Raw genomic sequence first — 56855 nt, forward strand, 5'->3', positions numbered from 1 at the left:
ACTACCTGCCGGCGGACGCGTCGGACGGGGTCGGCGGGGACTGGTTCGACGTGATCCCGCTGTCCGGCGGCCGGGTGGGCCTGGTCGTCGGAGACGTGGTCGGCCACGGCATCGCCGCGGCGGCGACGATGGGCCGGCTGCGCACCGCCGTCCAGACCCTTGCCGACATGGACTTGCCGCCCGATGAGCTGCTGGCTCATCTCGATGATCTGGTGCTCCGGCTGAGCGAGGAGCCGACCACCGGCCAGACCGCCGACCAGACCGTCACGGCCTTCCTCGGAGCGACCTGTCTCTACGCCGTCTACGACCCGGTCACACAGCGGTGCACGCTGGCCCGGGCCGGCCACCCGCCCCCCGTCGTCGTCACTCCGGACCGGCACGTCTCCTTCCCGGAGCTGCCCGCCGGGCCTCCGCTCGGACTGGGCGGCATGGCCTTCGAGGCCACCGAGATCGAGCTCCCCGAGAACAGCGTCTTCGGCCTCTACACCGACGGCCTCGTCGAGGGGACCGACCGCGACATCGAGCGCGGCATGTCCCGTCTCGGGTACCTGCTGTGCTCCCCCGACTCCGACCTGGAATCGCTGTGCGCGGACGTGGTGCGCCGGCTCGTTCCGGCGCCGCAACCAGACGACGTGGCCCTCCTGCTCGCCCGCACCCACGCCCTGGGCCCCGGTCAGGTCGCCTCCTGGGACGTGCCGCTGGACCCGGCCGCCGTCGGTGACATCCGGGCCGGAGCGATGCGGCAGGTCGAGGCTTGGAACTGTCCGGAACTGGTTATGACGACGGAGCTCATCGTGAGCAAGCTCGTCACCAACGCGATCCGCTACGCCTCGGGCCCCGTACGCCTGCGACTGCTCCGTGACGCCCGTCTGACCTGCGAGGTCGCCGACGGCAGCAGTACGGCTCCTCGTCTGCGGCATGCCCGCAGCACGGACGAGGGCGGCCGCGGACTCTTCCTCGTGGCCCAGATCTCCCATCGCTGGGGTGTTCGGTACACGCACGGAGGAAAGATCATCTGGGCGGAGCAGGAGATCCCGTGACTGACACGGTCTCAGTTCCGCGTGGACTGCCCGAGCAGAATGGGCTTTAAGGTCTTCAATGAGCGCAACTGTTCAGCCGCGGTGGTGCGACGGAAGCATGGGAGCGACGCCTGGACGCACCCGCCCGATGTCCCGGACAGCGCCGGGGCGGGTGAGTCCAGGCCTCCCCGTCGCCTGGGTGCGACGGGGAGGAGAGTGACCGTCGGTCGCCGGGGCCCGCGAGCGCCTTCAGACGCGAGCATGGCCGTTCGGGCGCAGTGAGCTGGGCAGATCGCGGAAGCGGTACCGGCGCTCGGGTCTGCCCGCCACCCCGTAGCGCAGGGACACCTCCGCGCGCCCGACGGTCTGGAAGTGTTCCAGGTAGCGGCGGGCGCTCACGCGGGAGACGCCGGTCAGGGCGGCGCACTCGCTGGCGGACAGGGTGCCGTCCGCGTCCCGCAGGGCCCGTTCGACCAGCTCGGCGGTCTCCACGCTCATGCCCTTGGGCAGCGCGGGGGCGGTCGCGCCGGTCCCCGCCGCTCCGGCCAGTACGCGGTCGACGTCGGCCTGGCTGCGCACGACCGTGCCGAGGAGCCGGCCGCGCCGGTCGGCGTAGCGCTCGAGCCGGACACGCAGTTCCCCGGCCTCGAACGGCTTGAGGAGGTAGTCGACGACCCCGTGCCGGACGGCCCCGCGGACCGTCCCGGCCTCCCGGGCGGCGCTGACGACCATGACGTCGCAGTCGTGTCCGGCGGTGCGCAGCCGGGGAATGACGTCCAGGCCGAAGAGGTCCGGCAGGTGGAGGTCGAGGAGAACAAGGTCGGGGCGCAGGGCGTCGACCGCGGCGACGGCCTCCTCACCGGTGCCGGCGACGCCGACGACGCGGAACGGCTCGACGCGCTCGACGAAGGCACGGTGGACCTTGGCCACCATGAAATCGTCGTCGACCACGAGGACATCGATCGTGCCGGGCTCGCTGGTCATCGTGCCGCTCCTTCCGCGCCTGGGCCGCCCATCATGGCGCCCACCTGCGGCGGGGGAAAGACACGTGCAGGTGACGGGTCACACGCGCGTCGCCGCGCTCGCGTGGCCACGGCGACCGCAAAGACCAAAACCTCCGTTGGTTCCGCAAGAGAGACAGGTCGTCGGCGTCCGGTGCAGCATGTGGCCCACATCACCCTCCCCCACAGGGCTCTTACCTACCCGCATCGAACGTACCGACAGGTGGTGGCACTCGTGCGCCTGCGCACTCCCCTCGCCCTGCTCGGGGCCGCCGTGCTCGTGCTCGTCGGACCGCCGCTGCTGACCACCGGCAGCGGCTCCGAGACCGGCACACAGATCCCGGGCCTGCGTTTCATGGTCCCCAACACGCCCGGCGGCGGCTACGACATCACGGCCCGCACGGCCGCGAAGAACGCCGAGGACGCCGGACTGACCCACAACATCGAGGTGTTCAACCTGCCCGGCGCCGGTGGCACGGTCGGCCTGAGCCGGCTGGTGAGCGAGCACGGCAACGGCAAGCTCGCCATGTCCATGGGCCTCGGGGTGGTGGGCGCCGTCCGTTCCAACGACGCGCCGAGGACGCTCGGCGACACCACGCCGATCGCCCGGCTCACCGAGGAGCAGGACGTGGTGGTGGTCGCGAAGGACTCCCCGTACAAGACGATCGACGATCTGATCGGCGCCTGGAAGGAGAACCCGGGCAAGCTCCCGGTGGGCGGCGGCTCGTCGCCCGGCGGACCCGACCACCTCGCGCCGATGCTGATGGCACGGGCCGCCGGGATCTCACCGAAGCAGGTCAACTACATCCCCTTCGACGGCGGCGGTGAGCTGCTCGCCTCCATCCTCGGAAACAAGGTCGCCTTCGGTGTCTCCGGCGTCGGCGAGTACCTGGACCAGATCAAGGCGGGTGAGCTGCGTCTGCTCGCGGTCACCGGCCCTGAGCGCGTCGAGGGGCTGGACGCGCCCACGCTGCAGGAGGCGGGGTACGACGTGAACTTCACCAACTGGCGCGGCATCGTCGCCCCGCCCGGCCTGAACGACGGCGAACGGGACAAGCTCGTGCGGCTGATCGAGAAGCTGCACGACTCGGACGAGTGGCGGAAGTCCCTGGAGCAGAACGGCTGGGACGACGCCTTCCTCACGGGCGACAAGTTCGGCGCGTTCCTCGACGCCGAGGACAAGCGTGTGGTTTCGGTGCTGAAGGAGCTGGGACTGTGACGACGCAGACCACCGACATTCCCCCCACGGAGCGCGGCGAACGGCGCTCGTGGCTGCGGGAGCACTCCGAACTCGGCGTGTGCGCGCTGCTGCTGGTGCTGGGCGTGCTCGTGCTGACCGACGCGCTCACCATGGACGTCGACATCGCCCAGCGCGGCCCGGTCGGCCCGAAGACCGTGCCGATCGTGGTCGGCGCCGGCCTGCTGGTGATCGCCGCCCTGCTCGCCGTGGACGTGCTGCGCGGCGGCCGGGGCCAGGCCGAGACCGGCGAGGACGTCGACCTGTCGGAACCCGCCGACTGGCGCACGGTGCTGCTGCTCGCCGGGGTGTTCCTCGGCACGGCCGTCCTGATCGAGCCGCTCGGCTTCCCCGTCGCCGGGGCGCTGTTGTTCTGGGGCGCGGCGTTCGCGCTCGGCAGCCGCAGGATCGACCGTGATCCGCTGATCGCGGCCGGCCTGTCCCTCGTGACCTACGTCGTCTTCAACAACCTGCTCGGAGTGCCCCTGCCCGGCGGTCCGCTGATGGGAGTGCTGTGACATGGATGCCTTCAACTCCCTTCTGGACGGCTTCGGTACGGCCCTCACACCGATCAACCTCCTGTGGGCCGTGATCGGTGTGCTGCTGGGCACGGCGATCGGCGTACTGCCGGGCATCGGCCCGGCCATGGCGGTCGCGCTGCTGCTGCCGGTGACGTACGGGCTCGACCCGATCGGCGCGTTCATCATGTTCGCCGGCATCTACTACGGCGCGATGTTCGGCGGTTCGACCACGTCCATCCTGCTCAACACGCCCGGTGAGAGCGCGGCGGTGGTGGCGGCCATGGAGGGCAACCCCATGGCCAAGTCGGGCCGCGGCGCGCAGGCCCTCGCGGCTGCCGCTGTCGGGCACTTCGCGGGCGGCCTGATCGGCACGCTCCTGCTGGTCGCGCTCGCGCCGACGGTCGCCAAGCTGGCCGTGGACATCGGCGCGCCGGACTACTTCGCCATCATGGTGCTGGCGTTCATCGCGGTGACGTCGGTGCTCGGCTCGTCCCGCATCCGTGGCCTCGCCTCCCTGCTCATCGGCCTCACCCTCGGCTTGGTGGGCCTGGACCAGATGACCGGCCAGCAGCGCCTGACGTTCGGCTCGCTCCAACTCGCCGACGGCATCGACGTCGTCATCGTCGCGGTCGGTCTCTTCGCGATCGGCGAGGCCCTGTGGGTCGCGGCGCACCTGAGGCGCAGGCCGCCCGAGCCGATCCCCGTCGGGCGTCCGTGGCTGGGGCGCGGGGATGTGAACCGGACGTGGAAGTCGTGGCTGCGCGGCCCGTTCATCGGTTTCCCGTTCGGCGCGATCCCGGCGGGCGGCGCGGAGATCCCGACGTTCCTGTCGTACGTGACGGAGAAGCGCCTGTCCAAGCACAAGGACGAGTGGGGCAAGGGAGCCATCGAGGGTGTCGCGGGCCCTGAGTCGGCGGCGTCGGCCTCGGCGGCGGGCACGCTGGTGTCGATGCTGACCCTGGGCCTGCCGACCACGGCGGTCGCGGCCGTCATGCTGGCCGCCTTCCAGCAGTACGGCATCCAGCCCGGCCCGCTGCTCTTCGAGCGCGAACCGGACCTGGTGTGGGGCCTGATCGCCTCGCTGTTCGTCGGCATGGTGCTGCTGCTCGCGCTCAACCTGCCGCTGGCGCCGGTGTGGGCGAAGCTGCTGCGCATCCCGCGGCCGTACCTGTACGCCGGGATCATGTTCTTCGCCGCGGTCGGCGCGTACGCCGTCGGCGGCGAGGTCATCGACCTGGTGATCCTGCTGATCATCGGTCTGATCGGCTTCGGTATGCGCCGCTACGGCCTGCCGGTGCTGCCCGCCGTCATCGGTGTGATCCTCGGCCCGAACGCCGAACAGCAGCTGCGGCGCGCTCTCCAGATCAGCGACGGCAGCGTGACCGGCCTGTTCAACACGCCGTTCGCGGTGACGGTGTACGCCGTGATCGTGGTGCTGCTGGCCTGGCCGCTGCTGAAGAAGGCGGTGACGAGGAGCCGCGCCGAGGCCTGATCCGGTCATCGCGGCACCCGTTCCCGGGTGCCGTCCGGGAAGCGGATCTCCACCTCCCCGGCCTCGGCGACCCGCACGCGCGTTCCTGAACATCGCGCGTGCGGGTCGCCGTTGTTCACGTCCGGGTCGGCGCTCAGCACGACGAGGGTCACCAGGAGGCGGGTGCAGCCCGGGTGGGCGGGCAGGGTGAGGTACGGGGTCGCCGAGTGGTGTCCGTGGGCGTTGGTGCCGACCGCGTGTGCCACCGCCGCCCCGGCGTCCTGCCACCCGTACAGGCCGACGATCGTGCTGGTCAGCCCGTCCGCGCGCCGGGCCAGCGCCCAGCCGGGGCCGGTCCGGGCGGCCGGAGGCGCAGCGTCGTCGGCGACGGCCCAGCCGCCCTCCCGCACGGGTGTGCCGGGCGGCGCGTCGACCCGGTGCACCCGGACCTCCCAGGGGCCGTGCACGACGCTGACCGTCTCGATGCGATGGCCTTCACCACCGCCCGGAAGCACGGCCCGGTGCCAGGAGGCGGCGTGAGCGCCCTCGACACCGAGCGGATGGATACGGCCGCGCGGGCTCGGCGAGCCGTCGGGGGCGAGCAGGGCGATGTGGTTGTCGGGGGCCCGGTCCGCCGGTGTCCCGGGCGCCGTCGCGCTGGAGTAGGCGAACCGGGCGTAGTGCGGGCTGTCCTCCGACTGTGCCGGCGGGGGCGGGAGGCGGTCGCTGCCGTGGTTGACGAGCCGTACGATCCCGTCGGCAGCGGTGGAGTGCAGCAGCCAGCCCGGAGCCGGTAACGCGATGCGTGCGTCGCCCGTCTCGACGGGGCCGGGTTCCTCGGGCGCGGTCCACACGGGATGGTCTGCGGGCAGGAGCAGGCCGAGGAAGGCCTTGCTCGCCCAGTACGGTGAGGCAGGGCCCGAGTACCGCTGGGTGACGGGGAGGAAGGGCCCGTACCAGCCCAGCGTGAGCAGTCCCCGTGCGTCGGGCACACCGCGCTCGGCGAAGTGCTTCAGTGCGCCGGAGGCGAGGCGGCGGGTACGGCCGGGCGGCAGGGGCGTGGTGTCGGCGAGGGCTCCGGCCCACAGCGGTGCGGTGGTCGCGAACCGGTAGGTGAGAGAACGCCCTTGGTGGACCGGGGCCCCGTCGGCGCCGAAGAAGTGCTGGTGGTCGTGGAGGAAGCGGCGCAGTCGCGCTCGGTGCTCCGCCACCCGCCCCGGATCGGCGCGCGGCCCCGCGATACGGGCCCACAGCACCGGATACAGGTGCAGCGCCCAGGCGTTGTAGTAGTCGAATTTGCGGCCGTCGCCGTCGGTGTACCAGCCGTCGCCCCGGTACCAGTCCTCCAGGCGTGCGAGACCGGCGTCGATCTCGGCGCGCCTGTGCGGGGCGCCCACCGAGGCGAGGAACTCCTCGGTGATGACCTGGAACAGCCGCCAGTTGGAGTCATTGACCACCGCGCCGACGAAACCGCCCAGCCAGTCCGCGACCCGCTGCCGTACGCGGTCGTCGAGCCGGTCCCAGATCCAGGGGCGGGTCTCGTGCAGGGCGATCGCGACGGACGCGGCCTCGACCATGGGCTGGGACCGGTCGGTGATGGGCGGCCAGTGGTCGGGACTGCGCGGGTCGGTGCCGGACGTGAGGCCGGCCGCGTACCGCTCGATCAGGCCGGGCCCCGCCTGCCCGCCCGAGCCGGCGATGCGGAACGCGGCAAGCAGGAAGGAGCGGGCGAAACCCTCCAGGCCGTCCGACCAGGGCCCGGAGTGGCTGGGCGGGCCGGGGAGCCGGTACTGGGCCAGGCCCAGGGAGGCGTAGGGCGTCAGGGCGTCAAGGAGGCGGTCGGCGATCGCCTCCCAGTGCGCTCGGGTCCAGCCGGTGAACGGCGAGGTGAGGGGGTCGGGCGGGGGGAGGTGGGGCAGGTTGGGGAGATGCGTCGGGTCGGGGAGCGACACGTGCGGCGCGCTCATACGGGTGCGGTTCCTCCGTTGGTCACAGGGCGCGCCCGGGCGGGGGCGCGCCGACGCTGTCGCGGACGACGATGTGGGTGCCGAGCAGGTGGTGGGCCCCGGCCGCGTGCTCGGGGTCGCGCAGCGCGATGCGGACGGCGGCGCGGCCGAGTTCCTCCGCGGGGGTGCGGACGGTGGTGAGGGGCGGGTTGAAGTCCTCGGCGAGCGGGATGTCGTTGTAGCCGACGACGGAGATGTCCCCGGGGACGCTCAGTCCAGCGTCGGCGATCGCGCGCAGGGCCCCGGCGGCGACCATGTCGTCCCCGGCGAAGACGGCCGTGAACTCCGTTGTCGACTTCAGGAGTTCGGTCATCGCGCGATGGCCGGCGGCCCGGCCGAGTCCGCAGTCGACGACGTGTGCGGCCTCGGGCGGCAGTCCGTGCTCGGCGAGGGCGGCCCGGTAGCCGGCGACGCGGGCGTCGAGGGCGGTGTTGCCGGGCAGTCCGCCGAGAAAGACGATCCGGCGGTGCCCGGCCGACAGCAGGTGGGCGGTGACGGCGCGGGCCCCGGCCTCGTTGTCGAACTCGACGACCAGTGCGGGGATCTCCGGGCCGGGCGCGGGCCTGCCGCAGAGCACGAGCCGTGCCCCGGAGGAGTCCAGGGCGTGTGCGTAGTGGGCGACACGCTCGCGGTAGTCGTCGTCCTCGACGACCCCGCCGACCAGGATCACCAGCCGGGCGCCCTCCTCCCGCATGAGCTGTACGAACTCCATCTCGCGCTGGGCGTCCCCGCCCGTGGCGCCGACCACGCAGAGCCAGCCGCGGTCGGCGGCCTCCGCCTCCACGCCCTCGGCGACCTGGGCGTAGAAGGGGCTGGTGACCTGACGGACCACCACGGCCGCCATCTTGCGGCCACCGCCGACCAGGGCGCGGGCGTGCGCGTTGGCCACGTAGTCGAGGTCACGGGCCGCACGCAGCACCCTGGCCCGGGTCGCCGGGGGGACGGGGTGATTGCCGCTGAGCGCTCGGGAGGCCGTGGCTGTGGACACACCCGCCCGCTCGGCGACCTCGCGGATCGTGACCCGCCGCTTGGACCCCATGTCGTTCCCCATCCCCCGCGTCTCCTCTTCCGCCCCACCGCTGTTCAGGTGTTGGCCGCGTAGTCCTTCGCGTACTCCTCGGCCATTCTGTCGCCGCCCCGGCCGCGCCACTTCTTCACCGCCGCGTCCCACTCGGACAGCGGCAGGCGTCCGGCGATGATGCCGGTGGCGGTGTCGTCCAGGAGGGTCTGGAGGGTGGCGCCCTGGGCGTTGTGCGTCGAGGACTGAAGCCCGAACGAGGCGTTGCGGACGGCGTGCGGTACGACCTTCCGCTGCCAGGCGTGCAGGGCGCGTACGGCGTCGGGCATGCCGGGCACGAACAGCACCTGGGGGCCTTCGGCGAGGTACTTCAGCGGCAGGTTGGTGTTGTTCTCGACCTCGCCGAGTTTCGTGTACTCGGGCGAGCCGTCCTCGGCGCGGGCGAAGTGGACGCCCTCGACGCCGTAGTGGACGAGTTCCCACTCCTCGCTGCCGAAGGGCGCGGCGAGGTAGTCGAGGATGCGCAGGAGCAGTTCGACGCGTTCCTTCTTCGCCCGCTTCAGGACGGTGTAGCCGAAGGAGCGGCGGGCGGCGACGATTCCTCCGGGCTCGCCGTCCACGCTGTACGGGAGGGCGGCTGCCGGGCTCATCTTGCCCTTCGATTCCCGGTACTTGGGCAGGTAGGCGCCGAACCCGTCCTGCATGGAGCCGACGGTGCCGTTGTAGTAGAGGGTCGTCAGGTCGATCTGCGAGATGGACGTGGCGTCGGGGTGGTAGGAGCCGTTCTTGCGCAGCTGCGCCCGGAAGGCGATCGACGCCTTGTACCGCTCGTCGGCCGCCGCCGGGAGGAAGGTGCCGTTCCCGGTGACCGCCCAGCCTTGAGGCGCATTGTGGGCGGCGGAGTGATAGCCGTTGCCGAACAGGGACTGGGCGGCGGCGCCCAGCATGTACGTCTTCCCACGCGTGCCCCGCCGCGCCACGGCGGCGAAGTCCGCGGCCGTCCAGCCCTCCTTCATGCCCGCCTCGGCGAACATGTCCTGGTTGATCCACAGGGTCGAGCCGGGCAACGGGCGCTCCAGGGGTACGCCGTAGATACGTCCGCCGATACGGCCCATGTCACGCCACGCGTGGGTCGGGATGTTGGCGAGGTTGGGGTACTCGGCGATCGCGTCACCCGACAGATACGGCGTGAGGTCCTGGGCGCGGCGCCGCACGAACTGCGCCTCGCGGGGCAGGGTGAAGCCGGAGAACATGTTGATGATGTCCGGCAGGGCGTCGGCGTCGCCGGCCATGACCGTCGCCATCTTCTTCTGGTAGTCGGCCTGGGAGATGATCGTGTACTCGATCTTCACACCGAGGGCCTTCTCCACGGCGGCCCAGAACCGGTTCTGCGAGGCCGGCTTGGGTGGTGTGCCGAACGAGACGGTCATGACGCGGACGGTGGAGCCGTCGCCCGGGGTGCGGGACACGGACTTGACCAGGCGGGACGGGTAGGTGGTGTATCCGGCCTGGACACCGGCGTCGGTGGGGGCCAGCTCGGGTTTGGGACCGGGGGCGGCCTTGTAGGCCGGCCAGGGGGCGAGTTTCTTGCCGGCGTTGGAGACGTCGCCGTCGCCGGAACCGGACGAGGAGCACGCGGTCAGCAGAGCCGGGGCGGTAACGGCGGCACCGCCGGCCGCCATGGAGCGCAGGAGAGTACGTCGGGACATGCGGGGCATGGGTGAACCACCTCGTGTCAGCTCTTGATGGCGCCGGTGAGCACGCCCTTGGTGAAGTACTTCTGCAGGAACGGGTAGACGAGCAGGATCGGTACGGTGGCGATCACCAGCACGGCCATCTGCACGGTCTGCGGAGCGGTGACGGTCGCCTCGCCGGTGGTCGCGTCGGTGAGCCCGGCCCCGGCCACCACGTAGGTGCGCAGCACCTGCTGGAGCGGCCAGTGGTCGCTCTCCAGGTACAGCGAGGCGTAGAACCAGGAGTTCCAGTAGGCGACGGCGTAGAAGAGGCCGACGACGGCGAGCGCGGCCTTGGACAGCGGCAGCACCACGGAGACCAGCACCCGCCAGTCCCCCGCCCCGTCCAGCCGTGCCGCCTCGTACAGCTCCTCGGGAACCGACTGGAAGAAGCCGCGCAGCACGACCAGGTTGAACACGTTGACCAGGACGGGCAGGACGAGCGAGGCGTACGAGTCGAGCAGGCCGAGTTCCTTGACGAGCAGGAAGCTCGGGATCATGCCGGGCGGGAAGAGGAACGTGAACAGCACCAGCAGGAGCACGGGCTTGCCGCCGAAGACGCCGGGGCGGGACAGCGCGTAGGCCAGGGTCACGGTGCAGGCGAGGCTGAGCAGCGTGCCCACGATCGTCACCCCGGCGCTCACACCGAGGGCGTGGGTGACGATGCCGCCGTCGAAGATGTCGCGGTAGGCGTCGAGCGTGGGCTCGCTGGGCCAGAGCACCCAGCCGCCGTTGTCGACGACCTCCTGGGTGGAGGCCAGCGACGTCGACACGATCACCAGGAACGGCACGCACACCAGCAGCACGACCGCGGCCAGCGCGAGGGCCTTCGCGGTCTGGGTGAGCGGCCTGGGCTTCTCCATCCAGCCGGGACGGGCGGACGCACTGCTCACCTGTAGACCCCCTGTTCGCCGAGGCGGTGGGCGACCTTGTTGGCCGCGTAGACGAGCAGTGCTCCGACGAGCCCCTTGAACAGGCCCGCGGCGGCGGCGAATCCGTAGTCACCGCCGACGATGCCCTGGTAGTAGACGAAGGTGTCGATGACCTCGGCGGTCTCCGGACCGACCGCGTCGCGCTGCAGCAGCATCTGCTCGAAGCCGACGGAGAGGATGTCGCCGAGCCGCATGATGAGCAGCAGCACGATCACCGGGCGGATGGCGGGCAGGGTGACGTGCCAGAAGCGCCGCCAGGGTCCGGCGCCGTCGATGGCGGCCGCCTCGTACTGCTGCTCGTCGACCTGGGCGAGCGCGGCGAGGAAGATGATCGTGCCCCAGCCGGCGTCCTTCCAGATGACCTGGGCGACGACGAGCGGTTCGAAGGCGTCGGGGTTGCCGATGATGTCGACGGTGTGCAGACCGGCCCCGCTCAGGCCGCTGTTGAGCAGGCCGGTGTCCCCGAGCACCTGCTGGAACAGCGCGACGACGATCACCCACGAGATGAAGTGCGGCAGATACGCCACCGACTGCACGAAGCGGCGCACCGAGCTCCAGGTGAGGGTGTGCAGCAGCAGGGCGAGACCGAGTGGCACCGGGAAGTAGAACACCAGCTGGAGGACGGCGATCCAGAGGGTGTTGAGGACGGAGTCCCAGAAGGCGGCGTCCTCGAACATGCGCTGGAAGTTGCCGAGGCCCACCCATGGGCTGCCCCACAGGCCGTCGAACGGCACGTACTCCTTGAACGCGATGACGTTGCCGGCGAGGGCGCCGTAGTGGAACAGCAGGAAGTAGGCGACGCCAGGCAGCATGAGCAAGAACAAGGTCCGGCTCTGAAAACCTTTACGCTTGCGTTGAACCCCGCGACTGCGGTGCGGATTCGGGTCGACCCCCTTCGCACCTGCTCGTTCCCGTAAGGCAGTTGCCACGGATCCCCCTCACCTCGGCGTGTCCGGTGAAGGGAAGTTAAAACGTTTTCAATGCCCGGTCAACACTTCTGACACAGAAGGGACTTCACGCCGGGGAATGGGACCTCAGACCGAGAACAGGCGAGGTAGTCCACGAGGGGTTCGTCGAACAGCCGGGTCTGCGTTGCCTCGAACGGGCACCGCACCGTCCGGTGAAAGACGTCCGGCCAGCGTCGCCGAACATATGCCGGCAGCGCGACGGCAAGGCCCAGACTCATCCGACGGGCCGCCGGGCACGGTGGCCACCGGAGGCGTGCGGCGGCCTGGCGTGGCCGGAAGTACGCCCGCAGTGCCACCGGCGGCCGGGACGGTGCTGCCTACTCCCGGGCCCTGGCCGCCCCACCCACGCGGCACGTCCTGGGTACGGCGGGCCCATCCCCTTGACGCGTCAATGACAACAATGGCTTGATGAGGTGGGAGCGCTCCCACCTCCAAGGGAAGGGACCACCATGCACAGCACCCGCCGCTCGTCCCCGCACCTACGCATCATCCCGGTACTCGGCCTCCTGGCCACCCTGCTCCTCCCCCTCGGCGTCACACTCGCGCCCCGGGCCACGGCTGCCCCGGCGGCGGACCCCGTCCGCATCATGCCGCTCGGCGACTCGATCACGGGCTCGCCGGGCTGCTGGCGGGCGGTGTTGTGGAACCGGCTCGTGAACAGCGGATACCGGGACGTCGACTTCGTCGGCACCCTCCCGCCGCAGGGCTGCGGGCAGGCACACGACGGTGACAACGAGGGGCACGGGGGCGAGTTGGTGACCAACGTGGCCGACCGGAACCTGCTGCCGGCAAGGCTGGCCGCGACCCACCCGGACATCGTTGTCATGCACTTCGGAACGAACGACGTGTGGAGCAGCGTCGCCCCCGACCGCATCCTCGCGGCCTACACCAAACTCGTGACGCAGATGCGGGCGTCCAACCCGGACATGCGGATCCTCGTCGCGCAGCTCATCCCGATGAACCCGAGCAGTTGCGCGGCCTGCGCACAGCGGGTCGTGGACCTCAACGCGCGGATCCCCGACTGGGCCCGGGCGACCGGCACCGAGCGCTCGCCCATCACCGTGGTCGACCAGTGGACGGGCTTCAGCACCACCACCGACACCTACGACGGTGTGCACCCCGACGCTTCCGGCGACGACAGGATCGCCGCACGCTGGTACCCGGCCCTGGCGGCGGTCCTCGACACGGGCGTCCCGCAGGACCCCGGTGACCCTGGGGAGCCCGCGGCCTGCACCGCGCGCTTCCGGGCCGTCTCCACCTGGCAGGGCGGATACCAGGGCGAAGTGACGGTGACGAACACCTCCTCCTCCGCCGCCTCGGGCTGGACCGCGACGGTCGTACCGGCGAATGGCGCACGCCTCGCCCAGGTCTGGAACGGCACTCTCACCGCGGCGGCCGACGGCACGGCCACCGTCACCAACGCGGCGTGGAACGGGGCGCTGGCCCCGGGCGCGAGCGCCACGTTCGGCTTCGTCGCCACCGCCCCGGCAACGGCGGGTGCCCCAGCGGCGACCGTCACGTGCACGGCGAAGACGCCCGCGGGCTGACACCCCGGACACGGACCAGGACCGCCCGGCGGGGCCCCCACTGTCGAGCAGGGACCAGGACAACCCCGGCGGGGACTCCCCGCTACCCGAGCACAGACCTGGACAACCCCGGCGGCGACTCCCCGCCTCCCCCAGCACCGGACACACCTCAGAACAGGCCCCACCCGACCCCACCTCTGGAGCCGCTATGAGACCCCGCACCGCTCCCGCCCCACGCGCGGCCACCGTGGCCGTCGCCCTGCTCGGCCTCCTGCTCTCCTTCCTCTCCCTCGGCACACCGGCACACGCCGCCCCCACCGGCTTCCGGATCGAGAACGGCCGGCTGCTGGAGGCCTCCGGGAACGACTTCGTGATGCGCGGCGTCAACCACGCCCACACCTGGTACCCGGACCGGATCAGCTCCCTCGCCCACATCAAGGCCAAGGGCGCCAACACGGTCCGGGTGGTTCTCTCCAGCGGTGACCGCTGGACCCGCAACGACACCGCCGACGTGGCGAACGTGGTCTCGCAGTGCAAGCAGAACCGGCTGATCTGTGTGCTGGAGGTGCACGACACCACCGGGTACGGCGAGCAGAGCGGAGCCGTCACGCTCTCCCGCGCCGCGGACTACTGGATCAGCGTGCAGAGCGCGCTGACCGGTCAGGAGGACTACGTCATCGTCAACATCGGCAACGAGCCGCACGGGAACACCGGTTACACCGCATGGACGGCCGACACCAAGGCGGCCGTCCAGAAGCTCCGCACCGCGGGATTCGACCACACGATCATGGTCGACGCGCCCAACTGGGGCCAGGACTGGGCGTTCACCATGCGGGACAACGCCGCGTCCGTGTTCGCCGCAGACCCGGACGCCAACACGATCTTCTCGATCCACATGTACGGCGTCTTCGACACGGCCGCCGAGATCACCGACTACCTGAACCGCTTCGTCACGGCCAAGCTCCCCATCGTCGTGGGCGAGTTCGGCCACGACCACTCGGACGGCAACCCCGACGAGGACACCATCCTGGCCGTGGCCCAGCAGCTCCGTCTGGGCTACCTCGGCTGGTCCTGGAGCGGCAACGGCGGCGGGGTCGAGTACCTGGACATGGTCACGAACTTCGACCCGGACCAGCTCAGCTCCTGGGGGCAGCGGATCTTCAACGGCGCGAACGGCATCGCCGCCACCGCCAAGGAGGCCGCGATCTACTCCGGCGGCGGAGGCGACACCACTCCCCCGACGGCTCCCGGTACCCCGACCACCTCCGGGGTGACCTCCTCGTCCGTCGGCCTGAGGTGGGCCGCCGCGACCGACGCGACCGGCGTCACCGGCTACGACGTGGTCCGGGTCAGCGGAGGCACCGAGACGGTGGCCACCTCCACCGCCACCACGAACGCCACCGTCACGGGCCTGTCCCCCGCCACCTCCTACACCTTCGCGGTCTACGCCCGTGACGCCGCCGGCAACCGTTCGCCCCGCTCGGCCACGGTGACGGTCACGACCTCTCCGGGCGGCTCACCGGCGGCCTGCGGCGTCGGCTACCGGGTGACGAGCAGCTGGCCCGGCGGGTTCCAGGGCGAGATCACCCTCCGCAACACCGGCACAGCGGCGATCAACGGCTGGACGCTGCGCTGGACCTTCCCCGACAGTCAGCGTGTCACCAACCTCTGGGGCGGCACGGCCACGCAGAGCGGCTCAGCGGTGAGTGTCACGTCCGCCCCGTACACGGCGACGATCCCGGCCGCGGGTTCGGTGACCCTCGGCTTCACGGCGACCCGGGCCGGCACCAACCCCAGCCCCACGGCGTTCACGCTGAACGGCGCCGACTGCTCGGTGAGCTGATCCGGCCGAGCCCTTCGCCGTACGTGTGATCCGTGCGACATCCACACCAGAAAGCGGTTTACCTCGCTCCGCAGTGGTGAGGCGGCGGGGATGTCTCACCGGCACCCCGCAGCCGTCACCCCGGCCAGACCCGCATCGCCCGAGACCGCTGCCCCGCCGAAGCCGGCCGGGCAGCGGGACTCGTTCTTCGACAACGCCAAGTACCTGGCGATCGTGCTGGTGGCCATGGGGCACGCCTGGGAGCCGCTGCGGGACGGCAGCCGTGCGGTCAGCGCGCTCTACATGGTCGTCTACGCCTTCCACATGCCGGCGTTCATCATCGTCTCCGGCTACTTCTCGCGTTCGTTCGACGCGAGTCCGGGGCGGATCAGGCGGCTGGTCACCGGGCTCGCCGTGCCGTACGTGGTCTTCGAGACGGCGTACACGCTGTTCACCCGGTGGACCGACCAGGAGCCCGACCGGCCCGTCAGCCTGCTGGATCCCCTGTATCTGACCTGGTTCCTGGCAGCCCTGTTCATCTGGCGTCTGACCACGCCGGTGTGGCGGTGGGTACGGTGGCCGCTGCCGGTCGCCCTCGTCCTCGCGATGCTCGCGACGCTCTCGCCGGCCATCGGCAACGACCTCGATCTGCAGCGCACCCTGCAGTTCCTGCCGTACTTCGTCCTCGGGCTGTACCTGAAGCCGGAGCACTTCGTGCTGGTGCGCCGCCGCGCGGCCCGGATCCTGGCCGTGCCCGTCTTCGCCGGTGCGCTCGTCGTGGCCTACTGGGCGGTGCCGCGGATGTCCGGCGCCTGGTTCTACCACCGCGACAGCGCAGAGGAACTCGCCGCGCCCGCCTGGTACGGGCCTCTGATGACGCTGGCCACCTTCGGCTGTTCGCTGGTGCTGGTGGCCTGCTTCCTGGCCTGGGTTCCGGGACGCCGGGCGTGGTTCACCGCGTTGGGCGCGGGGACGCTGTACGGCTACCTGCTGCACGGGTTCGTCGCCCAGGGGTCCAAGTTCTGGGGCTGGTACGAGCCGGCCTGGGTCCACCGTCCCCTCGGAGAGATCGTCGTGACGGTCGTCGCCGCGGTACTCGTGACCGCGCTGTGCACCCCGCCGGTGCGACGGCTGTTCCGCTGGGTGATGGAGCCCGACATGGCGTGGGCGTTCCGCCGGGACGCGCGCCATCAGGCGCGGGAACGGAACGCCGTACGCGCCTGACGAGGAGGTCTGCCTACCCGTCCTGTGCGAGCCGGATCAGCAGGACGCCGGGCGTGCGCGGCACTGTCACCGTCAGCCCGTCTCCGTCCCACACCGCCTGTCCGGTGTCCGCCGAGGACGGGTGCAGGACGTCCGCACGGACGGTCCGGCCCGCCAGGTGCCGGACGGGAACCCGGAGTTCGGCCGGTCCGCCGCGGCGCCAGAGGGAGAGGTACGCGGTGCGGTCACCGGGGACCCGCAGGCCCAGCGCCAGCCATTCGTCCGTCCAGCCGGGCAGGCCGAGCGGCCAGAACGGCAGGGCGCGGGCGAGGTCGCCGCGTATCGACTTGTAGACGGTGACCGCGCCCCGTACGAGGGCCAGCTGGTGTTCCGACATGTGGTTCAGGTGGCCGGAGAGGTGGATGCGGCCGAGCAGTGACCCGCCGAGCGTCGTGGTGATCAGGTCGTCGTCGAAGTCCGGCTGGGGGTAGGCCCAGACGGCACCCTGCTCGGGCGGGACCGCGGTCGGCGCGGCGGCGGCGATGGGCGGGTAGCGCAGCGGGTCCTGCTGGTCGCTGGTGGACTGCAGCTGGGCGACCGCCAGGGTGGCGCCGTCCATGCGCATGCCGCCCGAGGCGCAGTTCTCGACGACGAGCCCGGGGTGGCGGTCCAGGACGGCGGACAGCCAGTCCAGGTAGGCGTGGGCGTGGCCGAGCAGGCCCGCTCCCGGTGCGAGGTCGCCTGGAGCCTGGGTGCCGGGGTCGACCACGATGTTGTAGTCCAGCTTGAGGTACCCCACGCCCCAGTCGCCGACGATCCGGTCGACGGTCTTGTCGAGGTGGGCGCGGGCGGCGGGATGCCGCAGGTCGAGCTGGTGGCGGCCCTGTTCGGCCAGTCGGACGCCGTCGCGCTGGAAGAACGCCTCGGGTGGCAGCTCGGCCGCGACGGGGCTGCGCACCCCGACCACCTCCGGCTCCAGCCACAGCCCGGGCACCATCCCCCGCTCCCGGATCCGGTCCAGGACGGCCAGGATGCCGCCGTCGGGGAAGCGGCGCGGGGAGGGCTGCCAGGCGCCGACGCTGTCCCACCAGCCGCGGGTGTCGTCGTCGTACCAGCCCGAGTCGATGCAGAAGTACTCCGCGCCGGCGTCGGCCGCGGCGTCGATCAGCGGCAGCAGTCTGGCCGTGGTCGGGTCGCCCATGAGGGTGTTCATGTAGTCGTTGAAGACGACGGGGAGGGCGGTGTGGTCCGGGTGGGGGCGGCGGATCGCCCGACGGTAGGAGGTCAGGGCGCCCATCGCCTCGTCGAGGCCGGTGCCGAGGGCCAGGGCGCCGGGCACGGTGGTGAACTCCTCGCCCGGTTCGAGGCGGACCCGCCACTGGTGTGCGGCGTCGGTGGGGCCGTTCAGCGCCAGGTAGCTGCCGTGGGCGCGTTCGCCGAGGTCCCAGCGCCAGCCGGCCGGGGACTCGACCTGCCAGACCCAGGCCCGGCCGCCGCCCCGCTCGGTCAGCGCGCCCATGGCGAGATGGCCGTCGGTGGGCCAGCTGCCGCGCCCGGTGAGGACGAGGGCGGCGCGGCTGTCGTGCTCGTGGACGTCGACGTGGATGTCGGCGACAGCTGCGCGCAGCGGCTCGGCGTACCAACGGCACTCGGCGAGCCAGTCGTTGCGGGCCCGGTGGACGTCGAGGGCGTCCGGGGCGGGCAGTCCGCCGAGCAGCAGGCTGCTGACGGACTGGACGACCAGGGGCTCCCGCCCCTCGTTGCGGAGCCGGACGCGGGAACGGAGGACGGGCAGTCCGGTGGGTGAGGTGAGCTCGACGAACGCCGTCAGCCCGGTGCCCGGGTCGTGGAGTTCGACGGTGAACCGGTCCCAGCCGTCGCGTCGCTCCGCGTGGTGGGTGCGGTGGGCGAGCCGGGCGCCGAAGGCCGTGCCGGTGAAGCGGGGGCCGGACCAGCCGCTGCCGTGACCGAGCGCGGTGAGCTCCACGAGCGGGAGAGCCGCCTCCCCGGCGTCCGGGCACTCGTCGTCGGGATGAGCCAGCCGGACCAGCCGCAGCGTTCCGTCGGCGGCGACGGCGAACCGTGCCCGCAGGGCCTCATGCCCCCAAGTGAACTCGTCCTCCCGCTGGTTGGAGGCCATGTGCGCCGCATCCGCCGTGCCCGTCAAGGTGCTCCCCCTCCTGACCCCGCCCCTTTCCCGGGGAACGGAGATCCGCGTGAATCCCTCGTTACGATCTCTTGACGGCCCAAGTGTGACCGGTCACAATCCTCGCATGAATGTGACCGGTCACACAAGGCGCCCGGCGAGCATCAGGGACGTCGCCACCGCCGCGGGGGTCTCGTACCAGACGGTCTCACGGGTGATCAACGGCCATCCCAGCGTCCGGCCGTCCACCCGGGAGCGGGTGCTGGCCGCCATCGACGAACTGGGCTTCCGCCGCAACGCGACCGCCCTCGCCCTGGCCAGCGGACGCAGCCGTGCCGTGACCGTGCTCACCGCGAACACCACCCACTACGGCTACGCCTCGATCCTGCAGGGCATCGAGGAGGCCGCCCGTGCCGCGTCGTACGCGGTCGGGATCGGGGTCCTGGAATCCGCCGAGGACGCGGCCGTCGCCGCCGAGGTGCAGCGCGCCACGGACGCGGGCGGCGGCATCATCGTGATCGCCTACGATCCGGCCGGTGTCCGGGCCCTCGGGGCCGTGCCCGCCGGACTGCCGGTCGTCGGTGTGGTCGAGACTCCGGCGAGCCCGCCCGGCGGCGACCGCCCATGGGTGTGGACCGACGACCGCGAGGCCGCCTACCAGGCGACCCGCCATCTGCTCGCCCTGGGCCACGAGACCGTGCACTACGTCGCCATCCCATCCAGCACCCGCCGCACCAGCGCCCGCACCAGCGGCTGGCGGCAGGCACTGAAGGAGGCCGGCGCCCCGGAACCCCGCCCCGTGCAGAGCAGTTGGGGACCTGCGGGCGGACACGCCGCGGCGCTGAAGCTGGCGAAGGACAGGGCCGTCACCGCGATCCTGTGCGGCAACGACGACCTCGCGCTCGGCGTGCTGCGTGCCCTGCACGAGACCGGCCGCTCGGTGCCGGGCGAGGTCAGCGTGGCCGGTTTCGACGACGCCCCGCACTCCGCCTTCCTCACGCCGTCCCTGACGACCGTACGCCTGGACTTCACCGGCCTCGGACGGGCCGCGTTCGCTCTGCTGCACGGCGTGCTGGAGGAGTCCGCGCCGGTCGCCCCGCACCGTGTTTCCGTCCCGGAACTGGTGGTGCGGGAGAGCTCGGGGCCGCCGCCCGCCTGCATCTGAACAGCCCGTATCGGTCCAGCAGTTGTGAGTCCCCGTTGTCCGACCGAACCGCCTGCTCCGGAAAGGCACAAGATGAAGAGAAGAGCTCTCCCCGCCCTGGCACTGATATGCGCCGCCGGACTGGCGGCCACCGGGTGCAGTGACCCGACCGCCGGGGACTCCGGTTCGGACGGCTCGGACGCCGAGCGGACGGCGGTCGACCCGACCGCCCGGCTGGACGGCGTGAAGCTGACCATGTGGACCGCGCAGAACACGGTCAACGCGCCGAAGCAGGTCATCGACGCCTTCGAGAAGGCCACCGGCGCCGAGGTCGACACCCAGGCCATCCCCGACCTGTACGAGCAGAACGTGCCGACGAAACTCGCCTCCGGGGACCGCCCGGACCTGATGTTCTGGCAGCCGTCCATCTCCACACTGCCGTTCATCCAGCCGCAGCAGAACCTGCTCACCCTCGACGGCGAACCGTGGGTGTCCAAGCTCGGCGACACCGAGAAGTCCCTCGGCGTCATCGACGGCAAGCGGTACGCGGCGATCGTCACCAGCCCCGCGATGCTCGGCGTCTACTACAACAAGGACGTCTTCAAGCAGGCCGGGCTGACCGAGAAGGACTTCCCGAAGTCCTACGACGAGCTGCTCGCCCTCGGCCACAAAGTCGTCGACAAGACCGACGCGGCCGCCTTCTACGAGGCCGGCGGCGACAAGTGGCCCCTGCAGTGGCAGATGCAGCTCCAGCTCACCGACCTCGACCGGCAGTGGTGGGCCGATCTGAACGCGGGCAAGAAGAAGTGGACCGACCCGGTCGTCGTCGGCGCGATCAAGAAGTACAAGGAGAAGCTGCTCGACGCCGGGCTCGCGCAGAAGAACTACCGGACGGGCACGTTCACCGGCCAGGCCGACGCCCTGTGGAAGGGCGACGTCGGCATGGTCCTCAATGTCACGTCGTTCCAGACCCAGTTGCAGGCCAAGTACTCCACCGCCGAGATGGACAAGAAGATCGGCTGGTTCCCGGTCGCCAACTCCTCGGCGACCGGCCTGTACTCCCCCGACCAGACCAACGGTGTCGTCGCCTTCAAGACGGGTGACGAGAAGCGGCAGAACGCGGCCCGCCAGTTCCTCGCCTTCTGGCTCGGCCCGGACTACCCGGACTACATCAGGACGATGAAGATCCCGTCCGTGCAGCCGTCCGTGCCCACGCCCGGCGGTCTGCCGGAGACCTCCAAGACCCAGGTGGCGGCCCTGCCGAAGGCCATCGGCGTCTTCCAGGCCAAGGCGATCGTCGCCCCCGACACCCACCTCTACCTGGCCGACATGATCTTCGGCAAGAAGAGCCCGCAGCAGGTCGCTCAGGCGATCCAGGACCAGTTCGCGCAGGTGGCCAAGGCCCAGGGCGCACCCGGGTTCTGACGATGACGGACACGGCCGTACGTATCGAGCCCGCGCCGGTGAGGGGCGCGCCGAGGAAGGTGGGGCGGCTGCCGCGCGCGGCCGTGCAGCATCCCTGGTGGTTCGCGCTTCCCGCGATCGTCGTCTTCGCGGGCTTCTTCCTGGTGCCGAACCTGCTCAACTTCTACTATCCGTTCACCGACTGGTCCTCGTACCACGCGGACATCGCCTTCACCGGCCTGGACAACTTCCGGACCATCGCCGAGGACGGCTCGCTGCTGCGGGCGATCCGCACGACCCTGGTGTACGCGCTGCTGGCGGCGCTGTTCCAGAACGGCTTCGGCCTGGTACTGGCACTGCTGCTGGAGGACGACAGCCGCTTCAACCGGTTCTTCCGCGCCGTCTTCTTCCTGCCGGTGCTGATCTCGGCACTGGCCACCGGCTATGTCTTCCAGGCGCTGCTCGACCAGGACGGGGCCCTCAACTCCCTGCTCGGCACGGACGTTCCGTGGCTCGGGTCGACGACCTGGACGCTGGTGATCGTCACCCTCATCCACGGATGGAAGTGGATGGGCCTGTCGATGCTGATCTATCTGGCCGGGCTGAAGGGCATTCCCTCGGACATGCTCGAGGCCGCCCGGATGGACGGTGCCGGGCCGTGGCGGACGTTCTGGTCGGTCCGCTGGCCGATGCTCGCGCCCGCCGTCACCTTCAACGTCACCACCGCGCTGATCGGTTCGATGAACACCTTCGACATCGTGCAGGCCACGACGGGCGGCGGGCCCGCGGCCTCCACGGAGGTCTTCAACATCTACATGTTCCGGATCTTTGGGCAGGGCCTGTACGCGCAGGCCTCCGCGATGAGCCTCGTCCTCTTCCTGGTCGTGGTCGCGGTAGCGATCCCGCTGGTCGTGGGGCTGCGGCGAAGGGAGCAGATGCTGTGACCGCGCTGTGGCGGTACGGCCGCCCCTCCCTGGTCGTCCTGCTCGCCGGCCTGGCCGTGGGCGTGCCGCTGTGGCTGGTGGCGGTCACCTCGGCCAAGCCCCAGGCCGAAGCCATCGAACCGAACCTGGACCCGCCCCGGCACTGGCAGCCGGCGGCCAACTACGCGGACGCCGTCAGCGAGGGCGAGATGCTGCGCGGGTTCCTCAACTCGCTGCTGGTCGTGGTGCCTTCGGTGGCCCTGGTGCTGATTCTGGGCGCGGGAGCGGCCTGGGTCTTCGCGCGCCGGAAGTCGAAGCTGGTGTCGGCCGCCTACGCGCTGTGCATCAGCGGGCTGCTGCTGCCGCCCGCCGTCATCACCATCGTGATGGAGCTGCGGCAACTGGGCCTGGCGAACACCCGGCCCGGCATGATCGCCGTCTACACCGGCATGTACCTGTCGACGTCGATCTTCTTCATGACCGGCTTCATCCGCGCCATTCCGATGGAACTGGAGGAGGCCGCCCGGATGGACGGGGCGACGCCGTCACGCGTCTTCTGGCGGATCGTCCTGCCGCTGCTCCGGCCGGTGATCGCGACCGCGACGATCATGGTGATGCTCTACGCCTGGAGTGACGTCTTCTACGCGTTCTTCGTCCTCGGCGGCGGAGACCGGGCGACCCTGCCGCTCAACCTCTACCAGGTCGCCAGCGCCCAGCTCTACCTCAACAACTGGCATCTCGTCTTCGCGTACGTCGTGGTGATGAGCCTGCCCATGGTCGCCGTGTTCCTCGTCGGCCAGCGAAAGATCGTGTCCGGAATCACCAGTGGAGCCGTCAAGTGACTGGAGGTCCAGCAGCGTGATCACCCCCGCCCGCGCCAGATCCCGAACCAGAACCGCCCTGATCACAGCACTACTTGGAGCAGCCGCCATGGCAGCCACCCTCCCCGCGGCCGGCCACGCGGCAGCCGCGTCCGACCCGCAACGCCTCACCGCCGACCTCAGCGCTTCCGAGGGGCCGGTGATGCTGGGCGCCAACGGCTCGTTGTACGGGCTCAGCGACGACGGCGTGCCCAGCGACGCCGCGATGGCCCCCTTGAAGATCACCAGCATCTCGCAGAAACCGGAGGGCGGCGCCCAGCACCCCAACGGTGACGCGCTCACGGTCTCCACGTCGTTCTTCCGCAACGGCGGCGGCGAGATCAACGTGATGATGCAGGACGTCTACGCCAAGTGGCCCTACGAGGACCTCGGCATCGACGACTACCTCCCCAAGGTCGACAAGATCGTCAAGGAGGTCTCGGCCGATCCGAACAGCGAGCGCTTCGTCTACATCCCGTTCAACGAGCCCGACCAGATCTGGTACAAACTCGACGTCGCCGACCAGGCCCAGTACGAGAAGAACCGCGACCGGTTCTTCAAGGACTGGAAGACGGTGTACCAGCGGATCCGTGCGATCGACCCGGACGCGCGCATCGCCGGCCCCAACGAAGCCGCCTATCACACCCGCCTGTTGAAGGACTTCCTCGCTTTCGCCAAGCGGGAGAACGTGCTGCCCCAGGTGATGACCTGGCATGAGCTCGGCTCCGGCTCCCTGCGCGACTTCCAGGCGCACTACGACGACTACCGCAGACTGGAGCGCGAGGCGGGCATCGCCCCGCTGAAGATCAACATCGATGAGTACGCCAACCGCCGCGACCTGTCCGTGCCCGGGCAGCTCGTGCAGTGGGTGTCCATGTTCGAGCGCAACAAGGTGTACGCCAACATGGCGTACTGGGACGCGGCCGGCAATCTCAGCGGCCACGTGGTGCGGTCGAACATCCCCAACGGCGGCTGGTGGCTGTTCCGCTGGTACGCGGGCATGACCGGGGACACCGTGAAGGTGACCCCGCCGCAGCCCGACACCATCGACACACTCCAGGGGCTCGCGTCCCTCGACACCTCCCGCCGCCAGGCGCAGGTGCTGCTCGGCGGCTCCGCCGGTGACTCGGACGTGGTCGTGCGGAGCGTCCCCCGGTCGGTGTTCGGCCGTACGGTCACCGCGACCGTCGCCGAGGCCGCCTGGTCCGGATACGAGGGACAGCACGCGGCGCCGCGGGTCCTCGCGCGCACCAAGGTGCAGGTCACGGCCGACGGTTCGGTGACCGTCCCGCTGCGCGGCCTGCACAAGATGTCGGCGTACCGGATCGTCCTCACCCCCGGCGGATCCGGCAGCCCGTCCGCGGCGTCCGTCCCCTGGTCGGCGTCGTACGAGGCCGAGGACGCGGCCATCACCGACGGCAAGGTCTACACCCAGGGCACGGTCCAGAACGCCAACGGCTACGCCGCCTCCGGCACCAAGGACGTCGGCTCCCTCAACCAGCCCGGCAGCAAGGTCGCCTTCTCGGTGACGGTGCCGAAGGACGGCACCTACGACCTGGCGATCCTGTACGGCAACCAGTCCGGCGGCCCCGCCACACAGAAACTGTCGGTCGACGGCGGCGACCCGGTGACGGTCACCTATCCCTCCACCGAGAACTGGACCTACCGCGCCAAGAAGGACGTCACCGTCCAGTTGAAGGCGGGCTCGCACCAGCTGACCCTGTCCAAGGGCGATGCCGAGGTCACCCTCGACCGGATCGACCTGACCGCACGTACGGGCGCGCCCTCCGCGTCGTACGAGGCCACGCTGGCGGACATCAGCGGCAAGCCGTCGTACGACTACTCGTCGTCGGCCGGTGTGGGCACGGGCGCCCTGGTCCTGCGCTCGGGCGACACGGCGGTGTTCGACGTCTACGCGCCGCGGGACGGCTACTACACGGTGGTGCCGCGGAGTTCGGCGGCGGTGAGGCTCAGCCTGCACGGTGAGACGGTCACGGCGGCGCCCGGCCGCCCGCTGCGGCTCTACCTGGTCGCGGGCAACAACCGGATCGCGATGACGTCCGGCCACGCCGCCGTCCGCTCCCTCGACGTCTCCGGCGACGGCTCGGCCGCCGGCACCCTCTCCTACGAGGGCGCCTCGGCCGAACTCGCGGGCGGGGCCGGACTCGTCGACTCTCCGCACGCCTCCGCCGGCTCGTACATCGGCCGGCTCGGCAGCAGCCCTTCCAGCACCGCCGAGTTCACGGTGAACGCGCCCCGGGCCGGCCGCTACCTCCTGGTCGTCCACTACGCGCACAACGACCGCCGGGACAACGGCCACGCCTACAACACGGACATCATGTCCCGTACGGCGGACATCGCGGTCGGGTCCGGCGCGCCGGTGAAGGTCACCTTCAAGAACACCTGGAGCTGGGACGACTACTGGACGGTCGGCGTCCCTGTCGACCTGACCAAGGGCGCCAACCAGGTGACGTTCGGCAACGCGAACGCCTGGGCGCCGAACATCGACCGGATCGAGCTGGGCCGCGTCGTGGGCTGAGCCCTTCCCGTCCGGCCCGGTGCCGCAGTCCGCCACGGAGGCGGGCTGCGGCACCGCCGTGTGCGCAGCCCCTGAGCCGGCGCGGCGCCCCGACGGCGGAGCACGTCGAGCAGGCCCTGCTCGACCACGGCATGCTGCCCCATCCGCGCCGGCACCTGGACCCGCATCCCGAGACGGCGGCCACGCCGTGCTTCCCGCCCGATACGCTCACGCCGTGCCCGGCCCGGGCGAGAAAGGACACGACACCATGTTCGGACTGAGCGAGCTCGCGATTCTTCTCATCGTCGTCATAGCCGTCATCGGGATCAAGAAGTTCCCCGAACTGGCCCGCTCGGCCGGAAAGTCGGCCCGCATCCTCAAGGCCGAGGCACGCGCCGCGAAGGAGGAACGGGACGGGACGGGCCCCGCGCGGCGGGTGGTCCGGGGCGAGGTCGTGCCACCGGGCACCGGCACGACCCCGCCCGGCGCGCGCGGAGCGGACGCCCCGGACCACCCCTGATCCGTCCGCGGCCTACAGCGTGCGCTCCAGGCGGTCGGCCACGAGCTTGACGAAACGCGCCGGGTCCTTGGGGCGGCCGCCCTCGGCGAGTACCGCCAGCGTGTGGAGCAGCTCCGCGGACTCGACGAGTCCCGAGCGGTCCTCGCGCTCCTTGTACGCCTGGTTCAGGCCCTTGACCAGCAGGTGATCGGGGTTGAGCTCGAGGATCCGCTTGGTGCGCGGCACCTCCTGGCCCATCGCCCGGTACATGTTCTCCAGGGCCGGGGTGAGGTCGTGGGCGTCCGAGACCACGCAGGCCGGGGAGACGGTGAGCCGGGCCGAGAGGCGCACCTCCTTGATGTCCTCGTCCAGCTGCTCCCGCATCCAGCCGAGCAGCCCGGCGTACTCCTCGGCCTGCTTCTCCCGCTCCCCGTCGGCCTTCTCGTCGTCCTTGCCGTCGAGGTCGATCTCGCCCTTGGCGACGGACCGCAGCTTCTTGCCCTCGTACTCGCCCACGGCGTCGACCCACACCTCGTCGACGGCGTCGGTGAGCAGCAGGACCTCGACGCCCTTGTCCCGGAACGCCTCCATGTGCGGGGAGTTCTCGATGCTCTCCCGGGACTCGCCGGTGATGTAGTAGATGTCGTCCTGGCCGTCCTTCATCCGCTCCACGTACTGCGCGAGCGTGGTCGGCTCCTCGGCGTGCGTCGTCGCGAACGAGGAGACCGCGAGGATGGCGTCCCGGTTCTCGGAGTCGGTGACCAGGCCCTCCTTCAGGGCGGTGCCGAACTCCCGCCAGAAGGTGGCGTAGCGGTCGGCGTCCTTGGTCTTGATCTCCTTGATCGTCGACAGGACCTTCTTGGTCAGCCGGCGCTGCATCATCCGGATGTGCCGGTCCTGCTGGAGGATCTCGCGGGAGACGTTGAGCGAGAGGTCCTGCGCGTCGACGACGCCCTTGACGAAGCGGAGGTAGGGCGGCAGCAGCGCCTCGCAGTCGTCCATGATGAAGACGCGCTTCACGTACAGCTGGACACCGCGCTGGAAGTCCCGCGTGAACAGGTCGTGCGGCGCGTGCGCGGGCACGAAGAGCAGGGCCTGGTACTCGAAGGTCCCCTCGGCCTGGAGCCGGATCGTCTCCAGGGGCTCGCGCCAGTCGTGGCTGATGTGCTTGTACAGCTCGTGGTACTCGTCGTCGGACACCTCGTCGCGCGACCGCGCCCACAGCGCCTTCATCGAGTTCAGCGTCTCGGGCTCGGGAGTGCCGTCTCCGTCGCCCGCCGCCTCCGGGACCATCCGGATCGGCCAGGTGATGAAGTCCGAGTACCGCTTGACGATCTCCCTGATCTTCCAGGCGGAGGTGTAGTCGTGGAGCTGGTTCTCGGGGTCGGCGGGCTTGAGGTGAAGCGTGACCGAGGTGCCCTGCGGCGCGTCGTCGACCCGCTCCAGCGTGTACGTGGACTCGCCGCGCGAGGTCCACCGGGTCCCCTGGCTCTCGCCCGCGCGGCGGGTCACCAGCGTCACCTCGTCCGCCACCATGAACCCGGAGTAGAAGCCGACGCCGAACTGGCCGATGAGCCCCTCGGCGTCGCCGCCCTCCTGGGCCTCCCGCAGCTCCTTCAGGAAGGTGGCCGTGCCCGAGTTGGCGATGGTGCCGATGAGCCGGCCGACCTCCTCGTACGACATCCCGATGCCGTTGTCCCGCACCGTGAGGGTACGGGCGTCCTTGTCGACGTCGATCCGGATGTGCAGGTCCGACACGTCGGCGTCGAGCGAGTCGTCCCGCAGCTTCTCCAGACGCAGCTTGTCGAGCGCGTCGGAGGCGTTGGAGACGAGCTCGCGCAGGAAGACATCCTTGTTCGAGTAGACCGAGTGGATCATCAGCTGGAGCAGCTGACGTGCCTCTACCTGGAACTCAAACGTCTCTGTCGTCATGGTTCGCGAATACCTCACAGGTCCCACGGTCGCCTGAACTGGTGTTGTCACTCACTGTAAGACACCGGGTCCGGGCGGGGGCCCGGATCTCAGACGAGGTGGGCGAACACCACCAGGTTCTCGGTGTAGTCCCGGGCCTTGCGGTCGTAGGCGCCCGCACATGTGATGAGCCGGACCTGGGCATCGGGGGTGTCGCCGTAGACGCGTTCGCTGGGGAAGCGGTCCTTGTCGAAGGAATCGGCTTCGTCGACCGCGAAGGTCGCCTTCCTGCCGTCGGCCCGTACCACGTGGAACCGGTCCCCCTTCTTCAGCTCGCCGAGCCGCGCGAAGACGGCCGGGGACGTCGCGGTGTCCACGTGCCCGGCGATGATCGCGGTACCGGCCTCACCGGGCGAGACGCCCTTGGCGTACCAGCCGACCAGGTTGATGTTGTCGGGCGGAGGGGGCTCGAGCTGACCCGAACGGCCGATGGCGAGGTCGGTGAAGGGCGCGTTCACCGAGATGTCTGGGATGAGCAGCCGGACCGGCCGGGACCGCGGCAGAGGGGCGCGCGTCTCGGAGGGGCCGGAGCGGTGCGGCCGGGGCGGCTCGTCGGGTCCCCTGGACGCGGCCGAGGTGGCGCTCGAGACTGCCGGTGGGGCATGCGGTGGGGCGCCGTCGTCGGACGGCTCCTCCCACCCGGCGACCAGGTTCACGGTCAGGACCAGGGCGGCCACGGACCAGAGGACCGTCACGACGGTGCGGAGTCGCCGCCTCGACGGTGCGGGGCCGGACTCGGCGGGAGAGGAAGAAGGGCTGGCTGCCATCGGAGACCACCTCACTCGGGCACGGCAGCGGAAGGAACAGGGCAGCGGACGGAGCACACGGGAGGACGTGCCGGGCCGCCGCGACGCGAGGGGTGCGTGCGGCGGCCACGGCGGCTATGAGGTCAGGCATCGGTCATGCCGCGCCCTGCGAGGCCTTCTGGCGCCTCAGCGCGTAGAGACCGGTGCCGGCCACCGCCAGCACCGCGAGCCCGCCGGCCGTGACGCCGGGCACCGAGGCCAGGGCGCCGCCACCGGTGTGCACCCCGCCGTGCGGCTTGTCGTGCCCGCCCTTCCAGCCCTTCTCGTGCTCGTCCTTGCCGTACTCGTCCTTGCCGTACTCGTCCTTGCCGTACTCGTCCTTGCCGTACTCGTCCTTGCCGTACTCGTCCTTGCCGTACTCGTCCCTTCCCGTACTCGTCCTTCTTGTCGCCGTGCGAGTCCTTGCCGTGCTCGTCCTTGTAGGTGCCCTCGTCCCAGTTGTCGTTCGACGCCACGGACAGCGCTCCGCCACCCGTGTGTACCCCGCCGCGCGGCGCGTGGTCCTTGCCTTCCTTGTGGTGCTCCTTGCTGTAGGAAGTGTTGTCGTGGTCCCAGTCACCCATCGCCTCGGCGTAGGCGGCGGGTGCGGCGATCGCGAGGGCGGCCGTGGCCGTGGCCGTCGCGAGCAGCATGCGGGCAGAGCGCATCGGTGAGTCCTTCCGTCATGGGCCGAGCAGCTGGCCCCACGCCAGCTCACGAGACCCGGCCTCGACGTGAACCACCGTCAGTCATCCCGATTCGCCCCACCACCCGAGGCGTTCACACGGGTTACGCCGGCACCCTGACGGCGGCACCCGGCCGCCCTCCGCTCCGCAGGGTCCGGCCGGCAAGATCGCAACCTCTCGCCCGCCTCAGCCGTCTCCCACAGCGACGACACGGGGAGTGCGGGCCCGCTCTCCCCCTGACCACCCGCGGGAGGCGCTCATGGCCATGGTCGGCCTGTTCTGGATCGGCGAGGACTCCGTGTACGTGGGGGCCGAGCCCACGGGCGCGGCCTCCGGAGTGCGACTGTCCCGGAAGGGCGTCGAGGCGCCGGGGGTCGGCGAGGGCCGGTTCTGGACGTGGGACGAGGTGGTCCGGATCGAGACGCACGACGTGGCGGTGCGGTCCGGGGCACGACGACTGGCGGCCATGGCCTTCGACACCGCGTTGGCCGCGGTCGCGGGGGGCGCCGAGCCACCGCCCGCCTTCTCCGTGGATGTGGTGACAGCCGGGGAGACCGTCCGGACGGACGCGTTCGCCGCCGTCGCCGGAGGGATCTACCTGTCTTCGGAGTACGAGCTCTCCACGACCCTCCTCCAGCGGCTCGCCGACGGAACCGCCGAGATCGCCGACCTCCTCGCCTGGGGCCGCGACCACGCGGCCGCGGGCACTCCGCCGCGCGCGGAGCGCGAGGCGCTGTTGCGGAAGTGGGCCGGGGCATAGCACAGGCCGGCGTCCGACCGGGGTGGTGACGCGGGCGTGGGGCGGCAGCGCCCCGGGCGTCAGCGTCGCCTCGGCCCCTGGCGGCCCAGGCGGGAGGGGTCCGGATCGACCCCTTGGGCCGCAATGCCGACCAGGACCAGTCCGGCCGCGATGAGGAGTCCCTGGGCCAGGGCGATGCCCGAGCCCAGTACCGCGAAGCCGAGGGCCAGTCCCCACCACGCCCCGGTACGCCGGTGCTCCCGGGGCCGGGCCGGACGACCGGATCTCATGGCCCGGACGAACCCGGGGTCCTGCCGCTCGAGTCGTGCCTCGAGATCGGCGAGACGTGCGTCTTCGGACTGGGGCACGGCTTCTCCCTTCCGGAACCCGACAGCGCTTCGAGGCAGGGCACGGCCGAGGCCATGGCACGTCCTGGGATGTCGGGCCTCGTGACGGTGCGAAGGCGGACAGCGCGCCGACGGGCGGGCGGCCGGTCTCACCGGGGTTTCAGCGTCTCTCCCCTCCAGCGGCTTTCACCATCGGGCCCAACCTCATCCTTCCCGGTGGCCGGACTGTACGAACACCCCGCCGTGGACCGGGTGTTCGAGGTCGAGGATGGGTGGTGGTGCGGTGATCCGCTGCCGGTGACGATGGCAGCGGCAGCGGCAGCGGGGCCAGACCGTTGACCTGGCCTCACTGGTGCTTTTGGCAGCCGAGCAGCACCTGTGCGAGCCTTCTGCCACTCCTCCGGAAAGGGCTCACCCTGATGCTCGGCATGGTTGTCTGGGACGTGTGCTCTCGCGCTTCGACGCGAGAGCGGTAACGGCCACCGGCCGCAACGCACACGCCTGTCCGATGGGCAGGCGTGGGTTCAGTCTGCTCCTCGTCGAAGTGCTCTTCGTGCCCCTGCACGTTCGACCACGAGGAGTACGTGGTGTCCACCATCCACTGGACCGAAGACCACACCCATCAGTCCGCCCGCTGGCATTCCGAGAACGCCGCCCCTCCTCCCCGGCGAACCGTCGTCGCCGACGACCGGATGAAGGCCGACGACGCCTACCGACAGGCGTGCGAAGGAACGGCCCTGCTCTGGCAAGGCGACTTCCACAACGCCCGGCAACTCCTGCAGGCGATGGGCCGCCGCATCGACCGCAAGCCGCCCAGGCCCAGCACGTCCCTGAGCGAGAACTTCCACCTGCACCGACGCGGCAGCAGTCACCGAGCCCGTGTCCTCGGAATGCTCCTGGTGCTGTTGGACGACGACTACACCTTGACGTTGCGCCGAGCCCCGGACGTCCGCCAGGCGTGCCTGGAAGCCTATGGCCCCTCAAAGGGACCCATGGCGGTCTCTCTGCGGGAACTACTAGGCGTGATCGGCGCTCACCAGTGGCGCCTGAAAGGGATCGACGTGCCGGCGCTCGGGACCCGAATCCACCCCCACTACGGCGTCTTCGCACCCGTCAGAGGCGAGTACGTCGATCTGGTCGCCCACACGCCACTGCCACCGGCAACCTGGCACAGTCCCGCCACCAGTACGGCATTCGACCTCGGCACGGGAACCGGTGTCCTCGCTGCGGTCCTGGCCCACCGCGGTATCAACCGCGTCGTGGCCACCGACATCAGCTCACGCGCCCTGGCCTGCGCCAGGGAGAACGTCCACCGGCTCGCGCTGACCGACCGTATCGAGGTATCGGGGCCCGGCCTGTTCCCCGAAGGCCGCGCCGGCCTCATCGTGTGCAACCCGCCCTGGCTCCCCGCCCGCCCGACCAGCCCCATCGAACAAGGCGTCTACGACCCGGACAGCACCATGCTCCACAGCTTCCTCGCCGGACTATCCGCCCACCTCCGACCAGACGGGGAGGGCTGGCTTATCCTGTCCGACCTGGCAGAGCACCTCGGCCTCCGGACACGTCAGCAGTTGCTCGACGCCGTCCAGGCAGCACGACTTCGCGTCGTGGACAAGATCGATACCAAGCCCCGGCACCCACGCTCCAAGGACGCCGCCGACCCACTCCACACAGCACGAAGTGCCGAGACCACGTCCCTCTGGCGTCTGATCCCTGCATAACCGGCGCCCGGACCACGCAACGGCGTCTCGCCTCCCGGTTCACCAGGTGCGCACATCCCGTGGGTGACTTCGCCGCGCTCACGGGATGACCAGCCGGAGGATCAAGCCGAATGCGGGTTTCCTGCCGAGTCCAGGGGAACGCGACCGTCGGGGTGCGGCGCCAGTACACCGGCACCGCCGGGCGGATCGAGAACTCCCAGATCGCGGTCTCTCTTGTCCATGCCACGCCGCGTGGACACGCCGCCGTTGACCGTGAGTTGTACCTGCCCAGAGCGTGGACCGACCATCCCGAGCGGTGCCGCGGGGCGGGCCTGGGCGGTAGCACTGCGCGAGGGCTGGACGCTGGTGACGGACGACAGGGCCGACGCGACGGTGCTGGCGGAGTTGCGGGCGCGTGGGGTCGCGACCCTGACGACGACTCCGGAGCCCGTACCGGCCGGAAACGGCGACGGGTGAGACTGCCCGCGGCCAGGGTCGGGCCCGGACAGCCGGCCGGTTAACTGCCGGGGGGCCGCCGTCTCGGCCGGGTGACACCGCCGGACGCCGCCGCGTGGAGAAGGTCCCGGAAGGTGGGGCACTCCAGATGACTCGGCGCCGGGCACGCGGCGGCGTGCCGCAGGGAGTCGCGGAGCACGACGAGTTCGCCGATCCTGCGGTCCAGTTCGTCCGCCCGGTCCGTGAGCATCCGCCGGTCGATGCGCGGCTGACCGTCCGGCGTGAACATGCGCGCGATCTCGTCGAGGGAGAACCCGGCCGTCCGTCCCAACGCGATCAGCGCCAGCCGCTCCAGCACCCCGGGGTCGTACTGGCGGCGCAGGCCGCGCCGGCCGGTGGCGGCGATCAGCCCCTTCTCCTCGTAGAACCGCAGGGTCGAGGGGGGCACCCCGGCGCGCCGCGCCACTTCGGCGATGTCCAGTTCTGTCATGGTCTTGACCTCAAGTCGACTTGAAGTAGAAAGCTGTCACTGGAAGCCGACGAGGGCAAGCGAAGGGGATCACGAGCATGGACGGCGAGCGCAGGACCGACGGCGAACAGGCCGCCCGCTGGAACGGGCGGGCCGGACACGCCTGGGTCGATCTCCAGCCGGTGCTGGACGAGATGTTCCGGCCCTTCGAGCAGCTGCTCGTCGAGTCCGTGGCCACCGAGCGCGCGGGCCGTGTGCTCGACGTGGGCTGCGGCACCGGCGGCATCACACGGGCCGTCGCACGGCGGGCCGGTCACTGCGTGGGGGTCGACATCTCCGGCCCGATGATCGACGCGGCGCGGGCTTGGTCCGAGATGGAGGGTGTGCCCGCGTCCTTCGTCTGCGCCGACGCGCAGGAGCACGCCTTCGAGCCCGGCGCCTTCGACGCCGTCATCTCGCGCTTCGGTGTCATGTTCTTCAACGACCCCGTACGGGCCTTCGCGAATCTCCGGAGGGCCGTGCGGGACGAGGCCTCGCTCCGGTTCGTCGTCTGGCGCGATCCGGGCGAGAACCCGTTCATGACGACGGCCGAGCGCGCCGCCAGGCCGTTCCTGCCGGAGCTCCCCGTCCGCCGGCCGGACGAGCCGGGTCAGTTCGCCTTCGCCGACCCGGACAGGATCCGCGGCATCCTCTCCGAGAGCGGATGGACCGACATCGGCATCCGGCCGGTCGACGTGGTCTGCACCCTGCCCGAGAAGGAACTGGTCCGCTACATCACCCGGCTCGGCCCGCTCGGCATGTTCCTGCCCAAGGTGGGGGACGAGCAGACCCGCGCCCGGGTCGTCGAAACGGTCCGGGCCGCCTTCGACCCCTTCGTGGAGGGCCCGGACGTCCGCTTCACCGCGGCCTGCTGGACGGTCGGCGCCCGGGCGGCGACGGCGAAACTTTCGTGAGGCCCGGCCCCCTTTCGTGAGCGTTGACGCCCGGCGCATAGTGAGATCCCTATGACGCCGAAGAGAGCCCTGGTGGTGCGCGGCGGCTGGGAGGGGCACCAGCCGGTCGAGGCAACGGAACTGTTCCTGCCCTTCCTCCGGAACAACGGCTATGCCGTCCGGGTCGAGGAGTCGACCGACGTCTACGCCGACGCCGCCGTCATGGCGGGTACCGACCTCGTCGTGCAGTGCGTCACGATGTCGGAGATCACGCGCGAGCAGCTGACGGGACTGAGTTCCGCGATCGTGGCCGGCACCGGCTTCACCGGCTGGCACGGCGGTATCGCCGACTCGTTCCGCGCCTCCTCCGACTATCTGCATCTGGTGGGCGGCCAGTTCGCCACCCACCCGGGCAAGGAACCGTGTGAGCGCCTCGGCGGGCCGGAGGACAATTTCCTGCCGCACACCATCAGCATCACCGAGGCCGGACGCGAACACCCGGTCACCGCGGGCATCGAGGACTTCGAACTGCACACCGAGCAGTACTGGGTGCTCCACGACGACCTCATCGACGTTCTGGCCACCACCACACATCCGACCCGGCCGTGGGAGCCCTGGCACCGGCCGGTCACCTCGCCGGCGGTCTGGACCCGCCGGTGGGGTGCCGGGCGGATCGTGGTGACGACACCGGGGCACAGCGTCGACGTCCTCGAGAACGGCAACGTCCGCACCATCATCGAGAGGGGCATGCTGTGGGCGACGCGCACCGCATCGGTGTCGTAGGGCTCGGAGTGATCTCCCGCGCGTACCTGGACACCCTCGCCGGCCGTGCCGCCGTGCGGGTCACCGCGGTCGCCGACCTGGACACCTCCCGGTCGGCGGCGGCCGCCGCCGAACTGCCCGGCGTCCGGGCGCTGACGGTCGAGGAGTTGCTGAGCAGCCCGGACGTGGACACGGTGCTGAACCTCACCACCCCCGCCGCGCACGCCGCGATCGCCCTCGGTGCCGTCGGCCACGGCAAGAACGTCTACGGCGAGAAGCCGCTCGCCGCCACGCTCGCCGACGCGCACACCGTCATCGACGCCGCCGCGCAGGCAGGCGTGGGCGTGGGATGTGCGCCGGACACCGTCCTCGGCACGGGCGTTCAGACGGCACGGGCGGCGGTGGAGGCCGGGAGCATCGGACGCCCCCTGTTCGCCTCGGCCGTGATGGTCACCCCGGGGCACGAGCGCTGGCACCCGCAGCCGGACTTCTACTACACCGCCGGCGGCGGACCGCTGCTGGACATGGGCCCCTACTACCTCACGGCTCTGGTCCATCTGCTGGGTCCGGTGCGTGCCGTGATCGGGGCGGCGGGACGGCTGCGCACCGAGCGCGTCATCGGTTCGGGTCCACGCGCGGGCGAGCGCATACCGGTCGAGGTGGACAGTCATGTCTCCGGGGTGCTGGAGCACGTGAACGGGACGCTGACCACCCTCACCACGAGCTTCGACGGTGTGGCGACCACGGCCGCGCCGATCGAGGTCCACGGTGAGACGGGAACCCTCTCGGTCCCCGACCCCAATCGTTTCGACGGCGAGGTACGGCTCCACCCACTCGGCGACACCCGGTGGCACACCCTCCCCGTGTCGGCGGGGTACGAGGACGGGGCACGGGGCGTCGGGCTGCTCGACTTCGTCGCCGCGGGCGGGCAGCGCGCGAACGGCGAACTCGCCCTGCATGTCCTGGAGACCATGACCGCCCTGCTCCGCTCCTCGGCCGAGGGACGGCGCATCGAGCTGACGACGTCGGCGCGGGTGCCCGCGCCCGTTCCGCTGACGCCGGCCCGGAGCTGGCGGGACCGGGCCACCCCCAGCCCGGCGTGACCTCGTCAGTCGACGGGCCAGGTGTGCGCGGGCGCGTTCATGTGCATGTAGTCCATGTACGTCGAGGTCATCTGCCGCAGTGCCTCACGCCGGTCGGAGATGCCGGCCTTCTCCAGCTGGTGGACGGTCTCCGCCTGCCAGAGGGCGCCGTTGCGGGCGGTGACGCAGCGCTGCTCGATGATGCCCAGCAGCGGTTCACGCCAGGCCGCGTCCATGCCGGCCAGCTCAAGACCCCGGTGGGCGAGCGGCAGCAGACGCCGCAACACCAGTTCCGTGACCGGCACTTCGCCCGCGCCGGGCCAGTACAGGCGGGCGTCGATGCCGTCGCGGGACGCGGTGTGCAGGTTCTCCTCGGCGACCGCGAAGGACATCCGCGTCCACACCGGCCGGTCCTCGTCGACCAGGGCCCGGGTGAGTCCGTAGTAGAAGGCGCCGTTGGCGATGATGTCGGCGACGGTGGGGCCGGCGGGCAGCACCCGGTTCTCGATGCGCAGGTGCGGGCCGCTCCCCGTGACCGCGTAGACGGGGCGGTTCCAGCGGTAGATCGTGCCGTTGTGCAGGGTCAGTTCGCCCAGCTGGGGGATGCCGCCGCGGTCGAGCATCTCCTGTGGGTCCTCGTCGTCGCACAGCGGCAGCAGGGCCGGGAAGTAGCGGACGTTCTCCTCGAAGAGGTCGAAGACGCTGGTGATCCACCGCTCCCCGAACCACACCCGGGGACGTACGCCCTGGGCCTTGATCTCCTCCGGGCGGGTGTCGGTGGCCTGTTCGAACAGCGGGATGCGAGTCTCGCGCCACAACTCCCTGCCGAACAGGAAGGGCGAGTTCGCCGCCAGGGCGATCTGCACCCCCGCGATGGCCTGGGCGGCGTTCCAGTAGTCGGCGAACTGCTTGGGCGCGACCTGGAGGTGGAACTGGGTGCTGGTGCAGGCGGCCTCGGGTGTGATGGTGTCGGCGTACGTCGACAGACGCTCCACGCCGTCGATCACGATCCGCAGGTCCTCGCCCCGCGCCGCGAAGATCTGCTCGTTGAGCAGCTGGTACCGCGGGTCGCCGGAGAGGGCGGCCCCGCTCACGTCCGACTCTCTCAGCGTAGGCAGAATGCCCACCATGATCAGGTGCGCGCCCACGGCCGAGGCGCGGTCCTCGGCGTGATTGAGGGCGTCCCGGATGGCCAGCTCCCAGGCTCCGGGGCCGCCTGCCGTGAGCTCGCGGGGCGGGATGTTGATCTCCAGGTTGAAACGGCCCAGCTCGCTCGACCAGGAGGGGTCGGCGATCGCTCGGAGCACGTCGGTGTTGCGCATCGCCGGCAGACCGTGGTCGTCGACCAGGTTGAGCTCGATCTCCAGCCCGACCCGGGGGCGCTCGCTCTCGAAGCTGGACTCGCGCAGCATCCGGGTCAGCACTTCCAGACCGGTGTGCATCTTGTCCCGGTACCGACGGCGGTCCTCCCGTGTGAACACCAGGGCCGGCACGTCACGTCCCATCGCGCCCCTCCCGAGTTCCCTCGGCGGATTGCTCTCGTCCCAGCGTCGCACCTTGTCGCGGCGACCGCACCCACCTAGCCTGACTTTGTGCCGCAAATAAACAAACCCCGAACGCACAGTGCCGTGCCGGGCAACGGCCGCTCCCTCACCCGACTCCGTGTCGCGATCACCGTCTTCTTCGCCCTGGACGGCTTCGTCTTCGCCGGCTGGGTCGTACGCATCCCCGCCATCAAGGAACAGACGAACGCCTCCGCCAGCGCCCTCGGCCTCGCCCTCCTGGGCGTCTCGGCCGGAGCCGTCGTCACCATGGTCCTCACCGGGCGCCTGTGCCGCCGTTACGGCAACCACCGGGTCACCGTGGTCTGCGCCGTCCTGCTCTCCCTCAGCGTCGCCCTGCCTCCGCTGACCCACTCGGCCCTGGCGCTCGGCCTGGTCCTGCTGCTCTTCGGCGCGGCGTACGGCGGGATCAACGTCGCCTTCAACAGCGCCGCGGTGGATCTCGTGACGGCGCTGGGGCGGCCGGTCATGCCGAGCTTCCACGCCGCGTTCAGCCTGGGCGGCATGATCGGCGCGGGGCTGGGCGGACTGGTCGCGGGCGCCCTCTCCCCCACCCGGCACCTGCTGCTGCTCACCGTCGTCGGACTGCTCGTGACCGCCGTGGCGGGCCGTACGCTCCTGCGCTGCGAGGCCCCCGTGCCGCCGGAGCGCGAGCGGCCCGAGAAGAGTGCCCCACGCCGGCTGGACGGCCGTACCCGGGGCCTGGTGCTGGTGTTCGGCCTGATCGCGGGGTGCACCGCGTACGGCGAGGGGGCGCTGGCCGACTGGGGCGCGCTGCACCTGGAACAGGACCTGGACGCCTCGCCGGGCGCGGCGGCCGTCGGCTACTCCTGCTTCGCGCTCGCCATGACGGTGGGCCGCCTGACCGGCACGACGCTCCTGGAACGCCTGGGGCGGACCAGGACCGTCGTCGTCGGCGGCACCACGGCGGCGGCCGGGATGCTGCTCGGCTCGCTCGCCCCGTCACTGTGGGCGGCCCTGCTCGGGTACGCGGTGACGGGCATCGGCCTCGCGAACCTCTTCCCCGTGGCGGTGGAACGGGCGGGCGCCCTCGCCGGCCCCGGCGGCGTCGCCACCGCCTCCACTCTGGGCTACGGCGGCATGCTGCTGGGGCCACCCGCTATCGGGTTCATGGCGGACTGGTTCTCCCTCCCCGCCGCGCTCACCAGCGTGGCGATCCTGGCGGCCCTGGCCGCGGGCATCGGTCTCGCGACCCACCGCGCCTGGGGCCGCTGACGCGCCGGCTCACACACCCCGGGCGGCTGAGCGCGCACGCGTGCTCACGCCCCGCGGCGCGTTCAGCCGCCCGCCGGGCTCAGGCGTCGGGTGCCGTGTGAACCCGCCGGCCCTCGACGCAGGTCTGCAGGACACGCGTGGTGGCGATCTCCTCTGGCGGCCCAGCGAACGGATCACGGTCCAGGCCGACGAGATCGGCCGACTTGCCGGCCGTGATGCTGCCCGTGCTGCCGTCGAGGTGGTTCACATGGGCGCTGCCCGCTGTGTACGCGGCGACGAGGAGGCGGTGGACCTGGTGCTGGAGGCACTGGCGGCACGGGCCCGGGCCGGGGGATGAGACCCGGCTCCTGCCTTGCCGGTCGCCCGCGACCTGGCGTCGCCGCCGAGGGGCGGCCGGCGTTCCTTCGAGGTGATCGGCATCCCGGCATCGGGGTACCCGGGGCTTCGCCCGTTGTGATCACCGGGCTCAGCCATGGACGAGGAGGCAGACCCGTGACCGAACAACAGCACCCCGGCGAGCAGCACCCGACCCCGGAGTTCCCCTCCCAGGACCAGCCGCACCCGGGCTGGACCGGTCCCATGGACCCGCCCCCGGACCATGGTGAGGAGTCCTACCGGGGCAGTGGCCGGCTGGCGGGCCGCAAGGCCGTGATCACCGGCGGGGACTCCGGGATCGGCCGCGCGGTCGCCCTGGCGTTCGCCCGCGAGGGAGCCGACGTGCTCTTCACCCATCTGGACGACGAGAAGGACGACGCCGCCGAGACCGCCCGGCTGGTCGAGGGAGCCGGCCGGCGGGCCGTGCCCGTCTCCTGCGACGTGCGGGAGGAGGAGAACTGCCGGGCTTTGATCGACCGTGCAGTGGAGGAGTTCGGCCGGATCGACGTCCTGGTGAACAACGCGGCGTACCAGATGTCGCAGCCCGACGGCATCGAGGCGATCTCCACCGAGCAGTTCGACCGAGTGATGCGCACCAACCTGTACGGCATGTTCTGGCTGTGCAAGCTGGCGCTGCCGCACATCCCGGAGGGCGGCAGCATCATCAACTCCACGTCGGTGCAGGCGTACAAGCCCAGTCCGCACCTGCTGGACTACGCGACGACGAAGGGCGCGATCGTCACCTTCACGCAGGGACTGGCACAGATGCTCATCGACCGCGGCATCCGCGTCAACGCCGTCGCGCCCGGCCCGGTGTGGACGCCGCTGATCCCGGCGACACTGCCGGACACGCAGACGTTCGGCAAGCAGGCGCCCATCGGACGGCCCGCGCAGCCGGCCGAGATGGCCCCGGCGTACGTCTTCCTGGCCTCCCAGGAGGCGTCGTACATCACGGCCGAGATCGTCAACGCGACGGGTGGGACACCGCTGCCGTAGTCGCCCGGGCTCACCCGCCGTAAATCCTGAGCCTCGAGGACGCTTCATAGGGCAGACTCGGCGCCATGGAGACCGCCGAGTTCCTGGAAGCGCTGGAGACAGAGGGCCGGTTGCTGGCCGAGGCCGCCGAGCAGGCGGGGACGGACGCGAAGGTGCCGACGTGCCCGGAGTGGCAGGTGCGCGACCTGCTGCGGCACACGGGGGCGGTGCACCGCTGGGCCGCCGCCTACGTCGCGGAACGGCTCACCGAGCGCCGGCCCCTGACCGAACCCACCGGCCTGGACGGCGCGGAGCTCGTGGCCTGGTACCGCGACAGCCACCGCCGGCTCGTCGGCACCCTGGCCGGCGCTTCGCCCGACGTGGAGTGCTGGGCCTTCCTCCCGGCGCCTTCCCCGCTGGCCTTCTGGGCCCGTCGGCAGGCGCACGAGACGGCCGTGCACCGGGTCGACGCGGAGTCCGCACGCGGGGGCGGTACGACCGCGCTCGCCCCGGACTTCGCGACCGACGGCATCGACGAACTCCTGCGCGGCTTCCACGCCCGCTCCCGGAGCCGGGTCCGCACCCCCGAGCCGCGCGTGCTGCACGTGCGCGCGGAGGACACCGGCGCGGTGTGGACCGTGCGGCTGTCCCCGGAACCGCCCGTGACCACGCCGGGCGCGTCCGGGGAGGCCGAGTGCGAACTCTCGGGCCCGGCGGAGCAGTTGTACCTGGCGCTGTGGAACCGGGCACCCTTGCCGAGCGTCACGGGCGACCAGGCGCTCGCCACGCTGTGGCGGGAGACGTCTGCGGTCTGAAGTGCCGACCTGCCCTGCCCTCCCCTGCCCCGCGAGATCGTGATCTACGGCCGCGAGACCTAGACTGGGCACAGTGGTCATTCCGGGCACCTTCGGATGGGGAGATGGTGCGTGATGACACAGGACGGCGTGCTGGGACTGCATCTGCGGCGCACCCTGGACGGATCCCTCCCGGTCGTGTTCCGAGAGCTCACCGAACCCCGGGAACTGGCCCGCTGGTGGGGCCCGGACGGGTTCACCGTTCCGAGCGTGGAGAGTGACCTCCGCCCAGGCGGTGCCTACCGGATCGCGATGCAGCCGCCGGAAGGCGAACTGTTCTACCTGGTGGGCGAGTTCATCGAGGTCGAGTCCCCGCGACGCCTCTCGTACACCTTCCGCTGGGAGGATCCCGACCCGGAGGACCAGGAGACGGTGGTGACGCTGTCGCTTCACGCCATCGACGCCGAACGGTCGGAACTGGTCCTCGACCAGGGCGACTTCGCCACGGAACGGCGGCGGGCACTCCACGAGGAGGGCTGGAGTCAGGGCCTCGGCAAGCTCGGGGAACTGCTCGCGTCACAACTGGCTTGATCCGTGTCCGAGCCGAGCCCCGGACGGGGTCGGTCGTCCGCCAGCATCCTCGCCAGTACCGCGCGCTGCACCGGCAGCACTTCACCGTGCAGCGCGCGCCCCTTCGCGGTGAGCGCGACCTTGACGCCCCGCCGGTCCTCGGAGCACATGCCGCGCTCGACGAGCCCTTCCTTCTCCAGCCGGGCGACCAGCCGCGACAGGGCGCTCTGGCTCAGATGGACCCGCTCGGAGATCTCCTGGACCCGGTAGGAAGGGGTGCCGTTCGACGCCCGGCACCCGGCGAGGACGTCGAGCACCTCGAAGTCACTGGCGCACAGGCCGTGGCCGTGCAGGACCCGGTCGAGTTCGCACTGCGTACGCGCGTGCAGCGCCAGAATGCCCCGCCACTGTTCCACGAGCGCCTGCTCGGCCTGCTTCGCCGTCATGCGCGGCACCGTAACAGAAAGCCGAGTTTGTTGCACGTAAATTAAATGCACTTGCATCTCATGCAGGTGCATGTAAGGTCCCGGGCATGACCTCTCCGCTCATCACCCCGGCGTCCGACGGGCGTTGGACTCCCCGGCTCTGGGGCACACTGCTCGTTCTCTGCGCCGCGATGTTCCTGGACGCCCTGGACGTGTCCATGGTCGGCGTCGCGCTGCCGTCCATCGGCGCCGACCTCGGCCTGTCCACCTCGGCACTGCAGTGGATCGTCAGCGGCTACATCCTGGGCTACGGCGGCCTGCTGCTCCTCGGCGGCCGGGCCGCCGACCTGCTGGGCCGGCGCCAGGTGTTCCTGGTGGCCCTGGGCGTCTTCGCGCTGGCCTCGCTGCTCGGCGGCATCGTCGACTCGGGACCGCTGCTCATCGCCAGCCGCTTCATCAAGGGCCTGAGCGCGGCCTTCACGGCCCCGGCCGGCCTGTCGATCATCACGACGACGTTCCCCGAAGGTCCGTTGCGCAACCGCGCCTTGGCCATCTACACCACCTGCGGTGCCACCGGCTACTCGATGGGGCTGGTCTTCTCCGGCCTGCTCACCGAGGCCAGTTGGCGGCTCACGATGCTGCTGCCCGCCCCCATCGCGCTGATCGCCCTGCTCGTGGGCCTGAAGCTGCTGCCGCGCAGCGAGCGCGAGCGCGGTGAGGGAGGTTACGACATCCCGGGCGCCATCCTCGGCACCGCCTCGATGCTGCTGCTCGTCTTCACCGTCGTCGAGGCGCCCGAGGTGGGCTGGGCGTCGGCCCGGACCGTCCTGTCCTTCGCCGCCGTGGCGGTGATGCTGGCGGCCTTCGTCGCCGTCGAACGGCGCAGCCCCAGCCCGCTCATCCGGCTCGGCGTGCTGCGCTCGGGCCCGCAGGTGCGCGCCCAGCTGGGAGCGTTGACCTTCGTCGGCAGCTACATCGGCTTCCAGTTCCTGGTCACGCTGTACATGCAGCAACTGCTCGGCTGGTCCGCGCTGCACACGGCCCTGGCCTTCCTGCCGGCCGGTGCGCTGGTGGCGCTGTCCGCGACGAAGGTGGGGGCCGTCATCGACCGGTTCGGCACGGCCCGGCTGATCGTGCTCGGCTTCGCCCTGATGGTCACCGGCTATGTACTGTTCCTGCGCATCGACCTCGATCCGGTCTACGCGGCGGTGATCCTGCCGACGATGCTGCTGGTCGGCTCGGGCTTCGCGCTGACCTTCCCGTCCCTCAACGTGCAGGCCACCAACGGCGTCGACGAGCACGAGCAGGGCATGGTGTCCGGGCTGCTCAACACCTCGGTCCAGGTGGGCGGCGCGATCTTCCTCGCCGTGGTGACGGCGGTGGTGACCGCGAACGCCCCCGAGAACGCCGGCGCTTCCCCGCAGGCCGTCCTCGACAGCTACCGGCCCGGCCTGACGGTCGTGACACTGATCGCCCTCGCCGGTCTGCTCATCACCCTCACGGGCCTGCGGACCCGCCGCGAACAGCAGTCCGTGGTGGTCGCCAAGTCCACCCCCAGGGAGGCGGAGCGCGTCGTCGTACGAGACTAGGGGGTTTCGACCCTCAGGGGGGCGTCTCCGACGGTGCGCCCGGCGGGCTGCCTTGCCCGCCGGGCGCACTCCTGTCGACTCGCCGCATGACACATGACGGGAAAGGCGTACCCAGGCCGAACGGGACGCGATCACCGTCGAGATCGGGTACGCGCTGTGCAGTACGGCCTTCGCGGCAGGCCCGCTCTTCCTCGTAGCGGGCCTGCCCCAGGGCCTGACCCGGGACGGGTTCGACTTCACCCGCAACGCCAATACGATGACGCCTTGCGGGCCCTGAGCACGGTTATCGGCTCCGACGTCGACGACACGCGCGCATGAGCACTACCAGGCGCGGCCTGCTGGGCTGAAGGAGGGGGAAGCGGTTCATGGAAAGGTTCGAGACGGAGAGTCTGGCGCTCATGCCTGGCCAGAAGGTTCAGGCCACGGTCCTCAGCCATCACCCTTGGGGCGTGGTCGTTGAGATCGTCGGTTACGAGAACGCCGGTCTGTCAGCCTCTATCGACATGATCCAGCAGTTCTCCCGGACCACGAGCAGCCATGACGAACTACTCGCTCTCTTTCCACCCATCGGTTCGCAGATCGATGCAGTGATCGAGCAAATCCACCGCTGGCATCCACCGGTATCAGTACGGCTCAGCATCCGACCTGCCGACCTTGAGTCGCTGACCTGGAACTGCGACTTCTGTGGTGAAGGGATCACGTTGAGCCCAGGTGGAGACGCCCTCGTCCTGGACTCGCGGAGCAACGACGGTCCAGGAAGCCACACCCTCATCTCCCACCGGCACTGCCTGGCCAAGCGAATCCGCCCGGACAACACCGGAGAGCGGGCGCGAGCATTGAAGATCGGGAAGATGCACGACGGGGTCGTTGCCGGCGATGACGCCGCGGTTGCCGAAGCCGTCTTGAGCGACACTGGAGCGCCTGCTGCTGCCCGCCGGAGTCGTCGGCCAGGCCACAGCAGCCTCGACTTGTAGGCGGGCACGACCAGTTGGGGGGCCGGCCCCGCAGGGACGCCTCTCGAGGCGCAGGGCTCTATGAAGCCGGCCCCCGCTGCGGATACACCAGCCCCACCCCATGGGCGAGCTGTCCCACCGCGTGCCGGAAGAACGTCGCACGGTCCTCCACGACCCGGTTGAACTGACCGAACAGCTCGAACCCGACCAGCCCGAACAGCTGGGCCCATGCCGCGACGAGGGTCGTCACCGTCTCGGGCGGGAGGTCGGGGGCGAGGTCGGCGGCCATCCGCTCGGCCTCCGGGCGCAGGTCGGCCGGAAGCGAAGGCCTGGCCAGGCCGTGGCCTCGGTAGGCGTCGCGCACGATGCCGAAGAACAGCAGCCCCACGCGGGCGGCCGGCGGGACGGTGGTCTCGGGGGCCGTGTAGCCGGGGACGGGCGACCCGTAGATGAGCGCGTACTCGTGCGGACGGTCGAGCGCCCAGCCCCGCACGGCCTCGCACACCGCGATCCACCGCTGCAGGGGGCCCGAGCCGGCGTTCGCGTCGTGCGCGGCCTCGGCAGCCTCACCGAGGGAGTCATAGGCGTCGATGATGAGGGCGGTCAGCAGGTCGTCACGGCTCGGGAAGTAGCGGTACAGCGCGGAGGAGACCATGCCGAGCTCGCGGGCCACGGCCCGCAGCGAGAGCCTGGCGGCCCCCTCGGCCGCGAGCTGTCTGCGGGCCTCGTCCTTGATGGCCGCGGTGACTTCGATCCTGGCCCGGGCACGGGCGCCCTGTGCGGTGCTCATGGAGGGCAGTGTGCCACGAAAGCAGAGCAGTGCACACAAAGGAGAGCGGCGAACTAAAACGAGAGCAGCGCTCTTGCTTTGTGGTTCGAGCCTCAGGCAGACTGAGAGCACCGAACGAGAGCAGTGCTCTCAGAAGAGAGCGCCGCTCCACAACCAAACAGGGGAACGCCATGTCCACACATGTCCGCAAGCCCGGCTGGTTCACCATCAACGTCTTCAACCGCCTGGTCTCCTGGCTGACCCGCCGCGGCATCAGCGTCTGGGGCTCCCGCGTCCTCGCGGTCCGCGGCCGCAAGAGCGGCCAGTGGCGCACCACCCCGGTCAACCTGCTGACCCTGGACGGTCGGCAGTACCTCGTCGCACCCCGCGGTCACGTGCAGTGGACGCACAACATGCGGGCGGCGGGCGGCGGCGAGCTGCACCTCGGCAAGCACGTGGACACGTTCACCGCGACCGAGGTGGCCGACGACGACAAGACCCCGGTCCTGCGTGCCTACCTCAAGCGCTGGAAGGCGGAGGTCGGTGTCTTCTTCGACGGAGTCGGCCCGGACTCCCCGGACGACCAGCTCCGCCGTATCGCCCCGGACCACCCGGTCTTCGAGGTCACGATGACGCGCTGACCTCGTCCGTCTGCGCCTCGCCCGTCACGGCGGGACGGCGGTCCAGCGCGGTCAGGGCACGCTGGGCCACCGGACGCGTGCGGACGATCTCTCCCAGCGACGTCGCCCCCTGCGTGATGTCCTTGAATGCCCTCCAGGCCGGGCGGAAGCCCGTCAGTGCCATGTGGAACAGGCCGGGGCGGCGCTCGAACGCGGTCAGCAGCCGCCTGCCGACGCTCATCTCCACTCCGAGTCCGGCCTTGACCGCGAACGCGTAGTTGAGGGCCTGGCGGCGCGTGTCCACCGCGTCGTGGGCCTCCGCGATCCGCACCGCCCACTCCCCCGCGAGCCGGCCGGACCGCAGCGCGAAGGAGATGCCCTCACGGGTCCACGGCTCCAGCAGCCCCGCCGCGTCGCCGCACACCAGCACCCTTCCGCGCGACAGCGGCGAGTCGTCGGCACGGCAGCGGGTCAAGTGACCGGAGGAGACGCTCGGTTCGAAGCCGGCGAGGCCCAGCCGCCCGACGAAATCCTCCAAGTAGCGCTTCGTCGCGGCGCCTTCACCCCGCGCCGAGATCACCCCGACCGTCAGGGTGTCGCCCTTGGGGAAGACCCAGCCGTAACTGCCGGGCATGGGGCCCCAGTCGAGGAGCACCCGCCCCTTCCAGTCCTCGGCGACGGTGTCCGGCACGGGGATCTCGACCTCCAGGCCGAGGTCCACCTGGTCGACCTTGACTCCGACATGGGCCCCTATGCGGCTCGCGCTGCCGTCGGCCCCCACCACGGCCCGCGCGAGCAGGATCTCGCCGCCCTGGAGGACGACGGCGACCGTGCGCCGGTCCGGCACCGCCGAGCCGTGCTGCTCGACCCGCTGGACCGTGACGCCCGTCCGCAGCTCGGCACCCGCCTTCTGCGCGTGCTCGACGAGCTGCTGGTCGAACTCGGGCCGGTTGATCAGCCCGAACAGCATCCGCTTGGACCGGCGCGTCCGCGTGAAACGGCCGTTGTGGGAGAACGTCACCGCGTGCACCCGGTCACGGAGCGGCAGTTCGAAGCCGGGCGGCAAGGCGTCGCGCGAGGGGCCGATGATGCCGCCGCCGCACGTCTTGTACCGGGGCAGCTCCGCCTTCTCCAGCAACAGCACGCGTCGGCCCGCGACCGCCGCCGCGTACGCGGCCGAAGCGCCCGCAGGTCCCGCGCCCACCACGACGACGTCCCACACCTGCCGCGCGTCGTCCGCTGAAGAGTTCTCGCTGCTCACGATGGTCTACCGCTCCCGATCAAGCCGCCTGCCGCTGCTACCTCCCGCATCCTACGGCGGACCTGGTCACAGGCCACTGTGGGAGGATCTACAGCACTCACCGCTACAACGTCGCACCCACGAGGAGCGTGCCCATGTCGTCGAATCCGGTCGCCGAGACCGTCGCCTCGCTGATGCCCAGGGCGAAGGAGGAGCTCACCGAACTGGTGGCCTTCCGGTCGGTGGCGGACTTCGACCAGTTCCCGAGGAGCGAGAGCGAGGGCGCCGCACGCTGGGTCGCCGACGCGCTCGCCGCCGAGGGCTTCCAGGACGTGGCCCTGCTCGACACCCCGGACGGCACGCAGTCCGTCTACGGCTTTCTGCCCGGCCCGGAGGGCGCGAAGACCGTCCTGCTCTACGCCCACTACGACGTGCAGCCGCCGCTGGACGAGGACGGCTGGGCGACCCCGCCGTTCGAGCTGACCGAGCGGGACGGGCGCTGGTACGGGCGCGGGGCCGCCGACTGCAAGGGCGGCCTGATCATGCACCTGCTGGCGCTGCGCGCGCTGAAGGCGAACGGCGGCGTTCCCGTCCATGTGAAGGTGATCGCCGAAGGCTCGGAGGAGCAGGGCACGGGCGGCCTCGAGCGGTACGCCGAGGAGCACCCGGGCCTGCTGGAGGCCGACACGATCGTCATCGGCGACGCGGGCAACTTCCGCGTCGGTCTGCCGACCGTCACGTCCACCCTGCGCGGCATGACCCTGGTCCGGGTACGCATCGACACCCTGGCCGGCAATCTGCACTCGGGCCAGTTCGGCGGTGCCGCGCCCGACGCGCTCGCCGCGCTGATCCGGGCCCTGGACTCGCTGCGTGCCGAGGACGGTTCGACGACCGTCGACGGGCTGACCACGGACGCGGCCTGGGAGGGGCTCCAGTACGACGAGGAGCAGTTCCGGCGGGACGCCAAGGTGCTGGACGGCGTGGAGCTGATCGGCTCGGGCACGGTCGCCGACCGTATCTGGGCGCGGCCGGCCGTGACGGTCCTCGGCATCGACTGCCCGCCCGTCGTCGGTGCCACCCCGTCCGTGCAGGCCAGCGCCCGTGCGCTGGTCAGCCTGCGAGTGCCGCCGGGCGTGGACGCGGCCGAGGCGACCAAGCTGCTCCAGGCGCATCTGGAGACGCACACGCCGTGGGGTGCGCGGGTGAGCATCGAGCAGATCGGGCAGGGCCAGGCCTTCCGCGCCGACACCACCAGCCCGGCGTACCAGGCGATGGCGGACGCGATGGCGGTCGCCTACCCGGGTCAGCGGATGCAGCACGCCGGCCAGGGCGGGTCCATCCCGCTGTGCAACACGCTCGCCGCCCTCTATCCGCACGCGGAGATCCTGCTCATCGGGCTGAGCGAGCCGGAGGCACAGATCCACGCGGTGAACGAGAGCGTCTCCCCCGAGGAGCTGGAGCGGCTGTCGGTGGCGGAGGCGCTGTTCCTGCGGAACTACGCGGCCATCTGACGCCCTGGCACAGGGGAGGCCCGCGTCCACGGACGGGGGCCTCTGCTGTGCCGGTGGTGGGCCCTAGCCGAGCGCCGGGTCCAGGACGATGTCCTCCTCGCGCGCGGTGACGGACGGATCCTCGGGGAAGTGACAGGCGGTCAGGTGGCCGGCCTCGCTGCCCTCGGCCCTCAGCAGGGGCGGCTCCTCGGTGGCGCACCTGTCCTGGGCCTTCCAGCAGCGGGTGCGGAAGCGGCAGCCGGAGGGCGGGTCGATCGGTGAGGGCACGTCCCCGGCCAGCCTGATGCGCTCGCGCCGCTGTGTGGCGTCCGGGTCGGCGTCGGGAACGGCGGACAGCAGCGCGTGGGTGTAGGGGTGCCGGGGGCGGGTGTAGAGGGCCTCCCGGTCGGCGACCTCGACGATCTTGCCGAGGTACATCACGGCGACCCTTTCGGAGAAGTGCCGTACGACGGCGAGGTCGTGGGCGATGAAGACGAAGGCGATGCCGAACTCCCGCTGGAGGTCCTGAAGCAGGTTGACGACCTGCGCCTGGATGGAGACGTCCAGCGCGGAGACGGGTTCGTCGGCCACGATCAGCTTCGGCCGCAGGGCGAGGGCGCGGGCGATGCCGATGCGCTGGCGCTGTCCGCCGGAGAACTCGTTCGGGTAGCGGTTGTAGTGCTCGGGGTTGAGGCCGACCGTCTCCAGCAGTTCCTGGGCGCGCTTCTTGTGGCCCTGCGGCGGCTTGATGCCGCCCAGCCGCATGGGCGTTTCGATGATGGTGCCGACGGTGTGCCGGGGGTTCAGCGAGGAGTAAGGGTCCTGGAAGATCATTTGCAGGTTGCGGCGGGCCCGCGGCATCCGCGCGGCGGGCCGGTGGGTGATGTCCTCGCCGTCGAAGACGACGGATCCGCCGGTGGGTTCGAGCAGCCGGGTGATCAGGCGGCCCGTGGTCGACTTGCCGCAGCCGGACTCGCCGACCAGCCCCAGCGATTCCCCCGCCCCGACCGAGAAGTCGATGCCGTCGACGGCTCGTACGGCCCCGATCTGCCGCTGGAAGATGATGCCCTGGCGGAGGGGGAAGTGCTTCTGCAATCCCCGCACTTCGAGGAGGTTCTCGCCGGCGGGGCGGTCGGCGACGGGCCCGGTGAGGGGCTGGGTGGTGCTCACGGCATGCTCCCTTTCTGCGGCCGCCGTCACTGTGCGGCCCGTGCGGTTGCGGCGCCCCGGTCGTCCGGGCCGGCCCCGCCGCGGATCTCCTGCTTGGCCTCGTCGGTGAGGTGGCACGCGGCGATGTGCCCGGTGGCGCCGGCGGCGAGGCGCAGCTCGGGCCGTTCCACGGTGCAACGCCCCTGCGGCACCCAGCCCTTGTAGGCGCAGCGCGGGTGGAAGGAGCAGCCGCCCGGCAGGTTGATCAGGCTGGGCGGTGAGCCCGGGATCGGGTTCAGCCGTTCACCGATGTCGCCGGTGAGGTGCGGCATCGACTGCAACAGGCCCCAGGTGTAGGGGTGCTGGGGCTGTTTGAGCACCTCGCGGGTGGTTCCGTACTCGATGCGGCGGCCGCCGTACATCACCAGGATGTCGTCGGCGACGTCGGATACCACCCCCAGGTCGTGGGTGATGATGACGACAGCGGAGCCGAACTCCTCCTGGAGGTCGCGGATCAGGTCCAGGATCTGCGCCTGGACGGTGACGTCCAGGGCGGTGGTGGGTTCGTCGGCGATGAGCAGAGCGGGGTCACAGACCAGGGACATGGCGATCATGGCGCGCTGGCGCATGCCACCGGAGAACTGGTGCGGGTAGTCCCTGACCCGGCGCTCGGGCTGCGGGATACCGACCCGCTTCAGCATCTCCACGGCGCGGTCCCCGGCCTCCTTCTTGGACACCTTGTGGTGCACGCGGTAGGCCTCGGCGATCTGGGAGCCGACGGTGAAGAAGGGGTGCAGCGCGGACAGCGGGTCCTGGAAGATCATGGAGACGGTGCGGCCGCGCAGGGCGCGCATCTCCGTCTCGGGCAGGGCGACGAGTTCCCTGCCCTCCAGCCGGATCTCGCCGGAGACCTGGGCGGGGGTGCCCTTGTGCAGTCCGAGGAGGGCCAGTGACGTCACCGACTTGCCGGATCCGGACTCGCCGACGATGCCGAGGGTCCTGCCCTTCTCCAGGGTGAAGGAGACGCCGTCGACGGACTTGACGAGTCCGTCCTCGGTCGGGAAGTGCACCCTCAGGTCGCGTACGTCGAGGAAGGGTGCGGACGCGGGCGCGAGGTCCGCGGGTTGCGGTGAGGTCTGAACGGACACGGGTGTTCCTAAGGGACGAGGAAGGGCTCAGGCGAGGCGCACGCGCGGGTCGACGAGGCCGTACACCAGGTCGACGACGACGTTGGCGAGGACGACGAACGTCGCGGCGAAGAGCGTGGTGCCGAGGATGACGGGCAGGTCGGAGTTCTGCACGGAGTCGACCGCGAGCTTGCCGATGCCGTTGATGCCGAACACCGACTCGGTGATGACCGCGGAGCCGCCGATCAGGGAGCCGACGTCCATGCCGAAGATGGTGATGATCGGGGTGACGGCGGCCCGCAGCCCGTGCTTGAGGACGACGGTGCCGGCCGGCAGGCCCTTGGCGCGGGCGGTGCGCATGTAGTCCTCGGCGAAGACCTCCAGCATGGAGGAGCGGCTGAGCCGGGTGTACATCGCGAGGTAGACGATGACCAGGGTGGTCCACGGCAGGATCAGGCCCTTGAACCAGTCGGCCGGGTCCTCGGTGATCGAGGTGTAGCCGGAGGTCGGCAGGATCTGGAACCTGTCGACGAAGAGGTACAGCAGGAGCAGACCGATGAAGTAGATCTGCACGGACACACCGAACAGGGCCAGTCCGACCGCCGCTTTGTCGGCGGCCCTGCCCCTGTGCACCGCGGCGACGGTGCCGAGGCCGACGCCCAGGACCAGGAACGCCACCGCGGCACCCAGGCCGAGGGAGAGGTCCGCCGGGAAGTCCGACAGCAGGGTGGTCAGGACCGGGGTGTCGGTCTGGAAGGAGACGCCGAGGCAGGGCGCGCCGCAGTGGATGCGCACGCTCTGGTCGCCGAAGTCACGGCCGACGAACAGGCCCTTGAAGAACTCCCAGTACTGCGTGAGGTAGCTCCGGTCCAGGCCCAGCGAGTGCTTGATCTCCGCGAGGCGCGAGGGGGAACAGGTCTTTCCGCAGGCCAGGAGGGCGGGGTCGGAGGGCAGCGCGAAGAAGATGAAGAAGGTGATCGTGGTGATCACCAGCATGATCAGGGCCGCTGCCAGCAGACGTCTGACAAGGTAACGAAACATGGGGTGCCGGGACCTGACGTGAGTGGGATACCCGCCGGCGGCCGGGGCCGCCGACGGGGTTCAGAGGAGATGCGTCAGTGCTTGACGTAGACGTGGACCAGGCTCGGCTCGGCCACGATCGTGTCGGGGATGACCCCGCCGACCTTGGAGCCGGACATCTCGCTGAAGTTCATGTACATCAGCGGGACCACGGCGGCGTCCTTCAGGACCTGCTGGTCCACCTGGCCGTAGATGGCGTTGCGCTGCTTGACGTCGGCCGTCTTGGCGGCCTTGTCGATGAGTGCGTTGACCTTCGGGTCGTTCAGGTAGGACAGGTCCTGGTTGGCCTGGGGGTTCTTCTTGATGAGCCGGCCGTCGAAGAGGGTGGGCAGCACCGTGGAGGCGTTGGGCCAGTCGGCGATCCAGTCGCCCCAGGTCAGGTCGTACTGGTTCTTCGTGTTGTTGATGGTGCTGAAGTAGTTCGCCGCGTCGATCGGGGTGATGTTGACGGTGATGCCGATGCGCTCCAGCGCGGTCTTCACCGCGTCGGCGAAGTGCTCCTCGGTGGGGGTGTTCTCCACGGCGATCGACATGGTCGGCTTCGGGTTGCCGGCCTGCTTCATCAGCTCCTTGGCCTTGGCGACGTCGCCCGCCGGGTTGGCGCTGTACAGGTTGAACTTCTGGTAGCCGCCGATGCCGGGGCTCAGCATGGTGGTGGCGTAGTCGCCGTAGGCCGAGCCGCCGAAGGCGCCGCGGACCGTGGTCCTGTCGATGGCGTACTCGATGGCCTGGCGGACCTTGAGGTTTTTCACCCGCGTGGTGTTGATGGCCAGGTAGTTGATGCCGGGTGCGGAGATCTTGTAGTAACGGCCCTTCAGAGAGGGGTCGTTGGCCAGCTGGGCCAGGTCCGAGCCCGCGATCGGCCACTGCTGGATCGACGTCTGCGCGGTGCCCGCGTCGGCCTTGATCTGCTGGTCGATGGCCGACTCGTCCTGGCCGAACCGGACGTCCATCCCGTCGACGTTCTGCTGCCGGATGGGGTCGGTCGACTGCGACCAGTGCGTGTTCCTGGTGAGGACGAGTTCCTTGTTCTTGGTGTACGACTTGATCATGTACGGGCCGTCGGACCATACATGGGTGTCGTAGGTCGAGCCGGTGTCATGGGACTTGGGCACGGCCGACCAGCCGGTCATCGTGGTGGTCTCGTTGAAGTCGGCCACCGGCTGGTTCAGATGGAAGACGATGGTGTAGTCGTCCGGCGTCTGGATGGAGTCCAGTTCCTTGCCCTGGTAGGGGCCCTTGTAGCCGGAGCCGCCGACGAGCCACTGGGACGCGTAGGGCGGGCCGCCGTTGATGTCGGAGGAGAAGAACCGCTCGACGCCGTACTTGACGTCGGGCGCGGTGACCTCGGCGCCGTCCTGGTACTTGACGCCGTGCCGCAGGTGGAAGGTCCAGACCGTGGCGCCCTTGGACGGCGTTCCGGTGTCGGTCGCGAGGTCGCCGACCAGCTTCGGCCTCGGTCCCGTCTCGTCCCAGCCGGTGAGGGTGCGGACGATCTCCTGGTCCATGCTCTGGCCCTCGGTCGTGTAGACGCGCTGGGGGTCGAGGTGGTCGAAGTCCGCCTTGTCCAGGATGGTCAGCGTGCCGCCCTTGCCGGGGGCGCCGCTGCCGCTGTTGCTGGAAGACCCTCCGCATGCGGTGGCTCCGAGGGCTATCACCACGGCGGTTGCCGAGAGAGCGACCGTGCGCGATCTGCGCGTGCTGCGCGTCATGGGGGAAACTCCGTTCTTGCTACGGGCTCGGTGGCCGTTCGTGGGACCGCCGGGCCGACACTCGGGGGGTGGCTTGTCAGCCGCGCCGGGCGCGGGGGTCCAGGGCGTCCCGGACGCCGTCCCCGAGGAGGTTGAGCGCCAGGACCAGGAGGAAGAGGAGGATGCCGGGCACGAAGAGGTACATCGGGTCCTGGAGGAAGAACTGGGAGGCGTCCGACAGCAGCGCTCCCCAGTCGGGGTTCGGCGGGATGACGCCGACGCCCAGGTACGACAGCGCCGCCTCGGTGGTGATGTTCTGCGGGACGGCGAGCGCGAAGGAGATGAGGATCGGCGCCCACAGGTTGGGCAGCAGTTGCCGGAAGAGGATGTGCCGCCGGCCGGCGCTCATCAGCCGCGCCGCGTCGACGAACTCCCGCTCGCGCAGCGACAGCACCTGGCCGCGCACCAGGCGGGCCGTGTAGGCCCACGCGAACACCGCGATGTTGAGGACGAGCACGAGCAGGCGGAGGTTCTCGTCCGTGCCGCCGTGGCTGTTGGTCTGCAGCGCGTTCTGGATCACCGGGGTGAGCGCGATGATGAACAGCAGCTGCGGGAACGCCAGCATCACGTCCATGATCCGGGACAGCAGGGAGTCGACCCAGCCGCCGAAGTAGCCGGCCGCGAGCCCCGCCACGACACCGACGGCCGTGGAGAGCACCGCCGAGGCGAATCCCACGTAGAGGGAGGTGCGCAGGCCGTAGACGACGCGGGCGAAGAGGTCGTAGCCCGTGCCTGGTTCGACGCCGAGGAGATGCTGCGCGCTGATGCCGCCCAGTGCCCCGTAGGGGAAGTTGCCCGTGTCCGGGTTGATCGCCTTGTTGTCGGGGGTGATCGGTCCCCAGCCGGTCAGCGCGGTGAGGACCGGCGCGAGCAGCGCGATCGCGATGAACAGGAGGGTGGCCACCAGGGCGGCGGTGGTGACCTTGTCCCGCCTGATCCGCTTCCAGGCCGTCCGGGCCGGTGAGCGCCCGGCGACGACCGTGCCGCCGGGTCTGGAATCCTGCGCCGACGGCTCGGTCAGCAGCGTGGTGCCGCCGCCGGTGTCGACCGGCTGGTGTTGCGTGGTCATCGTACGGACATCCCGGATCTGCCCCTGAGGCAAGGAAAATTGAGTGGCGGTCGTGAAACACCGCCGTGAGACGTTGCGGACTTTCGCAATGGCATGCGAGTCCGGTCAAGCCGAGCAGGGGCCAGAAAAGAGATTGTTTGCCGTCATGGAAAAGTGTTGACGCCCGCAGGGAATGTGATTACCCGCGGCCTGACGGAGTGCGGGAGTTTCCTTGGGCAGCGATTGGCAGTGGCAGCGGTGCCATTTCCTTTTGCTTTTCCCTCGGAATCCCCCGTGCCGGGTAAAGGGCACTCCGGGGGACGGGCCGGCGTCAGCCGACCGGTACTCCGGCTTCCAGATAGATCGCCGCTCCCCGTTCGCGTGCCCGCAGCGCCCAGCGCAACCGCTCGTAGCGCACCGGGGGCAGCAGTCCGGCGGCCTCCTCCTCGGTGACGAACCGCCAGTCGCGCAGCTCCGGCCCGGGCAGCACCAGTCGTCCGGCTTCCGCGGAGTGGAGGAGGCCGCCGTCGAAGAGGAGCCGCAGGCCGCCGAACCCGGGGGGTGCCGGGCGTTCCCAGTCGACGACGAGCAGGCTCGGCACCTGGTCGAGGCGGATGCCGGTCTCCTCGGCGACCTCCCGCATCCCGGCACGTGCGGGTGCCTCACCGGGCTCGACGACACCGCCGGGGAACTCCCAGCCGGGCTTGTACGTGGGGTCGACGAGCAGCACCCGGTTCTGCTCGTCGAAGAGGAGCACCCCGGCGGCCAGGGTCTCGGCGGTGGGCTCGGGCGTCTGCACGATGTCACAGACGGGCACGGATCCGTTGTTCACGGCCTCGGCGATCCGGGCGGCGGCCTGGTAGGGCGTGAGGTCGCTGGTGTCGACCGGGTGGGCGTCGGCGGTGAGCCAGGAGGCGAGGGCCGCGCGGTACGGCTCGATGTGGTCGAAGGACCACTGACGTATTCGCGCCTCCCCGTCGGGAAGGTCCGGCGGTATCTCGCGGCCCGCTATACGTTCCCGCAGTATCGTTTCGGCCGGAGCGAGCAGGATATGGCTGACCGGGATCCTGCGGGCGGCCAGACCGCCGAAGATCTCGTCGCGGTACTCCTGGCGCAGCAGGGTCATGGGGACCACCAGGGTCCCGCCGAGCTCGGCGAGCATCGCGGCGGCGGTGTCGATCACGAGCCGCCGCCAGATCGGCAGGTCCTGGAAGTCACCGACCGCGGCGAGGTGTTTCGGTGGCAGCAGGTGGGTGAGCGCACCGCCGATGACCTCCGGGTCGAAGAGCGTGCTGTTCGGGATCAGTTCGATCAGTTCCCGTGCGGTGGTGGTCTTCCCCGCACCGAACGCGCCGTTGATCCAGACGACGGTCACAGGTCCCCCTCTGCTGTTGGCCCCCTGAGGCTTGCCCGCTCCACCCTGCCACGGAAACCAGGCCCAGTTGAGGGCGCATGACAACGGCGTCGGCGCTCCCCTCACGCGGGAAGCGCCGACGCCGTGGGCCGGGAGCCGGAGCGGCTGGTCAGCCCTTCTTCTTCGCCATCTTCTTGGTGACCTTCTTGACGCCGTCCTTCTTGGCAACGGACAGGTTGTCCTTGCCGACGGTCTGGTCGAGCGTCTTGAGGGTGTCGTCCACGCTGATGGGACCGAGGCCCTCCCCGACGGCATGCGACGGAGTGACCGCCGCGACGACGAAGCCGGTGGCGAGGGAGGCGATGGCGAGCATGCTGCGCTTCTTCATGCCCGACACAACTGCCGGACCCGGCCCGGGGTCACGCGACTGGTCCATCCGGGGGAAGCGGCGCGGTCACCCTGAGTCAACACCCCAGGTGCCGGGTCCGCCGCCGCGCCATTCGATCAGCCCTGACGCCGCCGCGTACGCCTCGTCGGCGTCCTCGATGCCCGCCCTCCGCAGGAACTCGGCGACGTCCAGCAACCCGTACGCGATACCGAGGAACTGGCCGTCCACACGGACCCGCCGGCCACCGTCCGCGGCGGGCGGGTAGACCACGACGGGTTTCACGGACGCCATGGCACCAGGATGCGCGCGGACGGCGCCGCGGGCCGGCTGGAGTAGGCCGTTCAGCCGGCCTTCTGCGGCTGCCGGAACTCGTGGATGTCGGCGGTGAGGGTGCCGTCCTGCTGTTCGTAGTGGGACAGTGCGAGACCGAGGCCGAAGAAGGTGGGGGCCCACTCGCCCACGAAGATGCCCCAGCGGTCG

At 70.6% G+C, this 56855-nt stretch carries 50 protein-coding genes and 4 pseudogenes (2 of these 54 only partly in view); 28 read left to right on the plus strand and 26 right to left on the minus strand.

What is annotated here, in order from left to right:
• Window positions 1-1040, plus strand: partial view of a SpoIIE family protein phosphatase gene (locus IE97_RS0100490; protein WP_030147135.1) — the end only. 1420 nt of this gene lie to the left of the window's left edge; 1040 of the gene's 2460 nt are visible here — the last part of the coding sequence; the start codon falls outside the window, past its left edge; the stop codon is at window positions 1038-1040.
• Window positions 1041-1268: 228 nt separating this feature from the next.
• On the opposite strand, the gene IE97_RS0100495 is transcribed toward IE97_RS0100490, so the two are convergent.
• A complete protein-coding gene (locus tag IE97_RS0100495) occupies window positions 1269-2003 on the minus strand; it encodes a response regulator (protein WP_030147136.1) in 735 nt (244 codons plus the stop codon).
• A 252-nt stretch (window positions 2004-2255) separates the two neighbouring features.
• Between IE97_RS0100495 and IE97_RS0100500 the strand changes: the two genes are divergently transcribed.
• The 3 genes from IE97_RS0100500 to IE97_RS0100510 are packed head-to-tail and all read left to right on the plus strand — an operon-like array spanning window position 2256 to window position 5270.
• The gene (locus tag IE97_RS0100500; RefSeq protein WP_030147137.1) at window positions 2256-3239 is read left to right on the plus strand and encodes a Bug family tripartite tricarboxylate transporter substrate binding protein; all 984 of its coding nucleotides are present in this window, start codon (window positions 2256-2258) and stop codon (window positions 3237-3239) included.
• Window positions 3236-3775 (plus strand): tripartite tricarboxylate transporter TctB family protein, encoded by a 540-nt coding sequence (locus IE97_RS0100505; protein ID WP_037835166.1) that lies wholly within the window; start codon window positions 3236-3238, stop codon window positions 3773-3775. Before IE97_RS0100500 ends, IE97_RS0100505 begins: the two co-directional genes overlap by 4 nt.
• Window position 3776: 1 nt before the next feature.
• Window positions 3777-5270: a tripartite tricarboxylate transporter permease gene (locus IE97_RS0100510; protein WP_030147139.1), complete on the plus strand. Its 1494-nt coding sequence runs from the start codon at window positions 3777-3779 to the stop codon at window positions 5268-5270.
• Window positions 5271-5275: 5 nt separating this feature from the next.
• On the opposite strand, the gene IE97_RS0100515 is transcribed toward IE97_RS0100510, so the two are convergent.
• The 5 genes from IE97_RS0100515 to IE97_RS0100535 are packed head-to-tail and all read right to left on the minus strand — an operon-like array spanning window position 5276 to window position 11750.
• Window positions 5276-7216: a DUF2264 domain-containing protein gene (locus tag IE97_RS0100515; protein ID WP_030147140.1), complete on the minus strand. Its 1941-nt coding sequence runs from the start codon at window positions 7214-7216 to the stop codon at window positions 5276-5278.
• A gap of 22 nt (window positions 7217-7238) precedes the next feature.
• Window positions 7239-8294, minus strand: coding sequence for a LacI family DNA-binding transcriptional regulator (locus tag IE97_RS0100520; RefSeq protein ID WP_037843852.1), 1056 nt, complete (start codon window positions 8292-8294; stop codon window positions 7239-7241).
• A 44-nt stretch (window positions 8295-8338) separates the two neighbouring features.
• Complete coding sequence (locus IE97_RS0100525; protein WP_030147142.1) at window positions 8339-9991, minus strand: extracellular solute-binding protein; 1653 nt, start codon at window positions 9989-9991, stop codon at window positions 8339-8341.
• 17 nt (window positions 9992-10008) lie between these two features.
• A complete protein-coding gene (locus tag IE97_RS0100530; RefSeq protein WP_030147143.1) occupies window positions 10009-10869 on the minus strand; it encodes a carbohydrate ABC transporter permease in 861 nt (286 codons plus the stop codon).
• 26 nt (window positions 10870-10895) lie between these two features.
• Window positions 10896-11750, minus strand: coding sequence for an ABC transporter permease (locus IE97_RS0100535; RefSeq protein ID WP_030147144.1), 855 nt, complete (start codon window positions 11748-11750; stop codon window positions 10896-10898).
• Between the two features lie 605 nt (window positions 11751-12355).
• Between IE97_RS0100535 and IE97_RS0100540 the strand changes: the two genes are divergently transcribed.
• The 3 genes from IE97_RS0100540 (at window position 12356) to IE97_RS0100550 (ending at window position 16478) form a co-directional block, all read left to right on the plus strand.
• Window positions 12356-13453, plus strand: a complete 1098-nt coding sequence (locus IE97_RS0100540) for a GDSL-type esterase/lipase family protein (RefSeq protein ID WP_030147145.1) — start codon at window positions 12356-12358, stop codon at window positions 13451-13453.
• A 187-nt stretch (window positions 13454-13640) separates the two neighbouring features.
• Complete coding sequence (locus IE97_RS0100545; protein ID WP_030147146.1) at window positions 13641-15275, plus strand: cellulase family glycosylhydrolase; 1635 nt, start codon at window positions 13641-13643, stop codon at window positions 15273-15275.
• Window positions 15276-15365: 90 nt separating this feature from the next.
• Window positions 15366-16478 carry an acyltransferase family protein gene (locus IE97_RS0100550; protein ID WP_030147147.1) on the plus strand — a complete coding sequence of 371 codons (1113 nt, stop codon included), beginning with the start codon at window positions 15366-15368 and terminating at the stop codon, window positions 16476-16478.
• Between the two features lie 13 nt (window positions 16479-16491).
• Here the strand turns inward: IE97_RS0100550 and IE97_RS0100555 are convergent, their stop codons facing one another.
• Complete coding sequence (locus tag IE97_RS0100555; RefSeq protein WP_030147148.1) at window positions 16492-18597, minus strand: alpha-galactosidase; 2106 nt, start codon at window positions 18595-18597, stop codon at window positions 16492-16494.
• A gap of 133 nt (window positions 18598-18730) precedes the next feature.
• Between IE97_RS0100555 and IE97_RS0100560 the strand changes: the two genes are divergently transcribed.
• The 6 genes from IE97_RS0100560 (at window position 18731) to IE97_RS0100585 (ending at window position 25972) form a co-directional block, all read left to right on the plus strand.
• Complete coding sequence (locus tag IE97_RS0100560; RefSeq protein ID WP_051704779.1) at window positions 18731-19768, plus strand: LacI family DNA-binding transcriptional regulator; 1038 nt, start codon at window positions 18731-18733, stop codon at window positions 19766-19768.
• Between the two features lie 72 nt (window positions 19769-19840).
• Entirely contained in the window at window positions 19841-21172 is a 1332-nt protein-coding gene (locus tag IE97_RS0100565; protein WP_030147150.1) for an ABC transporter substrate-binding protein, read from the plus strand.
• Window positions 21173-21174: 2 nt separating this feature from the next.
• Entirely contained in the window at window positions 21175-22095 is a 921-nt protein-coding gene (locus IE97_RS0100570; protein WP_030147151.1) for a carbohydrate ABC transporter permease, read from the plus strand.
• Window positions 22092-22916 carry a carbohydrate ABC transporter permease gene (locus IE97_RS0100575; protein ID WP_030147152.1) on the plus strand — a complete coding sequence of 275 codons (825 nt, stop codon included), beginning with the start codon at window positions 22092-22094 and terminating at the stop codon, window positions 22914-22916. Before IE97_RS0100570 ends, IE97_RS0100575 begins: the two co-directional genes overlap by 4 nt.
• An 88-nt stretch (window positions 22917-23004) precedes the next feature.
• Window positions 23005-25473, plus strand: a complete 2469-nt coding sequence (locus tag IE97_RS0100580; RefSeq protein WP_030147153.1) for a CBM35 domain-containing protein — start codon at window positions 23005-23007, stop codon at window positions 25471-25473.
• Window positions 25474-25720: 247 nt separating this feature from the next.
• The gene (locus tag IE97_RS0100585) at window positions 25721-25972 is read left to right on the plus strand and encodes a twin-arginine translocase TatA/TatE family subunit (RefSeq protein ID WP_030147154.1); all 252 of its coding nucleotides are present in this window, start codon (window positions 25721-25723) and stop codon (window positions 25970-25972) included.
• Window positions 25973-25984: 12 nt separating this feature from the next.
• Here the strand turns inward: IE97_RS0100585 and htpG are convergent, their stop codons facing one another.
• The 3 genes from htpG to IE97_RS38070 form a co-directional block, all read right to left on the minus strand.
• Window positions 25985-27883 carry a molecular chaperone HtpG gene (gene htpG, locus IE97_RS0100590; RefSeq protein WP_030147155.1) on the minus strand — a complete coding sequence of 633 codons (1899 nt, stop codon included), beginning with the start codon at window positions 27881-27883 and terminating at the stop codon, window positions 25985-25987.
• Between the two features lie 89 nt (window positions 27884-27972).
• Window positions 27973-28689 carry a class F sortase gene (locus tag IE97_RS0100595; RefSeq protein ID WP_078603031.1) on the minus strand — a complete coding sequence of 239 codons (717 nt, stop codon included), beginning with the start codon at window positions 28687-28689 and terminating at the stop codon, window positions 27973-27975.
• Window positions 28690-28822: 133 nt separating this feature from the next.
• The gene (locus tag IE97_RS38070) at window positions 28823-29200 is read right to left on the minus strand and encodes a hypothetical protein (RefSeq protein ID WP_420706029.1); all 378 of its coding nucleotides are present in this window, start codon (window positions 29198-29200) and stop codon (window positions 28823-28825) included.
• Window positions 29201-29652: 452 nt separating this feature from the next.
• On the opposite strand from IE97_RS38070, the gene IE97_RS0100605 reads away from it, so the two are divergent.
• Entirely contained in the window at window positions 29653-30153 is a 501-nt protein-coding gene (locus IE97_RS0100605; protein ID WP_030147157.1) for a hypothetical protein, read from the plus strand.
• A 59-nt stretch (window positions 30154-30212) separates the two neighbouring features.
• Here IE97_RS0100605 and IE97_RS0100610 read toward each other — a convergent pair whose 3' ends face one another.
• On the minus strand, window positions 30213-30500 hold the full coding sequence (locus IE97_RS0100610; RefSeq protein ID WP_030147158.1) for a DUF3040 domain-containing protein: 288 nt from the start codon (window positions 30498-30500) through the stop codon (window positions 30213-30215).
• Between the two features lie 566 nt (window positions 30501-31066).
• On the opposite strand from IE97_RS0100610, the gene IE97_RS0100615 reads away from it, so the two are divergent.
• Window positions 31067-32200: a methyltransferase gene (locus IE97_RS0100615; protein ID WP_030147159.1), complete on the plus strand. Its 1134-nt coding sequence runs from the start codon at window positions 31067-31069 to the stop codon at window positions 32198-32200.
• A gap of 131 nt (window positions 32201-32331) precedes the next feature.
• A pseudogene (locus IE97_RS39685) lies at window positions 32332-32509 on the plus strand (transposase); the annotation flags it as partial.
• A 187-nt stretch (window positions 32510-32696) separates the two neighbouring features.
• Here IE97_RS39685 and IE97_RS0100620 read toward each other — a convergent pair.
• Window positions 32697-33125, minus strand: a complete 429-nt coding sequence (locus IE97_RS0100620) for a helix-turn-helix domain-containing protein (protein WP_030147160.1) — start codon at window positions 33123-33125, stop codon at window positions 32697-32699.
• 77 nt (window positions 33126-33202) lie between these two features.
• On the opposite strand from IE97_RS0100620, the gene IE97_RS0100625 reads away from it, so the two are divergent.
• The 3 genes from IE97_RS0100625 to IE97_RS0100635 are packed head-to-tail and all read left to right on the plus strand — an operon-like array spanning window position 33203 to window position 35901.
• Window positions 33203-34057 carry a class I SAM-dependent methyltransferase gene (locus IE97_RS0100625; RefSeq protein WP_030147161.1) on the plus strand — a complete coding sequence of 285 codons (855 nt, stop codon included), beginning with the start codon at window positions 33203-33205 and terminating at the stop codon, window positions 34055-34057.
• 51 nt (window positions 34058-34108) lie between these two features.
• Window positions 34109-34819, plus strand: a complete 711-nt coding sequence (locus tag IE97_RS0100630; protein WP_030147162.1) for a ThuA domain-containing protein — start codon at window positions 34109-34111, stop codon at window positions 34817-34819.
• Entirely contained in the window at window positions 34789-35901 is a 1113-nt protein-coding gene (locus IE97_RS0100635) for a Gfo/Idh/MocA family protein (RefSeq protein WP_030147163.1), read from the plus strand. Before IE97_RS0100630 ends, IE97_RS0100635 begins: the two co-directional genes overlap by 31 nt.
• 5 nt (window positions 35902-35906) lie before the next feature.
• Here IE97_RS0100635 and IE97_RS0100640 read toward each other — a convergent pair whose 3' ends face one another.
• Complete coding sequence (locus tag IE97_RS0100640) at window positions 35907-37385, minus strand: glutamate-cysteine ligase family protein (RefSeq protein ID WP_030147164.1); 1479 nt, start codon at window positions 37383-37385, stop codon at window positions 35907-35909.
• A 123-nt stretch (window positions 37386-37508) separates the two neighbouring features.
• Between IE97_RS0100640 and IE97_RS0100645 the strand changes: the two genes are divergently transcribed.
• Complete coding sequence (locus tag IE97_RS0100645; RefSeq protein ID WP_030147165.1) at window positions 37509-38678, plus strand: MFS transporter; 1170 nt, start codon at window positions 37509-37511, stop codon at window positions 38676-38678.
• Between the two features lie 79 nt (window positions 38679-38757).
• Here IE97_RS0100645 and IE97_RS39690 read toward each other — a convergent pair.
• Window positions 38758-38955: pseudogene (locus IE97_RS39690) on the minus strand (amidohydrolase family protein); the annotation flags it as partial.
• A gap of 215 nt (window positions 38956-39170) precedes the next feature.
• On the opposite strand from IE97_RS39690, the gene IE97_RS0100660 reads away from it, so the two are divergent.
• The 3 genes from IE97_RS0100660 to IE97_RS0100670 all read left to right on the plus strand — a co-directional run bounded on the left by IE97_RS0100660 (window position 39171) and on the right by IE97_RS0100670 (window position 41413).
• On the plus strand, window positions 39171-40049 hold the full coding sequence (locus IE97_RS0100660; protein WP_030147166.1) for an SDR family oxidoreductase: 879 nt from the start codon (window positions 39171-39173) through the stop codon (window positions 40047-40049).
• 65 nt (window positions 40050-40114) lie between these two features.
• A complete protein-coding gene (locus IE97_RS0100665) occupies window positions 40115-40843 on the plus strand; it encodes a maleylpyruvate isomerase family mycothiol-dependent enzyme (protein WP_030147167.1) in 729 nt (242 codons plus the stop codon).
• Between the two features lie 114 nt (window positions 40844-40957).
• Window positions 40958-41413: an SRPBCC family protein gene (locus IE97_RS0100670; protein WP_234323994.1), complete on the plus strand. Its 456-nt coding sequence runs from the start codon at window positions 40958-40960 to the stop codon at window positions 41411-41413.
• A gap of 35 nt (window positions 41414-41448) precedes the next feature.
• On the opposite strand, the pseudogene IE97_RS0100675 reads toward IE97_RS0100670, so the two are convergent.
• Window positions 41449-41838: pseudogene (locus IE97_RS0100675) on the minus strand (MarR family winged helix-turn-helix transcriptional regulator); the annotation flags it as partial.
• 86 nt (window positions 41839-41924) lie between these two features.
• On the opposite strand from IE97_RS0100675, the gene IE97_RS0100680 reads away from it, so the two are divergent.
• The 3 genes and pseudogenes from IE97_RS0100680 (at window position 41925) to IE97_RS0100685 (ending at window position 44380) form a co-directional block, all read left to right on the plus strand.
• Entirely contained in the window at window positions 41925-43406 is a 1482-nt protein-coding gene (locus IE97_RS0100680) for an MFS transporter (RefSeq protein WP_030147170.1), read from the plus strand.
• A gap of 103 nt (window positions 43407-43509) precedes the next feature.
• Window positions 43510-43608 (plus strand): annotated as a pseudogene (locus IE97_RS43390) (DUF6332 family protein); the annotation flags it as partial.
• Window positions 43609-43771: 163 nt separating this feature from the next.
• The gene (locus IE97_RS0100685; RefSeq protein ID WP_234310429.1) at window positions 43772-44380 is read left to right on the plus strand and encodes a hypothetical protein; all 609 of its coding nucleotides are present in this window, start codon (window positions 43772-43774) and stop codon (window positions 44378-44380) included.
• Window positions 44381-44438: 58 nt separating this feature from the next.
• On the opposite strand, the gene IE97_RS0100690 is transcribed toward IE97_RS0100685, so the two are convergent.
• Window positions 44439-45149, minus strand: coding sequence for a TetR/AcrR family transcriptional regulator (locus IE97_RS0100690; protein WP_030147172.1), 711 nt, complete (start codon window positions 45147-45149; stop codon window positions 44439-44441).
• Between the two features lie 170 nt (window positions 45150-45319).
• Between IE97_RS0100690 and IE97_RS0100695 the strand changes: the two genes are divergently transcribed.
• Window positions 45320-45769: a nitroreductase family deazaflavin-dependent oxidoreductase gene (locus IE97_RS0100695; RefSeq protein ID WP_030147173.1), complete on the plus strand. Its 450-nt coding sequence runs from the start codon at window positions 45320-45322 to the stop codon at window positions 45767-45769.
• On the opposite strand, the gene IE97_RS0100700 is transcribed toward IE97_RS0100695, so the two are convergent.
• Window positions 45753-47009, minus strand: coding sequence for a geranylgeranyl reductase family protein (locus tag IE97_RS0100700; RefSeq protein WP_030147174.1), 1257 nt, complete (start codon window positions 47007-47009; stop codon window positions 45753-45755). The genes IE97_RS0100695 and IE97_RS0100700 overlap by 17 nt on opposite strands.
• A 134-nt stretch (window positions 47010-47143) precedes the next feature.
• On the opposite strand from IE97_RS0100700, the gene IE97_RS0100705 reads away from it, so the two are divergent.
• On the plus strand, window positions 47144-48499 hold the full coding sequence (locus tag IE97_RS0100705) for a dipeptidase (protein WP_030147175.1): 1356 nt from the start codon (window positions 47144-47146) through the stop codon (window positions 48497-48499).
• 63 nt (window positions 48500-48562) lie between these two features.
• Here IE97_RS0100705 and IE97_RS0100710 read toward each other — a convergent pair whose 3' ends face one another.
• From IE97_RS0100710 to IE97_RS0100750, 9 genes are all read right to left on the minus strand, one after another.
• Window positions 48563-49648, minus strand: a complete 1086-nt coding sequence (locus IE97_RS0100710) for an ABC transporter ATP-binding protein (protein ID WP_030147176.1) — start codon at window positions 49646-49648, stop codon at window positions 48563-48565.
• Window positions 49649-49674: 26 nt separating this feature from the next.
• A complete protein-coding gene (locus tag IE97_RS0100715) occupies window positions 49675-50775 on the minus strand; it encodes an ABC transporter ATP-binding protein (protein WP_030147177.1) in 1101 nt (366 codons plus the stop codon).
• 27 nt (window positions 50776-50802) lie between these two features.
• On the minus strand, window positions 50803-51795 hold the full coding sequence (locus IE97_RS0100720; RefSeq protein WP_030147178.1) for an ABC transporter permease: 993 nt from the start codon (window positions 51793-51795) through the stop codon (window positions 50803-50805).
• Between the two features lie 74 nt (window positions 51796-51869).
• Window positions 51870-53546, minus strand: a complete 1677-nt coding sequence (locus IE97_RS0100725) for an ABC transporter substrate-binding protein (RefSeq protein ID WP_030147179.1) — start codon at window positions 53544-53546, stop codon at window positions 51870-51872.
• A 76-nt stretch (window positions 53547-53622) separates the two neighbouring features.
• Window positions 53623-54654 (minus strand): ABC transporter permease, encoded by a 1032-nt coding sequence (locus IE97_RS0100730; protein WP_030147180.1) that lies wholly within the window; start codon window positions 54652-54654, stop codon window positions 53623-53625.
• Between the two features lie 310 nt (window positions 54655-54964).
• Entirely contained in the window at window positions 54965-56008 is a 1044-nt protein-coding gene (locus IE97_RS0100735) for an NUDIX hydrolase (protein ID WP_030147181.1), read from the minus strand.
• A gap of 148 nt (window positions 56009-56156) precedes the next feature.
• Window positions 56157-56375, minus strand: a complete 219-nt coding sequence (locus IE97_RS38075) for a hypothetical protein (RefSeq protein ID WP_037835241.1) — start codon at window positions 56373-56375, stop codon at window positions 56157-56159.
• 66 nt (window positions 56376-56441) lie between these two features.
• A complete protein-coding gene (locus tag IE97_RS0100745) occupies window positions 56442-56666 on the minus strand; it encodes a hypothetical protein (protein ID WP_030147182.1) in 225 nt (74 codons plus the stop codon).
• 50 nt (window positions 56667-56716) lie between these two features.
• On the minus strand, window positions 56717-56855 hold the 3' portion of the coding sequence (locus IE97_RS0100750) for a hypothetical protein (protein WP_030147183.1). The gene runs 137 nt beyond the window's last position; 139 of the gene's 276 nt are visible here — the last part of the coding sequence; the start codon falls outside the window, past its right edge — the gene reads right to left on this strand; it ends in the stop codon at window positions 56717-56719.

Source organism: Streptomyces sp. NRRL S-455 (genome assembly GCF_000717875.1).
In the GTDB taxonomy this organism is placed as follows: Bacteria; Actinomycetota; Actinomycetes; order Streptomycetales; family Streptomycetaceae; genus Streptomyces.

Coding starts and splice junctions, on each gene's coding strand:
- IE97_RS0100565 (WP_030147150.1), top strand. CDS start 19,841: ATGAAGAGAAGAGCTCTCCCCGCCCTGGCACTGATATGCGCCGCCGGA.
- IE97_RS0100670 (WP_234323994.1), top strand. CDS start 40,958: ATGACACAGGACGGCGTGCTGGGACTGCATCTGCGGCGCACCCTGGAC.
- IE97_RS0100515 (WP_030147140.1), bottom strand. CDS start 7,216: ATGAGCGCGCCGCACGTGTCGCTCCCCGACCCGACGCATCTCCCCAAC.
- IE97_RS0100720 (WP_030147178.1), bottom strand. CDS start 51,795: ATGTTTCGTTACCTTGTCAGACGTCTGCTGGCAGCGGCCCTGATCATG.
- IE97_RS0100665 (WP_030147167.1), top strand. CDS start 40,115: ATGGAGACCGCCGAGTTCCTGGAAGCGCTGGAGACAGAGGGCCGGTTG.
- IE97_RS0100520 (WP_037843852.1), bottom strand. CDS start 8,294: ATGGGGTCCAAGCGGCGGGTCACGATCCGCGAGGTCGCCGAGCGGGCG.
- IE97_RS0100625 (WP_030147161.1), top strand. CDS start 33,203: ATGGACGGCGAGCGCAGGACCGACGGCGAACAGGCCGCCCGCTGGAAC.
- IE97_RS0100545 (WP_030147146.1), top strand. CDS start 13,641: ATGAGACCCCGCACCGCTCCCGCCCCACGCGCGGCCACCGTGGCCGTC.
- IE97_RS0100495 (WP_030147136.1), bottom strand. CDS start 2,003: ATGACCAGCGAGCCCGGCACGATCGATGTCCTCGTGGTCGACGACGAT.
- IE97_RS0100570 (WP_030147151.1), top strand. CDS start 21,175: ATGACGGACACGGCCGTACGTATCGAGCCCGCGCCGGTGAGGGGCGCG.
- IE97_RS0100605 (WP_030147157.1), top strand. CDS start 29,653: ATGGCCATGGTCGGCCTGTTCTGGATCGGCGAGGACTCCGTGTACGTG.
- IE97_RS0100630 (WP_030147162.1), top strand. CDS start 34,109: ATGACGCCGAAGAGAGCCCTGGTGGTGCGCGGCGGCTGGGAGGGGCAC.
- IE97_RS0100530 (WP_030147143.1), bottom strand. CDS start 10,869: ATGGAGAAGCCCAGGCCGCTCACCCAGACCGCGAAGGCCCTCGCGCTG.
- IE97_RS0100640 (WP_030147164.1), bottom strand. CDS start 37,385: ATGGGACGTGACGTGCCGGCCCTGGTGTTCACACGGGAGGACCGCCGT.
- IE97_RS0100555 (WP_030147148.1), bottom strand. CDS start 18,597: ATGGCCTCCAACCAGCGGGAGGACGAGTTCACTTGGGGGCATGAGGCC.
- IE97_RS0100560 (WP_051704779.1), top strand. CDS start 18,731: ATGAATGTGACCGGTCACACAAGGCGCCCGGCGAGCATCAGGGACGTC.
- IE97_RS0100690 (WP_030147172.1), bottom strand. CDS start 45,149: ATGAGCACCGCACAGGGCGCCCGTGCCCGGGCCAGGATCGAAGTCACC.
- IE97_RS0100705 (WP_030147175.1), top strand. CDS start 47,144: ATGTCGTCGAATCCGGTCGCCGAGACCGTCGCCTCGCTGATGCCCAGG.
- IE97_RS0100745 (WP_030147182.1), bottom strand. CDS start 56,666: ATGGCGTCCGTGAAACCCGTCGTGGTCTACCCGCCCGCCGCGGACGGT.
- IE97_RS0100580 (WP_030147153.1), top strand. CDS start 23,005: ATGGCAGCCACCCTCCCCGCGGCCGGCCACGCGGCAGCCGCGTCCGAC.
- IE97_RS0100680 (WP_030147170.1), top strand. CDS start 41,925: ATGACCTCTCCGCTCATCACCCCGGCGTCCGACGGGCGTTGGACTCCC.
- htpG (WP_030147155.1), bottom strand. CDS start 27,883: ATGACGACAGAGACGTTTGAGTTCCAGGTAGAGGCACGTCAGCTGCTC.
- IE97_RS0100695 (WP_030147173.1), top strand. CDS start 45,320: ATGTCCACACATGTCCGCAAGCCCGGCTGGTTCACCATCAACGTCTTC.
- IE97_RS0100685 (WP_234310429.1), top strand. CDS start 43,772: ATGGAAAGGTTCGAGACGGAGAGTCTGGCGCTCATGCCTGGCCAGAAG.
- IE97_RS0100550 (WP_030147147.1), top strand. CDS start 15,366: ATGTCTCACCGGCACCCCGCAGCCGTCACCCCGGCCAGACCCGCATCG.
- IE97_RS38075 (WP_037835241.1), bottom strand. CDS start 56,375: ATGAAGAAGCGCAGCATGCTCGCCATCGCCTCCCTCGCCACCGGCTTC.
- IE97_RS0100585 (WP_030147154.1), top strand. CDS start 25,721: ATGTTCGGACTGAGCGAGCTCGCGATTCTTCTCATCGTCGTCATAGCC.
- IE97_RS0100725 (WP_030147179.1), bottom strand. CDS start 53,546: ATGACGCGCAGCACGCGCAGATCGCGCACGGTCGCTCTCTCGGCAACC.
- IE97_RS0100525 (WP_030147142.1), bottom strand. CDS start 9,991: ATGCCCCGCATGTCCCGACGTACTCTCCTGCGCTCCATGGCGGCCGGC.
- IE97_RS0100730 (WP_030147180.1), bottom strand. CDS start 54,654: ATGACCACGCAACACCAGCCGGTCGACACCGGCGGCGGCACCACGCTG.
- IE97_RS0100620 (WP_030147160.1), bottom strand. CDS start 33,125: ATGACAGAACTGGACATCGCCGAAGTGGCGCGGCGCGCCGGGGTGCCC.
- IE97_RS0100535 (WP_030147144.1), bottom strand. CDS start 11,750: ATGCTGCCTGGCGTCGCCTACTTCCTGCTGTTCCACTACGGCGCCCTC.
- IE97_RS0100540 (WP_030147145.1), top strand. CDS start 12,356: ATGCACAGCACCCGCCGCTCGTCCCCGCACCTACGCATCATCCCGGTA.
- IE97_RS0100595 (WP_078603031.1), bottom strand. CDS start 28,689: ATGGCAGCCAGCCCTTCTTCCTCTCCCGCCGAGTCCGGCCCCGCACCG.
- IE97_RS0100510 (WP_030147139.1), top strand. CDS start 3,777: ATGGATGCCTTCAACTCCCTTCTGGACGGCTTCGGTACGGCCCTCACA.